This is a genomic window from Butyrivibrio sp. MB2005, assembly GCF_000424285.1.
Classification (GTDB): domain Bacteria; phylum Bacillota; class Clostridia; order Lachnospirales; family Lachnospiraceae; genus Butyrivibrio.
The window spans coordinates 173015-226671 of the sequence record NZ_AUJP01000010.1 but is presented as its reverse complement, the minus strand read 5'-3'; the positions used below and the strand labels follow the sequence as shown (position 1 = coordinate 226671).

55 protein-coding genes and 2 pseudogenes (1 of these 57 cut by a window edge) are annotated in these 53657 nt (G+C 40.3%); 45 read left to right on the top strand and 12 right to left on the bottom strand.

The genetic code is table 11. The annotated features are described in order from the left end of the window. Positions 1-217: pseudogene (locus G610_RS24000) on the bottom strand (IS1182 family transposase); the annotation flags it as partial. Positions 218-415: 198 nt separating this feature from the next. Here G610_RS24000 and G610_RS0106780 point away from each other — a divergent pair. The 17 genes from G610_RS0106780 (at position 416) to G610_RS0106695 (ending at position 13706) form a co-directional block, all read left to right on the top strand. After that, positions 416-853 (top strand): DUF4869 domain-containing protein, encoded by a 438-nt coding sequence (locus G610_RS0106780; RefSeq protein WP_022775851.1) that lies wholly within the window; start codon positions 416-418, stop codon positions 851-853. Between the two features lie 21 nt (positions 854-874). Continuing rightward, positions 875-1852, top strand: coding sequence for a hypothetical protein (locus G610_RS0106775; RefSeq protein WP_026524192.1), 978 nt, complete (start codon positions 875-877; stop codon positions 1850-1852). Between the two features lie 271 nt (positions 1853-2123). Continuing rightward, positions 2124-2426, top strand: coding sequence for a DUF3795 domain-containing protein (locus G610_RS20025; RefSeq protein ID WP_051197764.1), 303 nt, complete (start codon positions 2124-2126; stop codon positions 2424-2426). A 276-nt stretch (positions 2427-2702) separates the two neighbouring features. Then, complete coding sequence (locus G610_RS0106765) at positions 2703-3236, top strand: metallophosphoesterase (RefSeq protein WP_026524191.1); 534 nt, start codon at positions 2703-2705, stop codon at positions 3234-3236. Positions 3237-3384: 148 nt separating this feature from the next. Beyond that, complete coding sequence (locus G610_RS0106760) at positions 3385-3990, top strand: DUF6088 family protein (RefSeq protein WP_026524190.1); 606 nt, start codon at positions 3385-3387, stop codon at positions 3988-3990. Then, entirely contained in the window at positions 3987-4982 is a 996-nt protein-coding gene (locus G610_RS0106755; protein ID WP_026524189.1) for a nucleotidyl transferase AbiEii/AbiGii toxin family protein, read from the top strand. Before G610_RS0106760 ends, G610_RS0106755 begins: the two co-directional genes overlap by 4 nt. Positions 4983-5000: 18 nt before the next feature. Beyond that, entirely contained in the window at positions 5001-5207 is a 207-nt protein-coding gene (locus G610_RS20020; RefSeq protein WP_035797097.1) for an AbrB family transcriptional regulator, read from the top strand. A gap of 642 nt (positions 5208-5849) precedes the next feature. Then, entirely contained in the window at positions 5850-6017 is a 168-nt protein-coding gene (locus tag G610_RS23035) for a hypothetical protein (protein ID WP_155830980.1), read from the top strand. A 54-nt stretch (positions 6018-6071) separates the two neighbouring features. Next, positions 6072-6425, top strand: a complete 354-nt coding sequence (locus tag G610_RS0106740; protein ID WP_026524188.1) for a helix-turn-helix domain-containing protein — start codon at positions 6072-6074, stop codon at positions 6423-6425. 197 nt (positions 6426-6622) lie between these two features. Further along, positions 6623-7642 (top strand): ORF6N domain-containing protein, encoded by a 1020-nt coding sequence (locus tag G610_RS20015; RefSeq protein WP_051197762.1) that lies wholly within the window; start codon positions 6623-6625, stop codon positions 7640-7642. A gap of 35 nt (positions 7643-7677) precedes the next feature. Then, positions 7678-8130 carry a GNAT family N-acetyltransferase gene (locus G610_RS0106730; protein WP_026524187.1) on the top strand — a complete coding sequence of 151 codons (453 nt, stop codon included), beginning with the start codon at positions 7678-7680 and terminating at the stop codon, positions 8128-8130. A 28-nt stretch (positions 8131-8158) separates the two neighbouring features. After that, positions 8159-8707, top strand: coding sequence for a GNAT family N-acetyltransferase (locus tag G610_RS20010; RefSeq protein WP_035797134.1), 549 nt, complete (start codon positions 8159-8161; stop codon positions 8705-8707). A gap of 250 nt (positions 8708-8957) precedes the next feature. Next, complete coding sequence (locus G610_RS0106715) at positions 8958-9578, top strand: hypothetical protein (protein WP_155830979.1); 621 nt, start codon at positions 8958-8960, stop codon at positions 9576-9578. An 87-nt stretch (positions 9579-9665) separates the two neighbouring features. Then, the gene (locus G610_RS0106710; RefSeq protein ID WP_026524185.1) at positions 9666-10385 is read left to right on the top strand and encodes a LytR/AlgR family response regulator transcription factor; all 720 of its coding nucleotides are present in this window, start codon (positions 9666-9668) and stop codon (positions 10383-10385) included. Positions 10386-10397: 12 nt separating this feature from the next. Next, positions 10398-12017: an ATP-binding protein gene (locus G610_RS0106705; RefSeq protein ID WP_026524184.1), complete on the top strand. Its 1620-nt coding sequence runs from the start codon at positions 10398-10400 to the stop codon at positions 12015-12017. A 31-nt stretch (positions 12018-12048) separates the two neighbouring features. After that, positions 12049-13362: an ABC transporter substrate-binding protein gene (locus G610_RS20005; RefSeq protein ID WP_051197759.1), complete on the top strand. Its 1314-nt coding sequence runs from the start codon at positions 12049-12051 to the stop codon at positions 13360-13362. 137 nt (positions 13363-13499) lie between these two features. Then, positions 13500-13706, top strand: coding sequence for a hypothetical protein (locus G610_RS0106695; protein WP_026524183.1), 207 nt, complete (start codon positions 13500-13502; stop codon positions 13704-13706). Positions 13707-13720: 14 nt separating this feature from the next. Here the strand turns inward: G610_RS0106695 and G610_RS0106690 are convergent, their stop codons facing one another. The 3 genes from G610_RS0106690 to G610_RS0106680 are packed head-to-tail and all read right to left on the bottom strand — an operon-like array spanning position 13721 to position 15335. Then, positions 13721-14323, bottom strand: a complete 603-nt coding sequence (locus G610_RS0106690) for a TatD family nuclease-associated radical SAM protein (protein WP_026524182.1) — start codon at positions 14321-14323, stop codon at positions 13721-13723. Further along, positions 14316-14459, bottom strand: a complete 144-nt coding sequence (locus G610_RS23030) for a hypothetical protein (protein WP_155830978.1) — start codon at positions 14457-14459, stop codon at positions 14316-14318. Before G610_RS23030 ends, G610_RS0106690 begins: the two co-directional genes overlap by 8 nt. A gap of 45 nt (positions 14460-14504) precedes the next feature. Beyond that, positions 14505-15335 (bottom strand): bifunctional hydroxymethylpyrimidine kinase/phosphomethylpyrimidine kinase, encoded by an 831-nt coding sequence (locus G610_RS0106680; RefSeq protein WP_026524181.1) that lies wholly within the window; start codon positions 15333-15335, stop codon positions 14505-14507. 405 nt (positions 15336-15740) lie between these two features. Between G610_RS0106680 and abc-f the strand changes: the two genes are divergently transcribed. Together abc-f and G610_RS0106670 are read left to right on the top strand one after the other, a co-directional pair. After that, complete coding sequence (abc-f, locus tag G610_RS20000) at positions 15741-17351, top strand: ribosomal protection-like ABC-F family protein (protein WP_051197757.1); 1611 nt, start codon at positions 15741-15743, stop codon at positions 17349-17351. Next, positions 17341-17520, top strand: a complete 180-nt coding sequence (locus tag G610_RS0106670; RefSeq protein ID WP_026497202.1) for a hypothetical protein — start codon at positions 17341-17343, stop codon at positions 17518-17520. The genes abc-f and G610_RS0106670 overlap by 11 nt, the downstream gene beginning before the upstream one ends. 150 nt (positions 17521-17670) lie before the next feature. Here the strand turns inward: G610_RS0106670 and G610_RS19995 are convergent, their stop codons facing one another. Then, the gene (locus tag G610_RS19995; protein WP_035796229.1) at positions 17671-17916 is read right to left on the bottom strand and encodes a Fur family transcriptional regulator; all 246 of its coding nucleotides are present in this window, start codon (positions 17914-17916) and stop codon (positions 17671-17673) included. Between the two features lie 12 nt (positions 17917-17928). Continuing rightward, positions 17929-18504: a DUF3793 family protein gene (locus G610_RS0106660; protein WP_026524180.1), complete on the bottom strand. Its 576-nt coding sequence runs from the start codon at positions 18502-18504 to the stop codon at positions 17929-17931. A 224-nt stretch (positions 18505-18728) separates the two neighbouring features. Between G610_RS0106660 and G610_RS0106655 the strand changes: the two genes are divergently transcribed. Further along, the gene (locus G610_RS0106655) at positions 18729-19931 is read left to right on the top strand and encodes an MFS transporter (protein ID WP_026524179.1); all 1203 of its coding nucleotides are present in this window, start codon (positions 18729-18731) and stop codon (positions 19929-19931) included. Positions 19932-19987: 56 nt separating this feature from the next. On the opposite strand, the gene G610_RS0106650 is transcribed toward G610_RS0106655, so the two are convergent. The 3 genes from G610_RS0106650 to G610_RS0106640 are packed head-to-tail and all read right to left on the bottom strand — an operon-like array spanning position 19988 to position 22199. Next, positions 19988-20527: a DUF308 domain-containing protein gene (locus tag G610_RS0106650; RefSeq protein ID WP_026524178.1), complete on the bottom strand. Its 540-nt coding sequence runs from the start codon at positions 20525-20527 to the stop codon at positions 19988-19990. After that, complete coding sequence (locus G610_RS0106645) at positions 20505-21686, bottom strand: DUF6765 family protein (RefSeq protein WP_026524177.1); 1182 nt, start codon at positions 21684-21686, stop codon at positions 20505-20507. The genes G610_RS0106650 and G610_RS0106645 overlap by 23 nt, the downstream gene beginning before the upstream one ends. Positions 21687-21695: 9 nt before the next feature. Beyond that, complete coding sequence (locus G610_RS0106640) at positions 21696-22199, bottom strand: hypothetical protein (RefSeq protein ID WP_026524176.1); 504 nt, start codon at positions 22197-22199, stop codon at positions 21696-21698. Between the two features lie 116 nt (positions 22200-22315). Here G610_RS0106640 and ilvD point away from each other — a divergent pair, with 116 nt between their 5' ends. The 9 genes from ilvD to G610_RS0106595 all read left to right on the top strand — a co-directional run bounded on the left by ilvD (position 22316) and on the right by G610_RS0106595 (position 33319). Next, positions 22316-24070: a dihydroxy-acid dehydratase gene (gene ilvD, locus G610_RS0106635; protein WP_035797095.1), complete on the top strand. Its 1755-nt coding sequence runs from the start codon at positions 22316-22318 to the stop codon at positions 24068-24070. A gap of 100 nt (positions 24071-24170) precedes the next feature. Beyond that, a complete protein-coding gene (locus G610_RS0106630) occupies positions 24171-25502 on the top strand; it encodes an ATP-binding cassette domain-containing protein (RefSeq protein WP_051197754.1) in 1332 nt (443 codons plus the stop codon). A 5-nt stretch (positions 25503-25507) separates the two neighbouring features. Continuing rightward, entirely contained in the window at positions 25508-26449 is a 942-nt protein-coding gene (locus G610_RS0106625; protein WP_026524173.1) for an ABC transporter permease, read from the top strand. A gap of 397 nt (positions 26450-26846) precedes the next feature. Further along, the gene (locus tag G610_RS0106620; RefSeq protein ID WP_026524172.1) at positions 26847-27842 is read left to right on the top strand and encodes a MetQ/NlpA family ABC transporter substrate-binding protein; all 996 of its coding nucleotides are present in this window, start codon (positions 26847-26849) and stop codon (positions 27840-27842) included. Between the two features lie 87 nt (positions 27843-27929). Beyond that, positions 27930-28943 carry a methionine ABC transporter ATP-binding protein gene (locus G610_RS0106615; protein WP_026524171.1) on the top strand — a complete coding sequence of 338 codons (1014 nt, stop codon included), beginning with the start codon at positions 27930-27932 and terminating at the stop codon, positions 28941-28943. After that, positions 28936-29595, top strand: a complete 660-nt coding sequence (locus G610_RS0106610; protein WP_035791708.1) for a methionine ABC transporter permease — start codon at positions 28936-28938, stop codon at positions 29593-29595. The genes G610_RS0106615 and G610_RS0106610 overlap by 8 nt, the downstream gene beginning before the upstream one ends. An 86-nt stretch (positions 29596-29681) precedes the next feature. Continuing rightward, positions 29682-30854 (top strand): iron-containing alcohol dehydrogenase, encoded by a 1173-nt coding sequence (locus G610_RS0106605; RefSeq protein ID WP_026524169.1) that lies wholly within the window; start codon positions 29682-29684, stop codon positions 30852-30854. 41 nt (positions 30855-30895) lie between these two features. Next, on the top strand, positions 30896-31888 hold the full coding sequence (locus G610_RS0106600) for a DMT family transporter (protein WP_081667276.1): 993 nt from the start codon (positions 30896-30898) through the stop codon (positions 31886-31888). A gap of 75 nt (positions 31889-31963) precedes the next feature. After that, the gene (locus G610_RS0106595; RefSeq protein ID WP_026524167.1) at positions 31964-33319 is read left to right on the top strand and encodes an MATE family efflux transporter; all 1356 of its coding nucleotides are present in this window, start codon (positions 31964-31966) and stop codon (positions 33317-33319) included. Here the strand turns inward: G610_RS0106595 and G610_RS19990 are convergent. Then, on the bottom strand, positions 33306-34286 hold the full coding sequence (locus G610_RS19990) for a GTP-binding protein (protein WP_051197752.1): 981 nt from the start codon (positions 34284-34286) through the stop codon (positions 33306-33308). The genes G610_RS0106595 and G610_RS19990 overlap by 14 nt on opposite strands. Positions 34287-34383: 97 nt before the next feature. Next, the gene (locus G610_RS0106585) at positions 34384-35451 is read right to left on the bottom strand and encodes an NAD(P)-dependent alcohol dehydrogenase (protein WP_026524166.1); all 1068 of its coding nucleotides are present in this window, start codon (positions 35449-35451) and stop codon (positions 34384-34386) included. A 233-nt stretch (positions 35452-35684) separates the two neighbouring features. Here G610_RS0106585 and G610_RS0106580 point away from each other — a divergent pair, with 233 nt between their 5' ends. From G610_RS0106580 to G610_RS23025, 6 genes are all read left to right on the top strand, one after another. Next, the gene (locus tag G610_RS0106580) at positions 35685-36569 is read left to right on the top strand and encodes an FKBP-type peptidyl-prolyl cis-trans isomerase (RefSeq protein ID WP_026524165.1); all 885 of its coding nucleotides are present in this window, start codon (positions 35685-35687) and stop codon (positions 36567-36569) included. Between the two features lie 215 nt (positions 36570-36784). Continuing rightward, positions 36785-38425, top strand: a complete 1641-nt coding sequence (locus G610_RS0106575) for a glycoside hydrolase family 9 protein (protein ID WP_026524164.1) — start codon at positions 36785-36787, stop codon at positions 38423-38425. Between the two features lie 293 nt (positions 38426-38718). Next, a complete protein-coding gene (locus G610_RS19985) occupies positions 38719-39795 on the top strand; it encodes an HAD family hydrolase (RefSeq protein ID WP_051197749.1) in 1077 nt (358 codons plus the stop codon). A 40-nt stretch (positions 39796-39835) separates the two neighbouring features. Continuing rightward, positions 39836-40111 (top strand): acylphosphatase, encoded by a 276-nt coding sequence (locus tag G610_RS0106565; protein ID WP_026524163.1) that lies wholly within the window; start codon positions 39836-39838, stop codon positions 40109-40111. A gap of 78 nt (positions 40112-40189) precedes the next feature. Next, positions 40190-40966 carry a ZIP family metal transporter gene (locus G610_RS0106560; RefSeq protein ID WP_026524162.1) on the top strand — a complete coding sequence of 259 codons (777 nt, stop codon included), beginning with the start codon at positions 40190-40192 and terminating at the stop codon, positions 40964-40966. 76 nt (positions 40967-41042) lie between these two features. Further along, on the top strand, positions 41043-41198 hold the full coding sequence (locus G610_RS23025) for a hypothetical protein (protein ID WP_155830977.1): 156 nt from the start codon (positions 41043-41045) through the stop codon (positions 41196-41198). Positions 41199-41213: 15 nt separating this feature from the next. On the opposite strand, the gene G610_RS0106555 is transcribed toward G610_RS23025, so the two are convergent. Further along, positions 41214-42074, bottom strand: a complete 861-nt coding sequence (locus G610_RS0106555; protein WP_026524161.1) for a LysR family transcriptional regulator — start codon at positions 42072-42074, stop codon at positions 41214-41216. A 135-nt stretch (positions 42075-42209) separates the two neighbouring features. Between G610_RS0106555 and G610_RS0106550 the strand changes: the two genes are divergently transcribed. The 10 genes and pseudogenes from G610_RS0106550 to G610_RS0106495 form a co-directional block, all read left to right on the top strand. Beyond that, complete coding sequence (locus G610_RS0106550; protein WP_196809817.1) at positions 42210-43019, top strand: EFR1 family ferrodoxin; 810 nt, start codon at positions 42210-42212, stop codon at positions 43017-43019. Positions 43020-43044: 25 nt separating this feature from the next. Continuing rightward, entirely contained in the window at positions 43045-43179 is a 135-nt protein-coding gene (locus G610_RS23895) for a recombinase family protein (RefSeq protein ID WP_242829622.1), read from the top strand. A 794-nt stretch (positions 43180-43973) separates the two neighbouring features. Further along, entirely contained in the window at positions 43974-46031 is a 2058-nt protein-coding gene (locus tag G610_RS0106540) for a methyl-accepting chemotaxis protein (protein ID WP_026524159.1), read from the top strand. 380 nt (positions 46032-46411) lie between these two features. Continuing rightward, positions 46412-47665 carry an ATP-binding protein gene (locus G610_RS0106535; protein ID WP_026524158.1) on the top strand — a complete coding sequence of 418 codons (1254 nt, stop codon included), beginning with the start codon at positions 46412-46414 and terminating at the stop codon, positions 47663-47665. A gap of 429 nt (positions 47666-48094) precedes the next feature. Then, the gene (locus G610_RS0106530; RefSeq protein WP_026524157.1) at positions 48095-49186 is read left to right on the top strand and encodes a PDDEXK nuclease domain-containing protein; all 1092 of its coding nucleotides are present in this window, start codon (positions 48095-48097) and stop codon (positions 49184-49186) included. A gap of 35 nt (positions 49187-49221) precedes the next feature. Then, entirely contained in the window at positions 49222-50166 is a 945-nt protein-coding gene (rhuM, locus tag G610_RS0106525) for a RhuM family protein (RefSeq protein WP_026524156.1), read from the top strand. Between the two features lie 398 nt (positions 50167-50564). After that, entirely contained in the window at positions 50565-50726 is a 162-nt protein-coding gene (locus G610_RS23020; RefSeq protein WP_155830976.1) for a hypothetical protein, read from the top strand. A gap of 117 nt (positions 50727-50843) precedes the next feature. Continuing rightward, a pseudogene (locus G610_RS19975) lies at positions 50844-51275 on the top strand (TraM recognition domain-containing protein); the annotation flags it as partial. 233 nt (positions 51276-51508) lie between these two features. Further along, the gene (locus tag G610_RS0106510) at positions 51509-52144 is read left to right on the top strand and encodes a PBECR4 domain-containing protein (protein WP_026524155.1); all 636 of its coding nucleotides are present in this window, start codon (positions 51509-51511) and stop codon (positions 52142-52144) included. A 517-nt stretch (positions 52145-52661) separates the two neighbouring features. Continuing rightward, positions 52662-53657: the 5' portion of a methyl-accepting chemotaxis protein gene (locus G610_RS0106495; RefSeq protein ID WP_026524154.1), read on the top strand. The gene runs 540 nt beyond the window's last position; the window shows 996 of its 1536 coding nt (coding positions 1-996); it begins with the start codon at positions 52662-52664; its stop codon lies off the right edge, out of view.

Below are 53657 nucleotides of genomic sequence, written 5' to 3'. Positions count from 1 at the left end.
TAAAACCGAATAGTACGGTCTTCAACATTTTGACTGGATTATATCTGATTCTGCCAAGCTTATGCTCTGGCACATTTTTCAGATACTTCTCAAGATTCATACCTCCCACGAGTTCGTCAAAAGTAAAAACCGGATCACAGATATCCAAACAATCTGAAATAAAAAATGGTAAAACGCCCTGATTTATAGTATTATAAGAATTGGTTTGATTGTTCATGGTAATATTTTACCATGAAAAAAGAGAAGTAATCGGCTGTTTCCAGCTATTACTTCTCTTTTTTTCATGGGCTTATTATTTCACAGCCCCATTTTGTACATTTGTAAAAATGATATAGTTCCGATGATAGGCGAAATGATGCTATAATATCATAAGATATACGGAAATAATGAGACTTCATTTATTAGGTGAACAAAAATGCTAAGAATATTTTTTGGTGAAAAAGAAGATGTAATGCATGGACCATCATGGTTCAGATTCAATTATGATGAAGAATGGCTGGCAGATCCTTTTGTGGAAGAGATGATGACTGATATAGATAAGTCACATTATAAGGGAGGACAGCTGATAGAAAGTGATGTTTTAGGACCAATTCCACCAGAGAAACTATCCGGTGGATTGCAAACTCTGATTTGCATTTATAAAAGACCTGATCTTGTTTTTAATGCCACAAGCTGTGGCGAAAACTGTGCAAAATGGCTTGCAGAGATTGGCAGAAGAGAGGATATCACCATTAATCTTAGGTATTATATGCCCTTTGATGATTGCAACGATATAGAGATTGAAATTCTTAATGATAATATCAAAGTAACAAATGCCAAGGATTATATGCATGAAGCATTAAAATATGTTTGATGACTAGGAAGTATTTTATATATGAAGAATAAACATCATGTAGTTGTTGAATCAAAACGACTAAAATATGAATTTGATATAAAGAGGAATATTACTGTTATTCAAGGCGATAGTGCTTCTGGAAAGACTACTCTTTTGGATCTATTGGGGACGCATTCTAGATATGGAAAAGAGAGTGGCATTAGTGTACAGTCAGATGTTCCTTGCGTGGTATTTGGTGGAGATGCTAGTCTTTGGAAGACTATTTTGGAAGTTTATAAAGATAGCATAGTGTTTATAGATGAAGATTATCCATTTATATATTCCAAAGATTTTGCAGAGTTGGTACAGGCTTCTTCAAATTATTTTGTTTTGATTACAAGACAGCCTCTATATAATCTGCCGTATAGTGTTCAGGAAATCTACGGCATCAGAACAACAGGTAAATACCACTATCCAGAGCAAGTTTATCATGAGTTTTACAGAATTTATGATGATTCAAATGAAACACTGGATAAAGAAGTTCTAGTGTTGGTAGAAGACTCAAAGTCGGGATATCAGTTCTTTTCTAAGGCATGCAAACAAGGCGAGTGTGTGAGTGTAGAAGGAAACTCACAGTTTGTTGGAAAAATCGAGAACGCCGAAGAAAATAAGAAAGTGGTTGTAATTGCTGATGGAGCAGCCTTTGGTGCCTATGTTGCCAAGGTCACTACTATAGCTAAAAGTAGAAAAGATGTAATGCTATATTTCCCAGAGTCATTCGAATGGCTAATTCTCAAATCAGGAGTAATTGGAATTAAGGACTTGGATGATATACTTGCTGAGCCTGAGAAATATATTGAAAGCAGGGAGTTCCTTAGCTGGGAGAGATATTTCACTGATCTGCTTATGACAGCAACTGCTGATGATAGCATTAAGAAATATGATAAGAGCCAGTTAAAGCCTTATTATATTGAAGGCAAGAACAAAGATGCTATTATCGCTGTTTTACCTGAAGAGTTAAGAAAAATCATGGGGTAAATAGGACTTATTTGTCCGCTATTTCTTAACCCCTTCATCCCAACTTGTGAAATAGTGGTGGGATGCTATATATAGATTGAGGTGACCACAGAAGAACTTAGGAAGCACTAATGTGTAATACTAAATGATGAATGAGAGGCATTCTTTTGTAGAGTGCCTCTATAATTTTGTGCGGAAATACTTGATTGTAGCTATTGTGTATGCTGGAAAGCCTTGCTGTGCTATGATTATTTAGTGCGGAAAGTACGCAAATTTCCAAGGGAGAGAATGCATGACAGATTTTACAACGATTACAGCTTGTGGGGAGTGTTGTGTAGGTTGTCCGAAAAAAATCGAAGGCTCATGCCCAGGGTGCATTGAAGCGGATGGATATGTACCAGAATGGGCGGGTTCAGGCAGATGTAAAGTTCATGCCTGTGCTAGAGAGCATGGCGTACAATTTTGTGGGCTTTGCAAGGAGTTTCCTTGTGAGAAACTGCCTGCAATGATTTCATGGAATCCTAACATCATAAATCACCTGACAACGCTGAGGGATGAGTATTTAAATGCAAAGGGAATTTCTTACGGTGAATAATACGTTAATTGTTGGACTCATCTAAGTATCTATGGAATGATGATTCGCCGCTTTGGTTCAGACCACAGCACAGGAATGTTGACGCTTTTAGAAAAGAGACATATACACATGTTGTAGGGCATACTCCAGTTGATAAGATCTATGAGGAAAATGGATTTATCTCAACGGATGTATTTTCTACTTATCGAGACGGACGGCAAATCGGTGAATCTGCGATGGTAGTGATTGATTCGGTATCGAGGGAGTTTGAGAAGATAGAAGTGTAAAGGGGCGCCAATGATATATTTTACAAGTGATTTACATCTTGGGCATAAAGGCATCATAACCATGCAGAACAGACCTTTTGAATCTGTAGAAGATATGAACCGGATACTACTTACAAACTACAATGCAGTTGTCGGTAAGGATGATACTGTCTATATTCTAGGAGATATTTGCCACCATATGAGTGTCGATCAAGCCAACAGTGTTATAGCTAGAATGAAGGGCAAGAAATATCTGATAAATGGGAATCATGATAAAAAATATGATCCAGCATTATTTGAAGACATAAAAGATTTCATGACGGTTTCACTTAATGGAAGATATTTCGCACTTATGCATTATCCTATGCTGTCATGGCCCAAGAAAAACAGCGGAAGTATTCAGCTACATGGGCACATACATGCGAGAATGGATTATAACGAGCAGAACAGGAACGAAGGTGTGCTCAGGTATGATGTCGGAGTGGATGCAAATAACTTTTATCCTGTGTCGGTGAAACAGATTATTGAGTTCTTTGGCAGTTGTTCGGAAATTCCGAATAACTGATTTGAAGTATGTTATGTTGTCACGATCTTTGCATAATAATTGTGACAGCTCGTCAGATAAGCTATAGAATTTATCTGACGAAAATGGTGAGAAATCTTGCAAATTCGTCAGATAAACTATATAATTTATCTGACGAAAGGAATGTAAGATGAGAGAAAAATATCAGATTGAAATAGAAAAAAGAATAGAGAATTCCAGCTCTGGCTATGCTTTTTCGGCTATAGATTTTATTGATATTGCTGGAACAGATCCTACCAACAAGGCATTATCGAGGCTTGGTGAATCTGGAACAATCAGGCGGGTCATAAAGGGAATATATGACAAGCCGTCTTACAGTAAGTTATTAGGAGAGTATAGTGCTCCTAATATTGAGAAAGTAGCAGAAGCTATTGCCAGAAAACATAACTGGACTATTGCTCCTTCAGGAGAGACGGCTTTAAATTATCTGCATTTATCTACACAGGTACCTAATACCTGGAGTTATATAAGTGATGGCCCATATCGTAAATATGAAATCGGTTCGTATCAGGTTGAGTTTAAGCATTGTGCCAATAAGGAAATATCTGGTAAAAGTTTCATTACGATAGCTGTCATTCAGGCAATTAAGTATATAGGTAAAGATAAAATACAGCAGGAAGATATAGAAAGATTATCAAATGTGCTGTCGAAGGCGGATAAGGAAATTATACTTTGTGAGGCAATAACTACGACAGCGTGGATATATAAAGTAATAAAGGAGATATGTATTAGGTGAGAAATGTATCATTACTCAGTAAAGAGGACAGGGAGGTCCTTTTTTCTCGTACAGCAGAGAAAATGAAAATGCATCCTTCTATTGTTGAAAAGGATTTTTGGGTGTGTTTTATGCTGGACCATCTATTTCATGATTGTATATATAAGGATGCGTTTGTATTTAAGGGAGGAACAAGTCTTTCAAAGTCCTACCATGTTATAGAGCGATTTTCCGAAGATATCGACCTGATATTGGATTGGAGAAAACTGACAGACAATACTAATCCTTGGGATGAGAGATCCAAGACAAAACAGGATCAGTATAACAAGGAAATAAATGCTCATGCGGCTTTATTCTATAGTGAAGAACTGGTTCCAACTTTAAATAAAGAATTAGCATTAAAACTTGGCAAGGGAGATTGGATGGAAGTTGATGCCAATGATCCTATGGTTGTGAATTTTAAATATCCAAGAGATTTTTCTATGGATTATTTAGTGCCTGTAGTCAGATTAGAGATAGGACCACTGGCTGAATGGATGCCATCTCATGTAACCAGAGTTGAGCCTTTTGTAGCAACAGAGTATCCGAATGCTTTTGAACAGAAAACAACAGATATTCTGACAATAGATGTTGAGAGAACCTTCTGGGAGAAACTTACAATACTTCATAAGATGGCTAATTTTCCGCAAGGAAAGGTTCTGCCTAGAAGATATGCAAGGCACTTATATGATGTTTATAGTATGGCAAATAGCTGGGTGAAAGAATCTGCCTTTGCTCGTAAGGAATTACTGCAGAAAGACGTTGTATTCAAGCAGAAGTTTTATTATGCCAAGAGTGCGCATTATGAAACAGCGACACTCAAAGAAATTAAGCTGATTCCTGCGGATTATATTATGGAAGAAGTAAGAGCGGATTATTCAGCTATGAAGAATATGATCTATGGTGCCTATCCTGATTTCGATAGTATATTGAACTGCCTTAATGAATTGGAAGATGAGATTCACAACCTGTAGGATTGGAGACTTATTACTATGACTGATACTAATGGCGACTTTGTAGAAGAAATCCGTTCAGAACTCATCAAAGAGGGATATTCTGGCCAGGAACTGCAAAAAGAATTTAAGAGCAGACAGGCGAAAGTAAGGCCTGCAGTTGAGAAAATGCTGGATGATGCTCACAAGATGGCAACTGGGGAGGTTAAATCAATGTCTTATGATGAAGTCTTCGGTGGGGAGTAACGTTTGGGGAACATAAATCCCTACGCACTGCATAAATCTTTAATGCAAATGCAGACTGATTCTGATTTTAGCACATACTTGGGGTGCGAATACATCCGTATGTACTAAGGAAGATGTAGCATATACAGTAAATATCAGGAAAATGTATTTGCTTAAATTTTTAACACCCATAATCATTATTTTTTCCAAAGGGTGATACAGTATTACTCCGTATATGTACATGCAAACATAGATGATTACGCATGTTGAGACTGTAGTATTGCTGACAAAGACAACCGCATAACCATGCGGGGTTGAGGGCTGTTTAGAAGGAAAATGGTCGACTAAAATCGAAGCAAAAAATATGTACTTTTGGCGGACGATGTACATTGGGGGATAGGTAAAAAGACCTACCTGCGGACAATGTTGTTGTACTCAAATATATAAGGATTTTACATCGTACGCCAAGATGTATCTTGATGGCCTTTGAGGTATTTAACTCCGCGGAGAGGTATCGAAAAGAGACAAAGATATTGGCGGACATAGAATAGACTTAAAAACTGTAGGCTTTGGTCTGCAGTTTTTTTGAGGAAAAATTACTATAGAATAATTAGAAAAAGATAATTTTGCTAACGATTATTCATGGTTGTTGAGGAAATAATTATGAGGCTTGCAAAATATGCTGATGATGTAAAACTGGAAGTTCTTCCTGAGCCAGATGCGTTCCTGACTCAGAAGGAAATAAAAAAGCAGTACAGAGTTTATATCAGAGAAGTGCAGAAACTGCTCAATGAGAAAGATAATAATTCCATTGAATATACTTTTGCGTGATGATATCATAACCGTAGTGGCGAATTATAATATATTCGTATATACGGAGGATGTATGACTATAAGCGAGAGAATATTCCAAATACTTAAGGAAAGAGATATTTCACAGGCATCATTCTGTAAGATGGTTGGTCTTTCAGGAAGTACCGTCAGTGATTGGAAAACCAAAAAGACCAATCCATCCGCGGATAAGATAATGGACATCTGTAATGCTCTCGATATAACACCTGAGCAGCTCCTTACCGGTAAAGACATAGATGATGACTATACCAAGCATACTGATATGGAAGTGAGCTTCGAAGATAAAGAGATTCTTGTTGAATACCATGAGCTTGGAGAGGAGCAGCAAAAGAGAGTTTTGGCGTATCTGAAGACTCTAAAAAAGCTGGAGGATTTGGAGAATATCTGAACTTGATGTCGATTTTTTTGACTTCAAGCGCATTGACAATGTCGAGCCTTCAAGGTGCAAAATAATCACCTTGAATAATATAAAAACACCAATATTCGCAGGCTTGGGATTGGCCGTGTGTTGAGACGTTTAGAGTGAAAAAATAATATATGCTTTTGCGGACGATTTTTTCGACCGCAAATTGTGAAAGGACAATTATGGCTCAAAAGACGAAAAACGAACTGAGAAATGCTGAACTGGAAAAATCAGAGATAGCTGTGATAGAGGTTACTGAGCAATACTTAAGGGAGCGACTGTATGATATTAGAGGGCGCAAGGTGATGCTGGATGCTGATTTGGCTGAGATATATGGATATAGTAATAAACGATTCAATGAGCAGGTGCGTAATAATATAGTTAAGTTTGATTCGGATTTTATGTTTGAACTTACTGAAGAAGAAACGGAAGATTTGCGGACGAAATTTCCGACCGCAAATATCAGTGCAAAGAGCAGATATAATCCTCATGTCTTTACAGAGCAAGGGTTGTATATGCTTATGACAGTTTTGAAGGGTGAACTTGCAACGAAGCAAAGCAAGGCTCTTGTGCGTACTTTTAAAATTATGAAGGATTGCATTATTAGTAATCAAGGACTTATCGGTCAACGCGAAGTTATGCAGCTTTCAATGCAGACTTCGGAGAACACTTTTGAAATCAAGAAGCTCCGCATGGATCTCGGATCTGTTGAGAAGCAGATGTCTGATGTTATGGATCAGCTTGGTGAGGTTGTGACGAAATCAGATCTGGCAGACATGATGAACAGCTTTGTAAATGATGAAGACAATGGCTGGCTCATGTTTAATACAAAGTATTCCAGTGCTGATGTGGCATATTCTTCTATCTATGGTCAGGCAAAGAAAACGATATATCTTGTGGATAACTATATTGGGCTTCGCACACTGGTATTACTGAAGAATGCTGCGCCTGGTGTTGATATCAATGTTTTCAGTGATAATGTGGGTGTAAATAAGTTGCACAACATCGAATTTAAGGATTTTTGCAAGGAATACCCGGGCCTAAAGATTTCTCTTCAAAAGACAGGAGGCATCTTTCATGACAGGTTTATAGTACTGGATTATGGGATCAAGGATGAAAGAGTATTCCTTTGTGGAGCCTTTTCTAAAGATGCAGGAGCAAGAATAACAAGTATAGTCGAAGATTTTGGAATTCAGAAATAGGAAAATAACGATGCGGCAAAAGGAGGGGACGGTAAATGACCACGTTCAGAAAAGCTGAAGTAACTGATGCAGAGGTGCTGGTAGACATATATAACTCTTCGTTTTTTGATGATTACGTAAAATATGGCGAATGTCCGGCATATGGAAGAACAAAAGAAGTGATGGAGCAGTCAATAATTGATTATCCTAAATTCCTGATCATTTTTGATAACAAACCGGTTGGCTGCATTTCATGTAAAGAGTTGGAAACCGGAAAATATGAAGTCGGATGTTTATGCGTTATTCCGGAGTTTCAGGGAAGAGGGATAGGAACCGCTGCAATGGAATTTGCAAAATCGTTCTATTCCGATTGGAAGCAGTTCACGTTGGTAACACCGGTGGACAAAACACAAAATGTCAAATTTTATACAGAAAAATGTGGCTTTGGTATTCGGTCCGAAGAAATGGATGGAAATGTTAAGGTCATCAGATTTGTATTGGAAAGATGAATAAAGTAAAGGGAATCAGGAATAAAAAATGATCAAACTTGAAACAGAAAGATTATACCTTAGAGACTACGAAGAAGCTGACTTTGAGGCATATTACAAATTGAAAACCGATGAAGAGACTATGTACTATATGCAGGATATCAAGCTTGATGATCGCGAGTCAGCCAGGGCTGAGTTTGAGGATGTGCTTGCGGACATGGAGAGTGAACATAGGAAATTTTATTTTCTTCATGTTGAATTAAAAGATACTCATGAACAGGTGGGCAGCATAGGTTATACATTAGTGGACGATACACCTGTGGGAAAGATTGTTCATCTTGGATATTTTACTTATCCAAAATTCTGGGGGAATGGATATATTTCAGAGGCGCTGAGGAAACTTCTGGAATTTGCATTTACCGAGAATAATGTGTATAGAGTTACCACAGGATGCCTTAAAGAGAATGTCCGCTCTGAGAGAGTCATGCAAAAGAACGGTATGATAAAAGAGGCAGAGCATATAGATTATGAGTGGCATGATGGACAGATGAAAACTCGCCTGGAGTACAGACTTTTGAAAAAGGAATGGAACAAATAAAGAAAAGCAAATGCGTGTAAAACAGGTCTTTATCAGTGCAAACTCAGGCCTGTTTTTGTGCGTTGTGAAATAATATGATTATGAGAAAGTTAAGGAATGGGTATTGTAGGAGGCAGGAAAATGGTAGTAAGTAAGACAAAATATGAAGCTTCGGAAGCGGAGATTAAGGAACTGTTTTCTTTACATAAAGTTGGTAACGTAACAGAAATTGCTACTCTTGGAGATGATGGAAGGTGAGCCCTTGTGGGCCATGAATTTTTCAGAAAAAGAATACGAAAATGTTCAAAAGCAGAAGATCGGCATGCTCTCCAAAATTCATAGAATTACAAACGACAGATTTGGCTACATGCAGATGGGACTTATGGATTCATGGTATGAAGCCCTTAAGCACATGGCATTTAGCCTGGTTAATGACTGCAAAGAACTTGGAAAAGACACTCCTGATGGGGAGAAGTTTTTAAGCCTTATTGATAAATATGAAAAGCTCCTCAGAGAAGTACCTTGCAGAATGGTGAATTTTGATCTCTGGGATAGCAATGTTTTATATAATGCTGGGATAGGAAAAATCTGCTGGATAGATCCTGAGCGCGGTTTTTGGGGTGATCCTGTTGCGGATTTTATCACACTTGGCCCCGGACAGAAGTCGCCGCTTTCTGATAAGCAGAAGGAACTTGATATTTATAATGGTATGGCAAAAGAGAAGATTCGGCTGACTAAAGAAACAGAGATCAGATATGCGCTGGCGGTTTGCTACCTTGCGCTAATTGAAGAAGTGGAAAAATATGTCAGATATGAAGAAGATGATCCCACTTACATCAGAAATACAGTTGATGCAAGAGATATGTATGATATGGCATTTGGGATCCTTTGACCTTTGTAGACTTGGTGAATAGTGATAGAATATTTATGTATGAAAAAGGCAGAAATATTCTATTTGTAAATGTAGGGGGAAATTACAATGCTTCGTATAGCAATATGTGATGACGACAGATCGGATAGAGAGCGTATTCATAGATTTGTTACTGAGTATCTTGAAATAAAAAACACACAGGCAGAGGTAAGGGTATTCGATCATCCTGATAAATTGATTCAGGAGTGCGAGAGCTTCAGACCACAGGTATATATTCTTGATATTGTAATGCCTATGGTAACCGGTATCCAGGCAGCGAGAGAACTGCGATGGAATCAGCCTGATGCACAGATTATTTTTGCCACATCTGAGAGTTCATTTGCGTTGGAATCCTTTGACGTAAACCCAATAAACTATATTGTAAAACCAGTAGATAAAGAGAAGCTTTTTTCTACATTGGATCTTGCTTTGTCCAGAATTCAGACTGATGACAGGAAATCCGTTATGGTCAAGATAAAAGGCGGTATGTGCACGTTGAGACTCGATGATATAATGTACATCGATTACCGCAATCATGTGGTTACTTATCACATGGCAAATGGGGAGGTCGTATCAACACCCACACTTAGAATAGGATTTTCCGAATATATGGATGAAAATCATTCTGATCAGGATTTTATCAGATGCCATGAATCAATCAGCGTTAATCTCGAAGCTATAGATAAATTGACAAAGACAGACATTACGCTGAGAAATAAAGAGCTTATTCCCGTATCAAAGAGCAGATATACCGAGGTTGCGGACAGATATATGGATTTCAGACTATAGAGGTGACAACTAATGCATGACTTTCTTTTGTATGCGATCATTATCAGTATATTTGGTATGTTCTTTGAGGGCTATATCATTTTCAAAAACCTCAAGAACAAGCTTCATGCATATCTTTTTCTTAACTGCATTGTGATGCTTGTAAATAATATAGGCTATCTTTTGCAGCTCCTATCAAAAACAGAAGATGAATATATTGCAGCGCTGAAGTTTTCTTACGCCGGGAGAGTATGGATAGTATTCTCTCTTTTTCTGTTTACGGTAGAGTTTTGTCATGTAAAGGTTCCAAGTTTTTTTATCAGAGCATTCATTCTCTTTAATACATTTACTTATGTAGTGGTGTTTACGCTGGAGAATCATAATCTTTATTATTCCAAGATGTGGTTTGACAAGGACGGACTTTTCCCGGTTCTTTTGCATAGAAATGGAATTGTTCATTCAATCTATATGCAGGTTCAGGCCATAGTTATTCTCATTAACTTTTACTGGCTGTTTAAAGAGCTTAGAAGATATAAAGGCAAGATAGCAAAAAAGCGTGCGATGATAATTATTGCGGGCTTTGTTGTTGAGTCCGTTCTTTTTATCTGCCAGATTACACATGCATTCTTTGTTACATATTTCTTTGATATTTCTGTATTTGGAAATGTGGCGGTTACAATTTCCATGTTCATCGCTATATTCAGATTCAATCTGCTTGGAATCATAGATATGGCAAGGGAATACATAGTTGACAGACTTTCCGAAGGCGTTATTGCCGTGGATGCAGATGACAGGCTTTCCTACTACAACGAGCATGCAAAGGAGCTTTATCCTGAGATTGTAAACGATCCGGAGGGGGTAGTTAAGCAGCTTCGTGAGGCTATTGTGAAGGGCAATACCCTAGAGATCGGGGACAGATTTTTTTCACCTGAGGAAAAAGAACTTTATGCAGAAGGTGAAGTTATCGGTAAGCTGTATGCTCTTGTGGATACCACAGTTTTAAAGCAAAAGGAGTATAAACTAAAAGCTGATGCAGCTATGCTGGAAATGGCTGCTGACAGTATGAAGGAGCGCCTCCATGCAACGGAAGAGATATTAAGCCAGGACAGAACCATGAGACATGACCGCAGACATTTTGAGGCTCTGGTTTTATCTCTGATTCAGGATGGAAAGGTGGACGAAGCAAGGGAGTGCCTTGAAGAGCGCTTATCACAGGAACCCCGCACGGGCTTAAGATACTGTGAAAATCCCACAGTTAATGCGGCTATAATGCATTATGTAACCGTGGCTGAGCGAAATAATATAAATGTAAAAGTGTCGGCTAATATTCCATTTAAGCCCGGAGTCGATGAGATGCAGCTTGCAATTGCGATCAGTAATCTGTTTGAGAACGCAATACATGCTTGCGAAAAAGTTCCGGAAGCCGAGCGCTTTATTGAGATCACTGCTAAGTTCAAGCAGCAGCTTCTGTTTGAGATTGTTAATTCCTGTGATGGAAAAACAGAGCTTAACGAGGAGGGATATCCCGTGACATCCGAGGTAGGGCATGGCATCGGAACCCGCAGCGTTCTTGATTTTGTAAAGAAGTCAAACAGTGAGATAAGATATATTACAGAAGATAATAAGTTTAAAGTACGAATGATGGTTGGTTGAGGAACTATAAATGTTCCGGGGAGACTGGATAATGAAACGAGGAATATTGTTTCTTCTTACTATGATCATGTGTCCGATTATTATGTCAGGATGCGGGATGCAAAAGCAGAGAGATGTTACTACTGTAACCTTCCAGACCTGGAATCCGGCGGACACAGGACCAGACAGTCCGATTTATAAGATCATAGATTCTTTTGAAAAAGAAAATCCTGATATTAAAATTAATTATGTTTTTGTAGGCTTTGGAGATTATCAGGATCATCTTCGCGTAGAGCTGATGGGAAATAACGGACCGGATGTATTTGGAATTCCTTCGGGAGTATTTTTTGATACATCAAAGGTCTTTGAAGAAGAGCTGACGCCCTACTGTGAGGAAGCCTGGGGATCTGACTGGCAGAGCAAATTCTTTGATTCATGCATCACAGCGGTAAGTGATGAGCATGGGGATATATACGGACTGCCTCTTGGGCAGACCTACGCCGGGTATTTATGGGCTGACGTGAACATGCTAAAAGAGTATGGCTGCGAAGTTCCAAGAAGCTACAAAGAAATGCTGGAAACATGTTTAAAGCTTCGGGAAAACGGTCAATATCCCATGGCGATCGGCGCCAAAGATGCATGGCTTAGTCATGATGTGTGGATGTCCATAGCCGCTGATTGCGACAGGGACGCATTATATGATGCCATAGAAGGCAAGGGCAGCTTTGAGACAGAGCCCATTATTGAATCCTTCAGGATTTGGCAGGACAGCTTCACTAACGGAGTATTTCAGGACAAAGCCATAAAAATGCCACTGTACGATACCGTTAATGACATGTTCCAGAAAGAGGGAAGCATTCCGATGTTTGCAAATGGTTCCTGGGCTATGAACATGTATACAATTAGCGATGAAAAGACCCAGAAAAATTTCAACGGACAGGGAGCAGACCATGATATTTTCCTGATCGATTGGAATGACGATGGAAGAGTGTCTCCGGTAACAGCTGCTGTTGATGTAATTCTTTGCCTTAATCCTGAGTCCAAGGTTAAGGAAGCGGCATTCAAATGGATGGATTATTTAGTTAACGAGGGCCAGGAACTACTGGTAAATCAGTATCTGGAATACATGCCATCCCGCTCGGATATGACATTAAATGTTCAGGGATTAAATGAGGATGGACAAAAGAATCTTGAAAACATAATTGAAAACGGAAAGACAAATGTCGCAGGCCCCCGAATAATAAAATATGAAGATCTGAGTCTTGCTGTCAGGGATGCTTTGGAGGATCTTGCTAAAGGTACTATCACTCCGGAGGAAGCAGCTGCCAGAGTGCAGGAAGTATCACGAAATACAATACGTCAATAGCCCTCTTTTTCGGGAAACCGAATTTACGAATACAGTGAAAAACAGACCAGATTCGGTGCACGATAAGGTCTGTTTTTTATTGCATGATAGAGTAAATATATAGAAAAGTATTAAATGCCAGGAGGAAAGAGAGGTTTATGGAAAAAAAGGCAAATAGATATGAAATACCCAAAAGAGATGGAAGTGTATGGCCGGATGACATCTGCCCGGCATATACACCCAGGGAAGATGCCATTCCTTCAATACAGGGCTGCTGGTACTGCAAATATGCAGATTTCCATCTCAAAGAAGAACGTGCACTTGAGGTCGGAATATGCAGCTGGCCCAAGAAAATAATAGATTAGGGAAATAGTGATATTCAGTTACTGCTATACTTTCTTATCCTAAGTGGAATATCATGTTCTTTGGACAGGGCAATGCACCTGTCTTTTTCCTCTTCCGGAAAAACATCTACGATAGACCAGCGGACATCGCCGATAACTTCGCGGGCCCTTTTTGTGAATTCGAGCATGTTTTCATAACCATTATCGAGGGTAGGTCTTGTTACCTCCTCATATTCCTTTTTTGAAGGCGCGTTAAGACTTACAGAGACGCTGTCTATGACCGTTGCTAATTCAGGGACTATGTCACGACCGTTTTCTGCTGAACCCTGGCCATTAGTATTGAGCCTGGTTTTAAGACCTTTTTCTTTTTTGGCATAGGCAGCAGCATCAAGAAGAATATCAAGCTGGCAGGTGGGTTCACCGTAGCCGCAAAAGACAAGTTCCTTATATCCTGTAAAATCAAAGTTTTTAATTGCGTCTATAACCTCTTCTTTTGAGGGATTAACCTGATGCCACAATGTGTCTGCATCACCAACACCGTCTTTTACAAATCTGATGCAAAAAGTGCACCTGCAATTACATTTGTTAGTTATATTGGCATACACGGAATCTTTGTATGTATAGATAATATCAGCCATTTACTGCCACCACCTTTGATTTCATTTTAACTCTGTCAAGAGTCTGTCCAAGAAGCAGGAAAAAGATCATACTGCCACCGGATTGCACCAGGCCTCCCGTGAAGCCGGATAGAAGAGCTGCTTCAAATCCAAACATGATTGTAAATTCTGCTGTTTCTGTTTTTCATAGTTAGTCCTCCTCTTACAATATGAGCATTTTTAAATTTTTCTCGTATTCAACACCGGCATTAGGTGACGTAGCCGGGGATGTATCTTTTACAGAAGTGTATATAAATCTGCTTGCAAGATCAGCCGCATCGAAAGCGCTTTTCCCTGATATAAAAGCTCCGAGAAATGCTGCGGCAAAAAGATCTCCTGTACCTGAATAATGAACTCTGTTACTTTTGGAGGAAATGAGCCGGCTGACACCATTTTCCAAAATATAGTTACCAACTTCGTCATCATCTTCCATGGGAATACCGGTAACTGTAATAATTTTTCCCTGATCGCCGCCAATCAACATGGATAATCTGCTAATCTCGCTGATCAGCTTTTCGCTCTTTAGCTTCATTATGGTTTCCGGGTCTTCACCTGCAAGGAGTATCAGCTCCGTGAGGTTTGGAGTGATTATGTCAGCTTCTTTTGTCATTTCACGTATCGTGTGAAGCAGATCCACGGAGAAATTCTTATATGTTTTCCCATCGTCGCCAAGCACCGGATCAACAAGTACAGTAGTGTTATCTGTCTTGAACTGTCTTATAAAATCTAAAGAGTTAAGTGCCTGCGTTTGGCTCATCATAAAGCCTGTTATTATCCCCTCGAAGGTTTCTGACTGCTTTTTCCATTCCCTTGTATATTCAGGTATGATGCCTGTCAGGTCCTTGCTGTAAAAGGAAGGATATCCTGTCTGAGCGCTAAGTACTGCGGTAGGCACGGGACAACATTGTATTCCCATTGCAGATAAAACAGTCATATCCACTACCAATGAACATTTCCCAAAACCTGAAAGATCATTTATTGCTGCTACTTTCATGAGTTCTTTGCTCCTTTATCGCTTTGCTTTGATAAAGAATATATTCCAAAATTTGGTATCATTGAAATAGTCAGTTTTGATTATTTTATTAATACCAGATTAAAAAGTATTGTTTTTACTTCCCAAAAGTGATAGCCTAATAATTAGTAAAAAGAAAGGCACGCATCATGCGTGTAGGTGAAGAAATGAGATATTGATAATTTGATTTGGTTAACGCGAACGAAGAATTTGAATGGCCCAGAGGGGTTTGTTTGTGTATGCCGAATTAGATTATCGTATTCGTTTTGAAGCCGCCCACAGGGATGCTCTTTTTGGCATATATCGGGTCTTCATTTGTACGTATAATCTGCTTTCGGCATAAAGCAGATTTTTTTGTGCCATTTTTTTATAACGGAGGTGGTGTGTATGGCACAAATACAGGTGATAGACCTGACTTTTTCTTATGATGGAAGTGCAGATGATGTACTTCAGGATATTTCATTTAGCATTGATACAAATTGGAAGCTTGGACTTATTGGCAGAAATGGAAAAGGTAAAACTACGCTGCTTAATCTTTTCATGGGAAGATATGAGTACAGAGGAAGTATTAAAGCCGGTACCCGTTTCGATTATTTTCCTTACAAGGTAGACGAATCTGATTATTCTCGGAACACCATAGACCTTTTGGAAAAATGGAAACCGCAGATTGAGCAATGGCAGGTGATGATTCAGATGAACGAGCTGCGGATGGATTCGGAATGTCTATATAGGCCGTTTGGAACGCTTAGCTTTGGTGAGCGTACAAGGGTCATGCTTGCGGTACTGTTTGCAGCAGAGAACGAGTTTCTTTTGATTGACGAGCCCACTAATCATCTTGATAGCAGGGCACGGGATATTGTAAAAGACTATCTTTCCTCTAAAAAGGGCTTTATTCTGGTATCCCATGATCGAGATTTGCTTGATGGTGTATGCGATCATGTGCTTGTAATGAACCGGTTCACGATAGAGGTCCAGGCAGGCAATTTTACGACATGGTGGGAAAATAAAGAAAAGAAGGATATTTTTGCCAAGGCGGAAAATGAAAAGCATCTTAAGGAAATCAGTAAGCTTAAGGTTGCTGCTGACAGAAACAGCAGGTGGGCAGAAAAAAATGAAAATACAAAGATAGGATTCGATCCCATCAAGGAGCATGACAGAAGCATAAGTACCAGGTCATTTATCGGTGCGAAAACAAAAAAGATGCAGTCCCGGGTAAAGGCTGTAGAAAAGCGCATAGATCATGAAATTGAGGAAAAAGAGGGATTGCTTCAGGATATTGAGAAGGTTACGGATCTGAAGCTGGAACCTTTGACATTCCATAAAGAAGTGCTGGTAAATGCAATTGACCTGTCCCTGAAATATGATGATGCTGAAAATGAGTTGTTCTCAGACCTTCGTTTTCAGGTAAAGAGAGGAGATAGAATAATCCTTTCAGGAGAAAACGGGTGCGGGAAGTCCAGTATATTAAAAGCTGTATTACAGAGAATAAATGACGGAGAATACAACCATGATTTGGGATTGTCTGTAGCCGGTGAGCTTAGTGTTGCTGCCGGTATGACAGTTTCGTATGTAAGCCAGGATACATCATTTTTATCCGGCTCTCTTAGGAAGTTTTGTGAGAAAAAGGGACTTAACGAAAGCTTATTTCTTGCAATTCTAAGACAGCTTGATTTTGGACGTGAGCAGTTTGTAAAGAACATGGAAGATTTTTCAGAAGGCCAGAAAAAGAAGGTCCTTATTGCAGCAAGCCTGATAACACCGGCGCATTTATACATATGGGACGAGCCTCTCAATTTTATAGATGTATTCTCCCGTATGCAGATTGAAAAACTTATCCTGGAATACAAGCCAACCATGCTTCTTGTTGAGCATGATGTGAGATTTCAGGAAAAGGTTGGCACCGGCGTAATTACAGTAGGAAGTGCCTTAAAGGACATGGTCGGGACGGAGTTATATGGCCCAATAGAATTTAGAGGGGGAGCCTATAATGTTCTATAATGCGAAAAATGAAAATATCCAACTGGATGGTTCTGACTGCGATTATATCAGTTTTGGAACAGGAAAAGAGAATCTTATTATGCTTCCCGGAGTTGGGGATGGATTTAAAACAGCAAGAGGTATAGCAGTGCCCTTTGCTTTTATACTGGATTATCTTACAGCTCTGTGACACTGACATGTTGACATTAGTTTTATTCACGTGTATATTGAAAAAATATTTTTCGAGGATATGAAATGAATTTATTTTTATTAAACAGCTTAAGACGCAGACAGAGAAGACATAAGTTCTTGTAATCATTGCTTAGAAAAGCAACAAATATTATTCCTCTGCACCTGTCAGAGAAATCATATCTATATGCTTTAAGATTCCAACATCTTCAAGCAGTCTTATCATACGGTAAACTGTAGCAGTTCCGACGGTGCTGTCCTTGGAAACTACCTTGTGGTAGATTTCCTTGCAGGAGGCACCGTCACTGCTGAGGATTATATCCAGTATGAGCTTTCTTTGTTTGGTTATTCTAAAACCATTATCCTTTAATAGAGATATTACATATTCATTACTCATCAAGGCCTTCCTTTATGAAGCAGCTGATCTGCTGCGGGCTGTATTTACTACCATCTGAGATAAGCATCTGCCTCCGGACAGGCATTTTTTGTAGATCTCAGTACATTTTCTGTAGCTTGAAAAAGTCTTTTCTGCTTTTTCCTTATCACCATAAACTTTCCAATAGCCAACGCATTTAACGCCCTTTCTTGTGTCCTCCATGAAGCCTTTAACATCTACAGGAGGATAACCCAGGAAAAGACCAATCTCATGGGGGAAGGATCCATCATTATGAATGTGGTGAATGAGGTGAACAATATCACTTTCTATGGAGTTGCAGCTATATCCTTTTTTAAGAAGGATATCCTTAGCTTCTTTTGATGAAAGGTCAGCTTTTAGTTTGTCCGGGCGGTATAGGTAGAGCAGAACATTTTTCTCTGTTATCTTAAGCGGAATGGCACGAAGCCCCTTTTCCGTAAAGCACTGATTTAATTCACAAAGTTCTTCCTTTATATCTGATATAAGACTTCTGTCTATTGTAAAAATGTTTCCCGTTTTAATTCCTGCTAATGTGGGTGAGCAATTCTCAACTATGATATTATCAGGCATTATTATGGCTCCTCCGATAAAAAATTTTAGTAAAGCGTTAGCAATTGCTAACGAAATTATAACCTATTGTAATTATGTTAGCAATAGGTAACTTTAAATAGCGATGAAACAACATTCCATCGCATAATATTTTTTGTTATCTAATTGTGCAAAATAAGTATTTAATGGGCGATTAAGATGATGTATAATTAGCGAAAACTTTTAAGTAAATGTAGAGGGATTATATGAAAAAAGCAACCAGAATTTTGACGGTACAGTATTCTTTTTTGCAGCTTGGGTATTGGGTGGACTATCTTTTAATATCATCCTTCGCAGCTGTTCTTTTGATGTCGCGAGGCTTCAAGGCCTCTGAGATAGGTTATGTAACAACCATGGGCTCTGTTATGGCAATATTTCTTCAGACCTATTTATCATCTCTTGCTGACAAATCCAAGAAGATCACTTTGAAGCAGATATTGGGGCTTATGATTGCCATGGCTTTTCTGGCAGCAGGAATAGTCTGGCTTGTGCCATCGTCTCATGTGGCAACCTTTATAGGTATGTTTACAGCCTTTGGTGTGACCAGCTCCATATCGCCGCTGCTTACAGCACTTTGCCTTCAGTATAACTATGCGGGCTACGGTGTGGACTTTGGTATAGCAAGAAGCCTTGGTTCCTTTGGCTATGCGGCAGCAGGCTTTGTAATGGGTCAAGTCACAGAGAAATTTGGAGCAAATATCATACTTCCGATTTTCTGCGTGGTTTATGTTCTTTTGATGTTTACACTACTGTCCATGAGAAAGGTTGATAACAATAACGATAAAATGGAGAAGCCTGAAAAGCCCAGCGGAATCATAGAGTTTTTCAGAAAGTATCCGAGATATGATGTTTTTCTTATAAGTGTAATGCTTATTTATTTCATGCAGATGATACTTGGAACCTACATGATATATTTTGTAAAAAGCTATGGCGGCGCAGAAGCGGAGATGGGTACGGTATTATCTGTAACCGCATTTGCCGAGATGCCGGCAGTTGCCTTTGGAATGTTTTTCTTAAGGAAATTCACAGCACAAAAACTTCTGAAGGTCACAGCTATAGCAGCTTCAATAAAGTTCATTTCAATGATCTTCATTACTGATATAAAGGTGTTTATTGCGCTGATGCTGATACACTTTTTCTACTCCGGAATGTATATGGTTTCATCAGTGTATTTTGCAAACTCCATAGTTGATGATTCCGATGCCGTAAAAGCCCAGGGTATTCTGGCTGTGGGAATTACAGGAGTTGTTGGAATCGCATCAAACATTATCGGCGGCTATATGCTGGAGTTTGTATCAGTAAAGGCGGTTACAGTTCTTGGAGCAGCTCTTGCAATAATCGGAACTGTTACCATGTTCCTTGCAACGGGAGAAAAGATTCCAAAGGTTAGTCAAAAAGCAGCTAAATAAACAGAAGATAGAAAAATGGCGTCCACACAAAAGTGTGAGCGCCATTATTTTTGGCATTATTGTATGTACACGATGGCTGTTTTTCTAAAGGCTGTGATTATCCTTGATATCGCGGAATATATAAGTCCTGCGCCGTAGATGTAAACAATCACAGACAGGGACTTAAGCATATAGCCTGCAACAAATGCTGCAATGGCAATAGCTATATTTATGGCACCGGAGGTGAATTTGAATCTCCAGGAAGAGGACATACGCTTTGATTCAAGAGCTCGCAGGATGTCAACAACCCCTGAAAACATGTGGATTATAAGCATATACAAAATAACAAAGCTATTAGAGTTATCTGCTACGGTTAGTGAAAAAATCCCAAGATCAAATATTATGACGCCGGTATACAGAATACTCCTGCCGCCTACCATGTGTTTTGCCATGGAGAAGTAGTAGAATATATTTTTAAGTCCATATAAAGTCAGCGACATACTCAGTATAAGCACTATCAACGGTATGCCATCTTCAGGGATCCATACTATGCTTATACTGCCAATGATCATTATAAAGGCTATAAAAATATTTTTAATTCTTTGAAAGGCTGTCATCGTCTGCCCTCCTTAACTGATCTAAAAGCTTTCTGTAATCAGCAATTCCCCTAAAACCTTTTTTGGCATAATCAACTGAAAAGCCTGCCAGTCTGTTTCCTGATTTATAGATTGCGTTTGTGACCATACTCTTTTGACCAAGAGCAGCTATTATAAATCTGCCGATAAAGGTATCATCGATTTCTTTTGGTGTGGCCATATTGTATTCTTTCAGGTACTTGTTCACATTGAAGAACTCTATGGAACAGCCGGAAAGCTTTTCGCCAAAGGCTTTCCAGTCTCTGCTGGAATCAAGCTGCCGTTTTTTTATAATAGATTCAATCTTTTCCCTGTAAGGAGCTATGGCGTCAAAATCATAGGTGTCTGCCACAAAATCTTCCCGCTCTCCACGCAGATATTTCATGGCTTCTATCATCTGAGTGAAGGCGTGAAGGTAATCTGAAGGATTATCTTTTATTATCTCATCGTAGTCACCCCAGGCAGGAAGATATTTATACCTGATAAAGCTGTAGTCCGGAAGGTGGCCTGCCCTGCCGTGTCCAAGATTCATAATTGAGCTTTCTTTATTCTGATAAAGGCTGTTGACGTATATGGACTCATTAAGATTATCAGTCATGGACGGATTTGGTTTGAAGGTTATGCGACGCTCAAAGCATCTGTCACCGTCAGGAATGAGTTCAAAGAAATACCTGTCTGTATTATTTATGACAAGAGACGGAGTTCCTGCAAAGTAGCGGTGTGCCCAGGTGTCAGCAAGAACGTGCATAGCTATGCCCACAGCCTGAAGCGAATTGTTTTTTGCACGTTTGACTGTGTTTACAAGGAGCTCGCCGTTTGTATTACAGATCAGTCTGTACTTATTCAGATATCTTTTTGAGCAGCCCTTCTTTTGGGCATAAAGATCTCCCGGAAGAAAATGAAAGGAGGACCAGATTCTGGTGATGTTCTGAAGACTAATTATATCTGATGACGCATCCGCCAGCTCAAGCTGCAGCTGAGTTGTTGCAGCAGAGAGAGGAGCTCCCAGTCTTGATAAAAAAGTCTCTGTACACAGATCCACAAATTGAGCGCTGTAGCATATATCCATGCATTCTTCGTGCGAATAGCCTGCAAGGAATGCTGCGCAATATGTCGCATAGTAGTGAAAATCTATTTGCATGACAATACCTCACATAGTCTTTTTATGTTTTACCGCGTGCTTTTCACCTCGAAGAATTCGGAGCTTCCTGGTGGATGAAATAAGCTCTATCATCATGTAAAGTGAAGTTGAATCTACGAGGAAGGATGCAACAAAATCCGGAATATGTTCGTCGATATTCACATTTAGGACGGAGCTAAAAAGAGTTAGTGCATTGATTATTGTCATTATTATGGCTAAACAATAGAAAATATTGTCTTTATGATAGTTATTTGCTTCGAAAATAGCGGCTCTGCCTATGTAGATTTTAATAAGGAGATTTGTAACTCCAAAAATCATGAGAAAGAGCCATGAAAAAATCAGAGCAAAACGGGCTTCAAATTCAGTGCCGGTCATTCCCATTGCATCAAAAATATAACCCCTGCCAAGCAAATAGTAGAGGTTTATCTTGATCACTTCCCACAGACCAAAAGCGATGACACCCTGCCCTGTTGTTGCCAGAATACTTTGCCTGCGTCTTATTTCTTTATCCATATTTACACCCTCAATAAGAAAAATCTTTATACTTTATTTTAAAACGAAATAGTATAATTTTAAAGTAAATAGGACCTGTTTAATCAGACATATTCAGATATCGGAGGAAGTAAGACATGAGTATTAGGAAGGATTTAGTCAGTCAGCAGATGAGAGAAAAGGCACCGGAACAGGATCCGCTGCGTCTTGGTACCGGTTGGAAAAAAGAGGATCTTTCCAAGCCTCAGATATATGTTGAAAGCAGCTACGGCGACAGTCATCCCGGAAGTGTTCATCTTAAAAGGCTTTCCAATGAAGTGATAAGGGGAATTGAAAGTGCAGGTGGTCACGGCGCTGAGTATTTCTGTACAGACATGTGTGACGGCGAAAGTCAGGGGACAGACGGAATAAACTACAGTCTTGCAAGCCGTGAGATGATGGCGGGAATGATAGAGATACAGGCAAATGCAACGCCCTTTGACGGCGGCGTATATCTTGCCAGCTGCGATAAATCTGTCCCTGGAAATCTCATGGGTATGCTAAGGGTGGATATGCCCTCAGTATTTGTTCCGGGCGGTGTCATGAAAGCCGGGCCCGACATGCTGACTCTTGAGCAGCTTGGAATGTACAGCGCCAAATTTGAGAGAGGCGAGATCGGGCAGGATAAGCTTGACTGGGCAAAGCAAAATGCATGTCCCGGCTGCGGTGCCTGCTCATTTATAGGTACAGCTTCCACCATGCAGATAATGGCTGAGGCGCTGGGATTGGCTCTCCCTGGAAGTGCGCTTTTGCCTGCGCAGGGAGAAGTGATTATGGAGAACGCATACAGGTCAGGACAGCGGGTAGTAGAGATGGCAGGGGATGATGATATGCGACCATCCAAGCTTCTGAGTCTTGAAAGCTTTGAGAATGCAATTCTTGTTCATGCTGCTATATCAGGCTCTACCAACTGCCTTATGCATCTGCCTGCCATAGCCCATGAACTTGGAATAGAGATAGACGGTGATACCTTTGACAGGCTTCATCGCGGAGCACATTACCTTCTTGATATTCGTCCTGCAGGAAAATGGCCTGCAGAATGCTTCTACTATGCAGGAGGAGTGCCTGCGGTAATGGAAGAGATAAAGGATCACCTGCACCTTGATGTAATGACGGTTACAGGTAAAAGCCTTGGTGAAAATCTTAAGGAGCTGAAGGAAAGCGACTACTACGAAAAGTGTGCAGAAGGCCTTAAGGAGTTTAACAACAGATACAACGTCAAGGCTACAAAGGAAGACATTATACGTCCCTATGACAAAGCAATCGGTACAGATGGCAGCGTTATCGTGCTAAAAGGTAACCTTGCTCCTGAAGGCGCTGTAATAAAGCATACAGCATGCCCTAAGGAGATGATGAAGGCAGTTCTTAACGCAAGACCCTTTGACAGCGAGGAGGAATGTCTCGATGCTGTACTGCATCACAAAGTGCAAAAGAACGATGCTGTTTTCATAAGGTATGAAGGCCCTAAGGGAAGCGGCATGCCTGAGATGTTCTATACCTCGGAAGCCATAAGCTCAGATAAGGAGCTTGGAAAAACGATTGCGCTTATTACTGACGGTCGCTTTTCCGGAGCATCAACAGGACCTGTTATCGGGCATTGTTCACCCGAGGCAGCAGCAGGCGGACCTATCGCCCTTGTGGAAGAGGGTGATTTGATAGAACTTGATGTTATGGAAAGAAAACTCAATATAGTCGGTGTAAAAGGTAAGCGTAAGACTCCGGATGAAATAGATAAGATTCTGGATGAGCGAAAAGCAGGCTGGAAACCGGCAGATAGCAAATATAGGAGAGGAGTTCTCAAGCTTTTTGCAGATCATGCTGTTAGTCCGATGAAGGGTGCATATTTGGAATAAAAGATTAAAGTTTTCTAAAAAACGCTTATATAATCTCGATTTTTCATTCTATACATTATAATAAAATTATATAAGCGAGAATATGTGGGGGATTTTATGTATGGAACATTTTGATTTTTTTCTGACAACAGGTTTTCAAGTGGTATTTGGGTATCTTTTACCTGCAATCGGAAGTGCTTTGATTTTTTATAAGTGCGGAATTAAAAGAAGATGGGCGTTTGTACCTTTCATTAGAGAATACCTGCTTGGCGTATGCGCTGATAAGGAAAGGGAAGGCAGAGTTTATTTAGGACTTGCCGTAGCAGCTGCTGTCATGTCCGGTATAGCGGATCTCATGGGGCAAAAGGTCTATGCAATCTGGGCGCTTCTTCAGGTTGTCTGTTTGTCAATAAGGATTGCTCAGCTGCTGTATTCAGTAAGAATCTTTACAGCGCTTGTTAAGGTATTTGGGAAATCCAAAAAGTGGGTTTTACCAATGGTGTTATTCGAGGGTGCGGTTCTTATTTATTGGGGACTGTCACCTCAATATGTGCCCAGGAAAAAGGTTACAGATAGAGAGATAGAGGCGGAAACCAAGCTGCTTGGCGCAGATGTTCAGAGTATCCTTGATGGACTTACTGTTAATATAAATGAGAGATCAGTAATTGATTTCTTTAGAAAAAAAGTACTTCTTAAGGATATTCATATGTGCATTCCAAAGGGACATATGGTGCTGCTTCTTGGCGGATCGGGTGCCGGCAAGACCACATATCTGAATGCGGTCACAGGTTATGAAAAGGCTGATGCCAGAATAACTCTCGGTGAAGATGATGTTTATTTTGATTACGATAAGATGATGTATGATATCGGATTTGTTCCCCAGCAGGATCTCATGCGAGGTAACGATACTGTAGCTCTTACTTTGTCGGATGCAGCCATGTTAAGGCTTCCTTCAAGTGTTTCAATGGCAGAGAGGAAAAAGCGTGTGGCTGAAGTACTTGAGCAGTTTGGACTTACCACTGTTAAGGATAATCTTGTAGAGAAGCTTTCCGGAGGTCAGAGAAAAAGACTTTCGATAGCAATGGAGTTTATTTCCGATCCCACACTTTTTATTCTTGATGAGCCGGATTCAGGATTGGACGGCGTAGTGGCCCGCTCGCTTTTTGAGAAGCTTCGAAGCATAGCAGATGAAGGGAAAATAGTTGTTGTAATCACCCACACTCCGGACAGAGTAATTGATCTTTTTGATGATGTTATAGTTCTTGCCAAGGATGCCGGAAGAACGGGAAGACTTGCATGGTATGGTCCCGTGGAAAAGGCGTATGAATTCTTTGGTAAAAATTCCATGGAGGAAATTCTCTTATCCATAAATCAAAAGGACGAAGGCGGAGAAGGCAGAGCCGATGAGTTTATCGAAAAATATGCTGATTATATGAGAGCGGAAATGGGGTGAAAAACATGAAAAAGAAAATCAGAAGAAGAGGACGTTTTTCACAGACCATTATCTATCTTGGTAAGCTTTTCAGAATGTTTCTGTTTCAGAATGACTGGAAGGTTCTTCCCATGTCTGCGGTTATAGCAGGACTTGTATGCTTTGCTGTTGGCGGAAATCTCTATAAGACAATGGAAGGCACCCTGATGGGATCCTTTGCTATTTCATGTATCTGCGTATGGAACGGATTTTTTAATTCCATCCAGTCTATCTGCAGGGAGAGAGCTATTGTCAAAAGAGAACACAGATCGGGACTGCATATATCTTCTTATGTTTTGGCCCACATGATCTATCAGGCGACCTTGTGTATTGCGCAGGCTGTGATAACCATATCTGTATGTGATGCCATGAAGGTTAAGCTTCCAAATGAACCACTTGTTACCCCTTATCCTATTCTGGATTTTGGAATAACACTTTTTCTTATTACCTACGCTGCGGATATGCTGGCACTTTTGATATCATCCTTTGCAAAAACTACAACAGCAGCCATGACAATAATGCCCTTTATGCTTATAGTACAGCTCCTGTTTTCCGGTGCATTTTTCAATCTTCCGGAACAGGCAATGCCATTAACCAATCTCACTGTGACAAAATTCGGCCTCACATCACTTTGCGCACAGGGTGATTACAATTCACTTCCGATGGTATCTATCTGGAACAGCGCAGTTAAGCTTAAGGGGGTAGATGTAGGAGGAGAAAAGCCAATTCAGGAGGCTCTAAAGGCTATAGAAGAGAATGGTTCAAGAGAAGAAATTTTGATGAGAACTGCTGAATATAACCAGAATCCTGCTTACGCTTTTGATCCGGATGTAGTGGTCGGCTGCTGGATGGCACTGATTCTATGGTCCATCGCATATATTATTGTAACTATAATAATGCTTGAAAATATAGACAAGGATAAGCGGTAAAGAAAGCTAAACAACCCCGATTTGAAAATCTAAGGGGGATAAGTAATAATTATCACTAACTATAAAAACATCTAAATTTTCAAATGAGCATTGGGATGATAGTATTAACCCAACAGAAACGAAGGAGGAAACAGATGATGACAAAGACATGTATAAAAAATCAAATGAAAATGTGTTGTCGAATGTTGAACTCCCGGGCATGTAATGCGGTTGATTACCTGGCTCATTTGTCAGGCAATCGTATTCAGTAATCTGTCATTTCAGATTCGAATTTACCGATGCCCGGGGGAAACCACTCCGGGCATTTAATATGTAAGAAAATCTTGATTTGTCCGGGGGACAAATATAAAATAATAAACAACTTTTATCGTTTATACGATTTATGAGAGGAGACGTTATGAAAAAGAAATTTTTTGGAAGATTATTAGCCGGAACACTGACACTTGGACTTGGTGTTGCTTCTCTTGCAGGATGCGGCAAGTCAGACGCAGGCACTGAAGCAGGCGAAGCTACAGAAACTTCCACAGAAGCTTCCACAGAAGCTTCTACGGAGGCAGCTGCAGAAAGCACTGAAGTAGCTGATGCAGGCACAGAAGAAGCAGGCAGCGATGAAACAACAACTTCATCAGACTCAGCACTTGACATTGTTCCCGGAAACGGCGAAACTATTAAGATAGCAGCATCGCCTATCCCTCACGCACAGATTTTGGAGAAGGCTGCTGAAATTCTTAAGGAATATGGCTATGAGCTTGAAGTAGTAGAATTTGAGGATTATGTACAGCCCAACCTGGTTGTAGAGTCCGGCGAATTTGATGCAAACTACATGGAACATATTCCGTACCTTAACAGCTTCAATGAGGAGCAGGGTACTCATCTGGTGAGTGCAGGCGGAATCCACTATGAGCCCTTCGGAGTTTATCCCGGAACAAAGAGCAGTCTTGATGAAATTGCAGACGGCGACCGCATTGCAATCCCTAACGATACTACTAATGAGGCAAGAGCACTTCTTCTTTTACAGGACAATGGAATCATTAAGTTAAAGGATGGTGCGGATCTTACAGCTACTGTTAATGACATCGAGGAGAACACATACAACATCGAGTTCGTTGAGCTTGAAGCAGCACAGGTTGCCAGAGTTACTAAGGAAGTTGAGTTTGTGGTACTTAATGGTAACTACGCATTAGAGGCAGGCTATTCAGTAGCAAAGGATTCTATCGCTTATGAATCAAGTGATTCAGTAGCAGCTAAGACATACGTAAACATCATTACAGTATACGAAGGAAATGAGACCCAGGATAAGATTAAGGCTCTGGTTTCTGTATTGAAATCAGATGATATTAAGAAATTTATTGAAGATACCTATGACGGTGCAGTAATTTTCTTTGAGGATTAAGATTAAGTGAGGGAAAGCATACGACTTTCCCTCTTTTTTATTTCGCTAGCGAAATTATATTTTCATATTTAGTATTGGGGAGCATGTATGAGTGTTATTGAAATCAAGAATCTGACGAAAAAGTTTGAGATTGACGGGAATACCGTCGTAGCCCTTAACAATATTAATCTTAATATTGAAAAGGGCGATATTTTTGGAATAATCGGTATGTCCGGAGCGGGTAAGTCTACTCTGGTAAGATCCATAAATTATCTTGAAAAGCCTTCCGAAGGATCGGTTTATGTTGATGGTGTGAATCTGGGCAAGCTTTCAGAGAAGGAGCTTCGTAAGACCAGAAGCAATATTGGAATGATCTTCCAGAATTTCCATCTTCTTGAGCAGAAAAATGTAATAGACAATATCTGTTTTCCTCTTGAGATCCGTGGCGTAAAAAGAGCAGATGCAAAGCGTCGTGCCAAGGAGCTTTTAGAGCTTGTTAAGCTTGAGGAAAAAGAAAAAGCATTCCCTTCTCAGCTTTCTGGCGGACAGAAGCAGAGAGTTGCTATAGCAAGAGCACTTGCCACCAATCCCGAGATTCTTCTTTGTGATGAGGCCACAAGTGCACTTGATCCCCAGACAACAGCATCTATTCTGGAGCTTATAAAAAACATCAATGAGACTCTTGGTATCACTGTTGTAATCATCACTCATCAGATGTCGGTTGTAACAACCGTTTGTAAGAGAGTTGCTATTATTGACGGCGGTAACCTTGTGGAGGAAGGTCTTGTTGAGACAATATTTGAACATCCCAGGACCGATGCCGCCAAGGAACTTATTTCCGGTAAGAAGATAAGCTACACACCTATGAAGGAGCTTATTGCAGACCGCAGAATCCGAATTGTATTCAAAGAGAATACAGCATACGAACCTGTTATTGCAAACGTGATTCTGAAGGTTCAGGCACCTATCAACATTTTGAAAGCAGATACAAAGGATATCGGCGGCAGAGCTGTGGGAGAGATGATTCTTGGTCTTCCCGATGATGTAGAGAAGCAGGAAGCTATTATTACAGAGCTTAAAAATGCAAGACTTATAGTAACGGAGGTAGATTACAATGAATGAAAAGGTTGTAGAGATGATCATACAGGGTATAGGTGAGACCCTTTATATGACCATGGGTTCAGTTATCATTGGTTACATCCTTGGTCTTCCTCTTGGAATACTACTTTATGTCACAGGTAAAAAGGGACTTAAGCCCAATCCCATAGTTTACAGAACGCTTGATTTTATTATCAATATTATAAGAAGTATCCCTTTCCTTATTTTGCTGATACTTCTTATTCCCTTCACACGATTTGTTGTTGGACAAAGCTATGGTTCAACAGCTACTATTGTTCCACTTGTAATATGCGCGGCACCTTATATTGCCAGAGTTGTGGAATCCTCACTTATGGAGGTTGACGCAGGAGTTATTGAGGCAGCAAGATCAATGGGTGCCAGCAATTTCCAGATCATTACCAAGGTGCTTCTTGTGGAAGCAAGAACATCTCTTATGATGGGCTTTACCATTACAACAGGCCTGCTTCTTGGATATTCAGCAATGTCAGGAACAGTCGGCGGTGGCGGACTTGGTGATATTGCAGTTAGATATGGTTACTACAGATGGCAGACAGATATCATGCTGATCACTGTAATTCTGCTTATTATTATTTTCCAGATCATACAGAATATCGGAACAAAGATTTCAAATAAATTCGACCACAGAAAGCGCTGAAAAATAGTCTTTATAGATGTGAGAAGAGTAGTATATTATATATTGAAACATAAATTGTATGCAAGATATATACGGAGGGCTGGTACATGAATGAGTTTAGATATTATGCACCTACAGAAGTAGTATTTGGAAAAGACGTAGAGAATAAGACCGGAGAGACTGCTGCGAAGTATGGTAAAAAGGCTCTTCTTGTTTACGGAAAAGAGAGTGTGGTAAAGTCCGGACTTCTTTCCCGTGTTCAGAAATCACTTGCGGATGCCGGTATAAGCTATGAGGATTTTGGCGGAGCAAAGCCCAATCCCACACTGGCTCATGCTGAAGAGGGTGTTCAGAAGGCCCTTGATTTTGGTGCTGATATGATCATCGGCGTAGGTGGCGGAAGTGCCATCGATACAGCAAAGGCTATAGCCCACGGTGCTGCAAATCCTTCCGAGAAGCTTTGGGAGCTTTGGACCAGAAAGGTAGAGCTTACAAAATCACTTTCCGTTGGAGCGGTTCTTACTATGGCTGCTGCAGGCAGTGAGATGAGTGATTCAGCTGTTCTGACCAATGAAGAGATTGGCAAAAAAGCAGGTATCAACACTGATTTTAACCGTTGCCGTTTTGCGATTGTTAACCCTGCTCTTGGAAGTACACTTCCTAAGTATCAGCTTGCTGCAGGAATCACAGATATCATGATGCATACCATGGAGAGATATTTTATCCCCGGTATTACTTGTGATATGACAGATGAAATCGCAGAAGGTCTTATCAGATGTGTTGTTAAAAATGGTAAGAAGGTTCTGGAGAATCCCGGAGACTTCGATGCTATGGCAGAAGTTTTCTGGGCTTCATCACTTTCACATAACAACCTGACCGAGTGCGGAAGAGGTAAGGATTTCTCAGTACATAAGCTTGGACATGCCCTTTCTGCAAAATATGATGTGACTCACGGAGCATCTCTTTCAGCAGTATGGGGTTCATGGGCGAATACTCTTTATAAGGATGCTGTTCCGAGGTTTGCACGCTTTGCCAGAAGTGTATGGGGCATCGAGGAAGCTGATGATGTGAGAGCAGCTGAAAAAGGTATCGAGAGCACAGTTCTTTTCTTTAAGTCAATCGGTATGCCAATCAGTCTTAAGGGATTTGATATTGATCCCACAGATGATGATTTGAGAGCTCTTGCGATGGATGCCACTATGAATGACAGTGTTAAGCTTTCTAGAATCCGTCCTTTGGATGCAGAAGCTGTTTATAAGATTTATAAGGGTGCTCTGTAACCCGGCTGAACTTTATATATGGGAACGGTATTGTAAATTAAATGACAGATAATAAGATTTTTGAAAAGGAGTCTTCAGAAAAGAATGACTCCTTTTCACATGACAAAAAACTGATAAGTGCGTTGTTACTCCTCCTTGCTGCAGTTGTATGGGGAGGAGCTTTTGTTGCACAGTCCCTTGCAGGAGCTGAGATTGGGACTTTTACCTTTAACGGAATAAGATTTATCATAGGCGGCTTATGTATCCTTCCTATGATGCCAAAGCATAAGCTAAGTAACCTTTCCGGTTCAAAGGAAAACATTATAGGTGCTGCGGTTTGCGGTGTTGCTCTTTTTCTTGCATCTACGTGTCAGCAGGCGGGGATAGCACTTGGGGCTGATGCGGGTGAAGCAGGATTTATTACGGCCTGCTATATCATAATGGTTCCGATTCTGGGTATCTTTCTTGGTAAAAAGTGCCCCGCGAAAATATGGGTGGCAGCCGGCATTACCATGGTGGGATTGTACCTTCTTTGTTTTTCTGATGTGGGACAGGAGGGGGCAGTAGCAGGTTCCGGGATTGCTGTTCTGATAGGGCTTCTCAGAAATATTTTTTCCTGGACAGATCTTTTGCTTCTTGGATGCGCATTTCTTTTTTCAATTCAGATTATCTGCATAGACAGATATTCACCGAGAATGCATCCGATTACGCTTACCTGCACTGAGTTTATGGTTAGCGGCGTATTATCACTTATCTGCGGCTTCTTCTTTGACTTTCTGCCGGATAAGCAGGGATTTGTCACATCGCTTATGACACCGACTGTATGGATATCAATTCTCTATACGGGAATTCTTTCAAGTGCTGTGGGATATACGCTTCAGACTGTGAGTCAAAGAAAGCTTCATCCTGCGGTCGCATCTCTCATCATGAGTATGGAGTCTGTTTTTGCTGCTATTTTTGGATGGTTGATTTTGGGACAGGTAATGTCAGTCAGAGAGCTTATAGGCTGCGGCCTGATATTTGGGGCAATCATTATTACGCAGGTTGAAATATAAAACTGCATTGAGAGAAATAAGAAAAAAACAGGTCCGGGGATTATGGGCCGGATCTGATGGTTGGGGAGTTTTGAAATGAAGGTATTTGTAAAAGATAAACAGTTCTATAAAATGCTGGTGGCATTTGCGCTTCCTATTGCGCTTCAGCAGCTTATAACCGTTGGCGTAAATATGGCCGACAATATCATGCTTGGACAGCTTGGCGAAGCACCTATGAGCGGAGCAACTCTTGCCAACAATTTCATCACCATTTTCCAGATTATGTGCATGGGACTTGGTATGGGAGCCAGTGTTCTTGTCAGTAGATTCTTTGGAATGAATGACAGACTCAGCATGAAAAAGTCTGTAAATATCATGTTCAGAATGCTCTTTATTGTAGCTACGTGTTTTTCAATGGTAACAGCTCTTTTTCCTGCAGGTATCATGAATCTGTTTACAACGGAGGAAGAGGTTATTCGTCAAGGTACGGGGTACCTTCTGATTTCCATCCCCTGCTATTATTTAAACGGTTACGCGGTTACATCCAGCATAATGCTTAGAAGTGTAGGAAAAGCTAATATCCCGCTTATTTCAAGCTGCTGTTCTTTTTTCATAAACATTTTTTTTAACTGGGTATTCATCTTCGGAAAACTTGGTGCACCTGCTATGGGAGTAAACGGTGCGGCTCTTGGAACACTGATTGCCAGAGTTGTTGAGTTTACTATAATTATGGGCTTCCTTTTCTTTAAGGATACCAACATCGGACTTCGTATTAAGGACCTTACTCTTTCCGTAAAGGATCTGATCGGAGAGTATATCAGAATCTCAATCCCTGTTCTTGTGTCTGATACACTGCTGGGACTTGGTAACAGTGCGGTCGCTGTTGTAATGGGACACATCGGTGCAAGCTTTGTTGCAGCCAACTCCATAACTACGGTCGTAATGTCTCTTGCCACAGTTGTCATTCAGGGTATCAGCCAGGCCAGCTGTACAATCACTGGAATTACTCTCGGAAAAGGCGAAGTTGAGAAGGCAAGAGCTCAGGGCTATACTTTTGCAGCGCTTGGCTTTATAATCGGTGGTTTTGGATGTGTTCTGATTCTGGCTATTTCCAATTTGATCGTAGGAGCATACAAAATTGAGCCTGAGACAGCAGTGCTTGCTAAGGATTTAATGCATGCGGTTGCGCTTGTAATCTGGTTCCAGGCTGCCAACAGTATTCTTACAAAGGGGACACTCAGAGGCGGCGGAGATACAAAGTTTCTTATGGTTGCCGATATTATTTTTCTCTGGATATGTTCAATTCCTCTTGGAGCCCTGGCAGGACTTGTATTTAAGTGGCCGGGATTCTGGGTATATATAATGCTTAGGATCGATCAGTTTATTAAGTGTATTGTTTGCGTAATTCGATTAAGAAGCGGCAAATGGATAAAGAAAATCAAAAATGCGTAACCTTTAGCTGTTTTCCTGATTTTCGTTTTATATCTGAGATGGATAACGAAGCCGGTTTCGAAAGGAGCCGGCTTCCTACACGTCTGCATATACCGGCTTTATCCAAAGCCTCCCCTATGAAAACACATTGATTTTCCGACTGCGGAGAATCTGCTATGGAGTAGAGACCATCTGCAAGGTCAAAGCGAAGTGTTTCGCTTCCAACAGGGATAGTACCTTTTGCTCTTGCTATGTGACCAAGCTCTCCTCTAAGGCAATCCTCAAGCAGTGTTATAAGCTCGCCGGGATTAGTGAGTTTTGCATCATTTATAGTAATTTGAGAAAAGGATGTCTGCTCATCTGATGATTCTGTTGCTGTCACCTCTTCTCCGGGAAGCGCCATTATGCTTTTCCACCAGGATTCTTCCTGAGCTGTGTAGTGAGTGCTTATGATCCTGGCTGTAGGGTTTATACTGCGGACAGCATTTTCAGTTTCCGAAAGGAGATCGGGAGAATCATTTTCACATTTTGAGAAGATTACGATGCCTGCATTTGCTATCTGGTCGGTGTAGAGCTCTTTCCACTGACTCATATTCTGCCTGGAGCTTCTGGGAGAGAGAACTACTATAGGGTTAAGTATCGATATATTGCCGTGAAGGATAGGCTGAAGATTACTTATGATACTGCTTAGCCTGCCTACTCCTGTAGGCTCCACGATAAGATATTCCGGTGAAAGCCCTGAAAAAATCGTAAGTACAGAGTTAACAAAGCTGTCCTTCATGGTGCAGCAGACACAGCCCTCCATAAATTCCATTATTTCGAGTTTCTTTTCACTTGTATCAGTGCTTCGAAGCTCTTTAGCATCTATACTGTTATCGCCGTATTCATTTTCAAGCACAACAGGTGTAGTACCGGTGCGGCGGATGAGTTCTTTTATAAAAGTGGTTTTTCCGGCACCCAAAAAGCCGGAGACTATAAGAATATTCATATTTTCTAATGTTTATCAATTATTGTTTATTTGCTGTATAATGTTTACTAATAGAAGGAGCGGCTGGTTAAAGCCGCTCCTTTTCGCTTGCTTTATATTACGGATTGTTATCAAGGATAACAACGGGCTTGATAAGATCAGCGGGCTTATCCTTCATAAGCTGTAATGCTTCCGGAATGTGCTCCCAACCATGGAATACATGTGTGGACAGCTTACTTACATCTAGCTTGCCTGATGAAACAAGAGCACCGAGTTTCTCCATGCGGAGACGTCCGCCTGGCATAAGACCACCGTTGATCTGCTTGTGACCCATACCTACGCCCCATTCTACGCGGGGGATAGTGATGAAGTCACCGCTTCCAAGGTAGTTAACGTTACCGATTTTTCCACCGGGCTTAAGGGACTTAACAGCTGACTCAAAAGTCTTAACGCTTCCGCCGGCCATAACAACGCGGTCAACGCCCTTGCCGTTTGTAAGTTCCATAACCTGATCTTCGATAGAGCCGTTCTTGTAGCTGATGAATTCGTCAGCACCATAGAACTTAGCTGCTTCGATACATGTAGGACGAGTACCAACAGCGAGGATACGTGAAGCACCACGCATATGGGTGCCGGCAACAGACATGAGACCTACAGGTCCGATACCGATTACAAGAACAGTATCACCAAATTGAACATCAGCCAGCTCTACGCCGTGGAATCCGGTAGGAACCATATCGGAAAGCATACATGCGTCCTCAAGGCTCATACCCTCAGGCATGTGAGCAAGGTTACCGTCAGCATCGTTTACATGGAAGAATTCAGAATCAAGACCATCCTTGAAGTTAGAGAACTTCCAGCCTGCCAGCATTCCGCCGGAGTGCATTGAGAATCCGCTCTGAGCTTCAAGAGAGTTCCAGTCAGGTGTGATAGCAGGTACGAGAACCTTATCACCGGGCTTGAAATCCTTAACTTCTGAACCAACTTCAACAACTTCTGCGCATCCCTCGTGTCCAAGAATCATGTTGTGACGATCGCCTACAGCACCTTCCCAAACAGTGTGCACATCGGATGTACAGATAGCAATAGCCAGTGGCTTACAAATGGCGTCCATGGGTCCGCAGACAGGGCGCTCTTTTTCAATCCAGCCGACTTCGCCGATTTTGAGCATTGCAAAACCTTTCATACTGTTTTCTCCTTTATTTTATTTTGAACAATTATTTAGCATGATTTTATGATATAGAATGCAATTTGACTATGTCAAGGAAAGACAGTGTCCTTCTGCTTTTTCGGAGCATTGCACATAAAAGGACAGCAATAATTGTAGGGTTTTGCCCATTTACAATTTGGCAAACAGCAATAGCAATTATTCGAAGATGCTGATATAATGATAAAACATGTGCATTGGAGGTAAATAAAATGAGAATTGCAGTAACTTATGAAAATGGTCAGGTGTTTCAGCACTTTGGACATACAGAGAATTTCAAGATTTATGAGGTAGAGGATGGAGAGGTGAAGTCCTCTGAGATCATCGGATCTGATGGACAGGGCCATGGTGCTCTTGCAGGTCTTCTTGATAACAACAGCATTGATGTGCTTATCTGTGGTGGTATCGGTGGTGGTGCCAAGACTGCACTTGATGAAAAGGGTATTGAGCTCTGCGCAGGTGCTGAGGGTGATGCTGATGAAGCAGTAGCAGCATACCTTAGAGGCGAGCTTGTAAATACAGGTGTTAACTGTGATCACCACGGCGAGGGACACAGCTGCTCAGATCATCATGATGAGGAAGGCCATTGTGGTCATGATGAAGAAGGTTGCGGTCATGAAGGCGGCTGCGGCGGTTGCAGCGGATGTCATTCATCTGCTCCTCAGTTTGATGGAAAGAATGTTGGTAAGATCTGTAAAACACACTACAGAGGTACTTTTAACGATGGTACCCAGTTTGATTCATCCTATGACAGAGGAGAGCCTCTTCAGTTTGTATGCGGCGCAGGTATGATGATTCTTGGCTTTGATAAGGCTGTTGCCAATATGGAGGTTGGAGAGAAGATTAACGTACACCTTATGCCTGAGGAAGCTTACGGCGAGGCTGATCCTGAAGCCATCTTTACAGTAGAAATCGCTGAGATGCCGGGCTCCGAGGATCTTACAGTAGATCAGCAGGTTTATCTTCAGGATATGTACGGAAGACCGATCCCTGTGAAGGTTGTAGCCAAGGACGAGAAGACAATCACATTCGATGCTAACCACGAGATGGCAGGTAAGGAATTGAACTTTGAGATCGAGCTTGTTGAAGTACAGTAATTTAGCTGTAAAATTATAAAACGAAAACTGATTTTTTAGTCCTATGCTCAGTTATGAGCATGGGATTTTTTCGGTTTTATCAGGGAATTCTTCGAAAATATTTTCGTAATATTTTCGTATTTTAGATGTAATAAAGTATTCTTTTCTTGGATTATTTCGTGTATTATTATTCCGTCAGATTTTTGCAGGGTAAAGTTTGGGAAGGGGACTAAAACATGGAGAAAATTTTTATTAATCAGGTTGGATTTTTGCCGTCAGGTGAGAAGAAGGCTGTTTTAAACTTTGACAGTCCGGAGTTTAAGCTTGTTGACGAAAATGATCAGATTGTTTTTGAGGGAAAAACAAGTCATTTTGGAACTGATGATATTTCAGGTGAAGATACCTACGTTGCTGATTTTTCTGATTTCGCAGGTCAGGGCAGATATAAGGTAGAAGCAGGAGATGTAAAAAGCACATGCTTTGATATTTCAGGTAAGGCTTACGATAAGCTGATGCATGATATTTGTAAGTGTTTCTACTATCTTAGATGCGGACATGGTCTTAGCAAGGAGTTTGCAGGTGAGTACTATCATGAGCCCTGCCATCTTACAAAGGCTACGGTTTATGGTGAGGATGTAGAGCCTGTTGATGTTTGCGGCGGCTGGCATGATGCAGGAGATTATGGAAGATACTCCACAGCAGGAGCTACAGCTGTTGCCCATCTTCTTTATGGTGTCAGATTTTTTGAGAATCTTCTTAATATTAATTTTGAAATCCCTTCCGAGAAATGTGAAAAGGGTCAGTATCCCAATATTTTAGCTGAGGTAAAGGTTGAGCTTGATTTTCTTATGAAGATGCAGAGGGAAAACGGTTCTGTGTGGCACAAGGTTACTACCTTTAATCATGCTGACTTTATTATGCCGGAGGATGATAAGAACGAGCTTTTCCTGTTCAGCGTATCTTCTCTTGCTACAGCTGATATTGCCGGTGTATTTGCGCTTGCTTACACAGTCTACAAGGACTATGACAGTGAATACGCTAAGCTTTTGTTAGAAAAAGCAATTAAGGCATACGAGTGGCTCAAGGCCAATCCGGAGCCTCTTCTTTTCAAGAATGCTGAAGGCTCTAATACAGGAGAGTATCCTGAGCCGGAGGATTTTTCCAACAGATATTGGGCAGCCTGCTCTTTATATGAAGCAACAGGTGAAAAGAAGTACTATGATGATGCTCTTATATTGAAGGAAAAGGTCATCGCTTACGATAAGGAAGATTCCTTTAAGTTCTATCAGGGCAATATCTTTACATGCTTTGGATGGACAGATGTGGCTGGTTTTGGTTCGCTTTCTCTTCTATTAATGAAAGAAGATAACGAGCTCAAAAAACTGGCAAAGGACAGCATCATCCGGGAAGCTGACAGATTATGTGAAAATGCAGGGAAAAACGCTTTTAACCTTTGCATGCTGAAGGGCGACTTTATCTGGGGCAGCAACATGGAGCTTCTAAAATATATGATGGTAGCTACGGTTGCGAACTGCCTTGATCCTCAGGAAAAATATAAAAATGTGATAACTTCAGGTCTTGATTATCTTCTTGGTTGCAACAGCATGGATGTGAGTTATGTGACAGGAAACGGAGAGAAGGCTTACAAGAATCCTCATCTTCGTCCCACAGCAATCGACGATATCGAAGAGCCCTGGCCGGGGTTGGTTTCAGGTGGTCCCAATGTGGGACTTCAGGATGAAAGAGCGCAGACACTTCCCAAGGATCTGCCCCCAATGAAATGCTATTTAGATCACATTGACTGCTATTCATTAAATGAGATTACTATTTACTGGAATTCACCTCTTGTATTCGTAATGGCAGGTCTTCTTAAATGATTTATGCACCCTTGGATATTCAAATATCCGGGGGTGTTTTCATGTAAAGTTTTCTCAGCTTTTGACGATATATTAAAGGATATGATAGAGCATACCCAGATAGAAGCGGCTCCCACACTGGATATTCAGGTGTAGATAAAAGGAGGATTTTGCTGGGCAGGCGGGATTTATTAAATATAAAATAACAATAAACTGACATTTTATGTTCATTTAATAGTATATTGACGACATAAATGTATAATTTAAGTGCAGGGTATTTAGTCCTGCATCTATTTTTTATTAAGGGGGAACTTATGAGAAAAAGAATATTTGGAAGCATATTGATCGTAGTGGTTACTGTTTGCTTAATCTGTGGCGCATGCGGAAAGAGTAATACCAAGGCTTTGGGTGAATATTGGTCCGCGGATTCTGAGGCAGCAGAAAGCCTTCGCAGTTATGTGGCAAAGGTTACGAATAAAAATGATGCTGAGAATTTTATACCCCAGGAGGATCGTATAGCTGTCTTTGATATGGACGGTACACTAACCTGTGAGACCTTCTATACCTATTATGACACCATGATGTTTATAAACTTTTGCCTGACAGATCATCCGGAAAGAGTCTCAGATGAGCTTAAGGCAGCGGCTGCGGAGATTATGCCGGGATATACGGCAGGAGAAGAACTTGCTAGGAATTTTGCCAAGGCCTACGCAGGAATGACTGTAAAGGAGCTGTATGATTATGCTGTGAAATTCGGTCAGAAGCAGACAGACAGCTTTGAGAATATGCGCTACATTGACGGATTTTATCTGCCGATGGTGGAAGTTGTGAAATACCTTTATGACAATGGTTTTACTATTTATGTGGTAAGCGGTACTGAGCGCACAACTACAAGGGCAATCGTTGCAAATTCTCCAATCAGTGAATATGTATCTCCTGCCCATGTGATAGGCACAGAGTTTGAGGTTAAGGTAAAGGGGAACGAGGATGTCTCCTCCAATATGGACTTTAAGTATGCCGATGGCGATGAGCTTGTTTTTACAGGCGAATTCATTCAGAAAAACCTTAACGCGAATAAGACGATCTGGATTGAACGTGAGATCGGACAGTATCCGGTTCTGGCCTTTGGAAACAGCGGCAGCGATACCAGTATGATGAACTATGCGCTGGATAGCAGAAATCCCTATCCTTCAGCAGCATATATGATAGTTGCAGATGATGATGTTCGTGAGTGGGGAACTCAAGACTGGGAAGAAAAATCCGCAGGCTACAGGGAGCAGGGATATGTTCCGATTTCCATGAAAAATGATTTCCTTAAGATCTATCCTGATACTATAAAAAGATCTGACATACAGTATGTGGAGCCTGAGGCTGATGCTAATGCAGCATAGTATTATCCTATAACATCAATATGCAAAGGAACGGTAATTCATGTCAGAAATTATTAGAGCTCATCTGAATTTTAAAGGTTATGTGCAGGGTGTAGGTTTTAGATATACCGCATACCACACAGCAACCATGTACGGACTTACCGGATGGGTGAAAAATGAGTGGAACGGCTCTGTAACTGTGGAGGTTCAGGGAGATCCGGACACCATAGATATGTTTATTCAAAAGGTAAAGGATGGACGTTTTATAGAAGTGCTTGATATGACAAAGGCGACCATACCACCTGAGGATGAAAGCAGTTTTCAGATTAAGTATTAGATATGTTTTCATGATTATGTAACCGGACATATGATCGAAGAGTTCATTATCGATGTGCAGAGAAAGGAGGGTAATCGAATGGAGACGGTTTTAGGATTACTAATCCCATTTGCCGGGACAGCCCTGGGCTCAGCCGGAGTTTTCTTTATGAAAAAAGAACTGGATGATAAGGTTCAGCGTGCACTTACGGGCTTTGCCAGCGGAGTAATGGTGGCGGCCTCCATATGGAGTCTTATTGTTCCTGCTCTGGAACAATCTGAATCTATGGGAAAGCTCTCTTTTCTTCCTGCGGTAATAGGATTCTGGTTAGGTATTCTGTTCCTGCTGTTTCTCGATAGTGTGATCCCTCACCTTCACATGAATGCTGAGAAAGCAGAGGGACCAAAGGCAAACCTAAAGAAAACAACAATGATGGTTCTTGCGGTTACTCTTCACAATATTCCGGAAGGAATGGCAGTTGGAGCGGTTTTTGCCGGACTACGTGCAGGCTCTGCTGCGGTTACGGCAGGAGGTGCACTGGCACTGGCTCTTGGTATAGCTATTCAGAACTTCCCGGAGGGAGCTATCATTTCGATGCCTCTTCATGCTCAGGGCCAGAGTAGGTTCAAGGCTTTTATGGGAGGTGCTTTGTCAGGAGCTGTTGAGCCTCTTGGAGCGCTTCTTACAGTTTTGGCTGCCGGATTGATTGTGCCGGTGATGCCTTATCTGCTTTCCTTTGCAGCCGGAGCAATGATGTATGTGGTTGTAGAGGAACTTATTCCAGAAATGTCTGAGGGAGAACACTCAAATATCGGAGTATTGATGTTTGCTTTGGGATTTACCCTCATGATGACCCTTGATGTGGCTTTGGGATGAATGAAAATGAAGGTTACAGCACTTTGGCTGTGAAACCGATAAATTTGAAATGGCATTTCAAGGGTGCCACACAGTATTGCACCTAAGCTTGGTCCAGTTACACCTTGCAATTGTAGTCATCCTTGTCCTTATGGTAATGGCAGAACGTTTTGCTTTCCCTGCTATCAGAAGCTTGTTGCTGACAGCAGAAGTAACAGGTATGGCAAATGGCCTTAGTCTTTCTCATGCATAAATGACTTGCATCAGGTCAGTTCATTGTTTCTTCGATATATTTCAGAAATGCATTGACTGCATCTGACTGTGCTTCTCGTTTCTTCCAGATCAGCAGAGGCGTAGCCCATTTGCAGGGAGCAATCGCAACGAACGTGAGTCCTTCCCTCAGGAGGTCCGGATCTTCGAAGCACAGCATGGGGCCAAGCCCCTGCTTTACAAGCTGGATGGCATTATGTGCCAGGGTATAGACAGCGGCTATGTCCGGACTTTTGGAAAACCAGCCGGTCAATTCCCTGTAATATACCTGATTTTCCGGAATGATCAGGGATTCCTTTTCAAGGTCTTCGACTCTGATCTGTTCCCGCAATGCAAGAGGATGGTCATTCTTTACTAGAACACCCCAGCATGCTTTTCCCGGGTACTCCAGGCTTTCGAAGAGCTCTGTACTGACGGATCGGGTCAACAGCCCCAGATCAAGGACTCCTTTTTCCACATCCTCACGGATTTCCTCGGCATTTCCAGACTGAATATGAAAACAGATTCCGGGCTGCAGGCGGCGGAAGTCCCGGATCTGTTCCGAAAGCTTTGAAAAAGCCGGGATCTCTCCTGATCCGATGTATATATCACCTTTTAGAAATTTCGGATCCTTTTCCCGGTTAACTGCTTTTCTGTAGATTCTCAGTATATCCGATGCTGTTTCCCTGAACTGCCTGCCTTCATCAGTCAGAGTTACAAATCTGTTCGTCCTCAAGAACAGCTGCCGGCCAAGCTCATCTTCCAGTTCCTGGATCCTTCTGGAGACTGTTGGCTGAGACAGATGCAGCAGTTTCGCTGCCTTTGTGATATTTCTTTCTTCTGCTGCCATCATAAAGATCTCAAGACTTATCATATCCATGCATATGTCCCCATGCTTTCTCTATAGTGATACAAGTATAGCAAAGTGAGCGGTTTATCACCAGTCTGAAATTTGATTTTTGTATGACAGACTATTTGAAATTGTTATTTTGCATGGATCATTGGAGGAGTTATAATGTATTCATCAAGTAAAGAAAAGGAAAGGAAATCTGAGATGATCTTATTTTTTTCAGCAACCGGAAACAGTCTCTATGCAGCGAAGCAGCTGGATCAGGAACTTGTCAGCATTCCCCAGGAAATGAAAAAGACAAACCGGCATTATACTGCCGATAAGATCGGGATTGTCTGCCCGCTTTTTGAGTTTGAGATCCCGCCTATGGTGAAGGATTTCATCCGTGATTCAGAATTTGAAACAGAATATTTTTATCTGGTTGTGACCTACGGCTGCCATCACGGTGGGGTTGCCGGCCGTACCCAGGAATTTCTTTCATCTATCGGGAAAAAAGCGAATTATATCAATACCATTATCATGCATGACAACGCAATTATAGTATTTGATATGGATCAGCAGAGACAAATCGAAGGTGAAAAGAAAGTTGACGAGCATCTTGCACTGATCAAAGCTGACATCGATACAGAAAAGCACTATATTCAGGCTGCGTCAAAGGAAGAAACGGATTTTTATAATGGCTACATGCACTTCAAAGAACAAGCCGGCCCAATGTATTCCTTCCCGCTTTACCGCGTAGATGAACGCTGCGTCGGCTGCGGTACCTGCAGCCGTATCTGTCCACGAGGATGTATCCGGTTGGAAAACAATCGCCCGGACTATAATTACACGAATTGCATAAACTGTATGGCATGCATCCAGGCCTGCCCTACAAAAGCCCTGCAGTTTGCCACAGTAAAAGAGCCCAACCCGGAAGCCCGATACAGAAATGTTCATATCACACTGAAAGAGCTTATAGAGGCTAATCAGCAGTAATGGTGTTCGTAAAATTCAGGACATCATGGAGCAGGAGGGGCGAAAGACTGCAACAGGGCTTACCAGATGGCAGTCTGCTTACATTAATAGAATGCTTAGCAATCCTTTTTATTGCGGTAGAATCGTTTATCGTAAAGGATGCTGTGGCACCGCTTTATAATGATGAAGGCATATTGGTAATGAGTGTTTATGATTTTCTTCTAAATCCAGATAGCATGGAAATCTAAATGAATGTATCTGAATAAAAAAATAGCATCCCTAGGCGTAGTTTCATATAAACAAGATTAAAACACCAGAACTTTGAGCCATATAATCCTAATGGGGTGTCCCCTAGGTCCATTACTGCATGTTTTTACAAATCCGTCCTGACATGGTAATATATATTCGCTGTGTCAGGACTATTTTTATGTCATAATAGATAAATGGTGTCCGGCGTGGTGCTTGGTACAACAAGCTGAGATAACAAATGGCTTAAATAAAGCATTTTTAGAAGGAGATATATAAAATATGAAACTAGGAATCGTTATTTGAACGCCTTTTTCATATATCTCCATAAAAATCTATAAAACTCTCTAAAACTCTCTAAAACCGCATAAATACTTCGCTTGCGGGAATTCCACCTCGCATAAAACTTGTTAAAGATTCATATATTTCATAAAAAAATGGCACTCGTCTGGCACTCGTTTTTGGGTAATCCTATGAGGGATTATTTCATGCCATTTTAGGTTACTTTTTGGTTGAGAGTCCCAAATTAGCAAAATCATAATATGAATGATATTTTTAAAAGCCAGGTTCATAGTAGCCTGGTTTTTATAATGCCATAAAATGTCCAAATTATAGAATTATCACTTATATTTAATAATTCCTACAGACATTATTTATATGTTGTAAACTATTGTATTTTATACTAAATAGTAGCATTACACATATTGACTGATAGGAGGTTATTTGATCATGAGTAGAACCGATAAAACCGGAAAAAAAGAAAAAGTAAAGGCCATAAGCGTCAGGTTGTCCATTCTGTTTGTGGGGCTTCTTGTGCTGAGCATTCTGGTAAGCGAAACCATCGTGATTGCCATGGGCTACGGGCTTGTCAAGAATCTTATCGACTCCACTTTGACTAATAAGGTTTCAAGTGATGCCGGTGAGATAAACAAAGAGCTTAATGCAACATTCTATTACCTAAATGGTGTTGCCGATGCTGTTGAGCAGAATCAATATAACAGCAACGATGAGCTTATGCAATATATGATAGGAACTGTAGGCAGATATAAAATGCTTCCCACAGGAGCTTATATTGCGCTAAACGATGAAACCTTCATCTATCCAAGCCAGCCTGATTTTCAGATGGAAGGCATCACTGAAAAGCCCTGGTATACACAGTCTTTAGGCTATGACAACAGTTGGTTCTACTTTTATGACGTCCCATATTTTGACACAGTAACAGGTGATCTGTGTGCGACAGTTATCAGACACATTCATTTAAAGGACGGGCGTGAGGGATGCTTTGCAGCGGATATTTTCCTGTCAGGCTCTCAGGAAAGTCTTAACCAGATTAAACTCTATGAAACCGGTGGTGCGATGTTGCTTACACCTCAGGGACTCATTCTTTCATACAGAGATGATCCTTCATTAAACGGCAAAAATGTTTCCGAACTTTCAGACAATGCATTTATTACCAATATAGGTGCCATTGTTAGTGCTGATGCCGCGGATAGTGAAAGCGACACAGGTCCTGTTCACTCATTTAAGGCAGATGGACAGACCATCTATTCAGTAACATCCAAGGTTAGCGGTACTGACTGGAGAGTTGTTATATATGCAAAACAGAACGAAGTTCTGGCAGTATTAAATCAACTCATTTTAGCTCTTGTAATTGTATCCTTAGTATCGATTGTTGTGGTTATTATCATAATCTCTCAGGTACTTCAGAGGATGATCAAGAAACCTGTCACAACCCTTACCGAAAACATTGAAAAGATTTCGAGCGGTGACTTTACAGTTGATATCACCACTAAGGGTGATGACGAAATTGCTTACATGAACAGAGCTATGGGAGAGTTCATAACAGGTATGCGCTCATCGCTTACAGAGATAAAAGATGTATCTGGAAAGCTTATGGGTGATGCACAGAATTCCAAGGATACAGCAGAGAATCTGGAAGAGGCCGCTAACAATCAGTCCGCAAGCATGACTCAGATCAAAGAAAACATTGAAAATATGGCCAGCGCCGTAAATGAAGTTGCTGAAAATGCAACCGTTCTGGCTCAGACCGTATCCAATGTTACAGATCAGGAAGCCCAGATTGAAGCTTCTATGAATGAACTTGTTAAAAAGGCTGAAAGCGGTCAGCATGATATGTCTAACGTAGCAAACGGAATGTCCGACATCGTTGACTCCATGAAGGATATGGCAGATGCCGTTAAAAACGTTGACGAAGCTGCCGATAAGATCAATCAGATCATTGACCTTATCAACTCTATTTCCTCCCAGACCAATCTCCTTTCACTCAACGCTTCCATCGAGGCAGCAAGAGCAGGTGAAGCAGGAAAAGGATTTGCGGTTGTTGCTTCCGAGATTGGAACACTTGCTCAGAATTCAGCAGATGCTACTAACCAGATCGGTGAAATTATAAAGGATATGTCCCAGAAGGTGCAGATGCTTTCTGAAAAATCCGAGACCAATACTACTCTTATCAATAACAGTGCTGAGACCGTAAATGTTGCAGCTACAACCTTTAAAGAGATCACTCAGGAATTGTCCGATGCCAATGATATCCTTGTAGAAATGGCCGAGCAGATGAACAAGGTCAATGACGTTGCTACCAACATGGCTTCAGTATCTGAAGAGCAGTCCGCATCCACACAGGAAATTGCAAACAACGTTGAAAGAGTAACAGCTGCAGCTCAGGGCGTTGCTTCATCATCTGAAAATGTATCCTCCGCTGCAACCTCTGTTTCTGACGCGGTTGATACCATCAATAATAACCTTGAAAGATTCACAATAAGCTGACTTATGTAAATGAGTTTTTGAAGAAGTCCGTAAAGATCTTCTAAATACCATTAAAATTTAAAAATCCCACACCCTTAAAAGTATATAAGAGTGTGGGATGTTTTTTCATTATTTTTGAACATGCTGCAGTGATGTGGCGAGGTCTTTTTGCATAAAAATGTGTATAGAAACAAAAAGTCACTCATAAAAGCGCGAAGAGTACATAGTGCTTCTAAGATTTTCCCAACAGTGTCGGAAAATTTGATCTGTATCGAACAAAAATGCGGAATCCGCAAAAATGTCGATTAGAGTATTGAATAAGCTATTCCTATGATGTAAAATTCTATTGAACAAAAATGCGGATTCCGCATTTTTGTTCAATAAGTAATGGGCGGAACAATATGGAAATACGTAGAGATATATATTTGAATAAGCTTATTTCAAAAAAACATAACGGACTAATTAAGGTTGTAACAGGTATGCGAAGATGTGGGAAATCGTACCTTTTATTTAATATTTTTAAAGAGTATCTGGTAAATGAAGGAGTTAATGAAAACCATATTATTGAGATTGCATTTGACTCTTTTGAGAATAGAAAGTATCGAGATCCTGAAGTTTTATTTCCATATCTGATGGAAAAAATCGCTGATAATGAAATGTATTACGTTTTATTAGATGAAGTTCAGATGCTCGATGATTTTGAATCAGTTCTTAATAGCCTCGGAAGAAAGAAAAATGTGGATGTATATGTAACGGGAAGTAATGCCAAGTTTCTGTCAAAAGATATTATTACTGAATTTCGTGGACGTGGGGATGAAGTTCATATGTATCCGTTAACATATAGTGAATTTATGAGTGTATATGACGGTGACAAGCAGGAAGGCTGGAGTGATTATGTGCTGTTCGGTGGGATACCGCTTGTGCTAGGCTTTGAAACGGCTGATCAAAAATCTGATTTTTTAAAATCTCTATTTGAGGAAACCTATATTTCTGATATTACTGGAAAAAATAATATACGAAATAAGGCAGAGTTAGAAGAACTTCTGAACATTTTATCCTCAGCAATTGGATCGCTTACGAATCCAAGCAAGTTATCTGCGACTTTTAAAAGTGTTAAAAACAAGACTATAAGCAAAGAAACCATAATCAAATATATAGATTACCTTAAAGATTCATTTCTTATTGATAGTGCAATTCGATATGACATCAAGGGTAAAAAATACATTAGTACTCCATCGAAGTATTATTTTACCGATCTGGGACTTAGAAATGCGAGACTTAATTTTAGACAGGTGGAGGAGACTCATGCAATGGAAAACATTATATTTAATGAATTAAAAGTTCGTGGATATAATGTGGACGTTGGTGTTGTTGTGATGAATGAAGTTGACAAAAATGGTAAGAAGATCCGAAAACAGTTGGAAGTGGATTTTGTCTGCAACAAAGGTTCAAAGAGATTTTATATTCAATCAGCCTATGCATTGCCTGATAAAGAAAAGATGGAACAGGAACAACGCTCATTAGTGAATACAGGCGATGGATTTAAAAAAATTATTATTACAAAGGATGCTGTGGCACCGCTTTATAATGATGAAGGCATATTGGTAATGAGTGTTTATGATTTTCTTCTAAATCCAGATAGCATGGAAATCTAAATGAATGTATCTGAATAAAAAATAGCATCCCTAGGCGTAGTTTCATATAAACAAGATTAAAACACCAGAACTTTGAGCCATATAATGGACCACAAACCCCGTCCCCTAGCTACGGCAACTAGCTCATTTCACGTGTTGTCACGCCTGGTTACATATCTTCATTTTTCCTAACAATTCCCAAATCTTAATTTTACATAATTTCACGTAAATTCACGTGAAGAAGGAAATGCTGGTACATAGCTGGCACAAATTTGGTACATAGAAGTGTTCCTACGCCATTATAGTTTGGTAAGCCTAGGAGTGATAATTTCACCGGGTTTTTTGAATTTAAGGGCAGTTATTTCGAAAGAGATAGCTGTCTTTTTTACACATGATATAGTCAATACTGTATAATTGAATTTGCTTGATAGAAATATTTGGAGGCGAGATATGAGCAACCTTATTAAAATTGATAATGAATATAAAAACTGGATTACAGAAGTATCAAAGCGTTTCAGACAGACCCAGCTAAAAGCTGCTGTGAAAACTAATAGTGATATGCTCAGGTTCTATTGGTCTCTTGGTAGGGATATTGTTGGATTGAGCGAAAAAAATAATTACGGATCTGGCTTTTATAAAACTATTAGTGAAGATTTGAAAGATATTTTCCCGGATATCAAATCGTTTTCGCCTACAAATCTTAAATATATGCGATATTTTTATGAGATGTATCCGGAAGTTTCAAATCGTCAACTGGCTGTTGACGATTTTGAAGATGCAGAGAATCGTCAACAAGTTGTTGACGATTTGGGGCAGAGTATAATTTTTCTTATACCATGGGGACACCATGTACAGATACTTGGAAAATGTAAAAACAATCCCCAGAAGGCACTGTTTTATGTGAAGAAAACATTGGAAAACAATTGGTCAAGGGATGTACTCTTGAACTTCCTTGATACTGATCTATATGAGAGGCAAGGTAAGGCGGTAACAAATTTTGCATTAACATTACCGGCAGAGCAGAGTGATCTTGCGCAGGCTATGACGAAGGATCCATATAGATTTGATTTTTTAACATTGAGAGAAAAGTATGATGAGAAAGAGCTTAAGGATGCGCTTATAAACAAGGCTGAGAAGTTCCTTATGGAACTTGGTACAGGCTTTGCATATATGGGTCGAGAAGTCAGGATTGAAGTAGGTGATACTGAGAAGTTTATTGATATGCTCTTTTACAACACCAAGCGACACTGCTATGTAGTTTTGGAAGTGAAAACGGGCAAGTTTGATTCTTCATATGCTGGACAGCTTGGTACATATGTTGTAGCAGTAAATCACCAGATTAAGGCAGAAGAAGATAATCCAACTGTTGGCTTGTTGATATGTAAAGATCTTGACAAAGTAGAGGCTCAATATGCGTTGGAATCAAGCAGCCAACCTATTGGAGTATCCAGTTACGAACTTTCAAAGTTGGTACCGGAAGAATTCAAGGGAAGTATGCCAACTATTGAAGAGATTGAAGCCGAGTTTGGAAATATTGATTGAGCTTAGGACGGCTTAAAAGTGTCTTAGGGGAAAAGATGGGAAAAAGTGAAATAGTATTATTCGAGACGAAGGATAAGAAGGTGAAGCTTTTGGTACCAATTACCGGGGATACGGTATGGCTTACGCAAAACCAGATGGCGGAACTATTTTCAACCACAAAGCAAAATGTAAGCTTACATGCGAATAATTGCTTTAAAGAAGGAGAGTTGGATAAGAATTCAGTTGTAAAGGATTTCTTGACAACTGCTTCCGATGGGAAAAATTACAGAACAAAGCATTATAATCTTGATGTGATCATTTCTGTTGGATATAGGGTTAAATCTCAGCGAGGCACTGAATTTAGGCAATGGGCCAATTCAGTGCTAAAGCAGTATATTATAAATGGTTATGCTATCAATGAGAAAAGACTTACTGCACTTCAGAAAACTGTCGAGATTCAGTCTAAAATGTTGGCTGATACGTTAGAAATAGAGCAAAAAGAAGTGCTTCAGGCGGTTAATCTATATACAGATGCCCTGGTGCTTCTTGATCAATATGATCATCAGTCTATTGTGAAGCCGGAAGGAGCAGCTCCAATCTACAGAATCACTTATGCTGACTGCAGAGAGATGATCAATCATATGGAGGATACCTTTAGATCCGACGTGTTTGGCGTTGAAAAAGAAAATGGTAAGGTAGAAGGCATATTAGCCGCAGTCTATCAGGATGTTTTCGGAGGAGAGGTATATCCGACGCTTGAAGAGAAGGCTGCGAATCTCCTTTATTTCATGATAAAGGATCATCCGTTTGCTGATGGCTGCAAGCGAATAGCTGCGTCATTATTCCTGGAGTTCCTTAGCAGAAACAAAGCATTGTTCAGAGACGGACACAAGGTTATCAGTGATGGCGCGCTTGTTGCTATTACTCTTATGATTGCAGAGTCCAATCCGGAAGAGAAGGAGATTATGACAGCTTTGGTTATGAACTTGCTTAAAGTTTAATGCTTTTTACAAATCCGCCCTAACATGGTAATATATATTCTGCCGTGTTAGGGCTATTTTTATATGATAAAATGGTACTCGATGTGGCACTCGATTGGTGCCTGTATAGACAGGTATATGTTACAAATGGCTTAAAAAAGAGCTTTTTTAGAAGGAGAAATATAAAAAATGAAACTAGGAATCGAAAGACTTCTCCTTTATCACGTTTAGTTACATAAGGTCACGCGAACCGTTATTTCGCGATTGTTTGGAAACTATAATTACACGTTTCGCTACATAAATTCACATTAGAAAATGACAATTGGTGTAAGCCTGGTGTAGCGCTGGTGTATGAACTGTTAACCGGACATCATCACGCAGAATAATTGAATATTGATTTACATAAAGGGCAGTTGTTCGTGAAACAGAACAATTGCTCTTTTTCTATGCCCCAAAACGGGTGCAACTATATTCAATTCACAGGAGGACACAGAATGAACTACGAAGAGTTCAAGGAAAATCTTGCAAATGATGTTAAGGAACAGATGGAGGCTAGATCAGGCTCCGAGGTTACTGTTTAAACAAGAACAGTAGAGAAGATGAATGAGACTTATGATGCGCTCACAGTTAAACCCGAGGATAGCATCATCGGGGTAAACCTCAATATCACAAAACTTTATGAGGAATATGAGGATGGAAAGTCACAGCTAAAAGCTATATACAAAGATAATGCAGATACCATTGTCGGTAATATGGATTCGCAATTGTTTCTTGGTGGTACTGAGCAGACTACGCTCAAGGATCTGAATCAGATTTTGGGCAAGGAAACCATCGATATGTACAATACCGGTGAGAGTAAGGGTAATAATCCTTCGTATTCCATGAACTATCAGAAGACCGGAAAAGATCTTATGACCATGGATGAGATTGCAGTAATGGATGGGGGAAAATGTATTCTGCAGCTTCGAGGCGTGAGACCGTTTTTCTCTGATAAATATGATGTAACCCAGCATCCACATTATAAGGAGACAGCAGAGTATGATCCTAAGAACGCATATGATATTGTGAAGAATCTCAATCCCAAGATGTCGCTTAAGGATGATGACTTGTATTATGTTGTGGAAGTATAGTATTATCAGGAAATAAGCTATTCAACGAAAAAAAGGATACGTTAAAATATTTGTGTGTGATTCGTTGACGGGAATAATGAATAGCATTATACTATATATGAATAGAAAAGTTATGTCGGGCGCAGCTCCTGGCTTCTCCGCTGCGGAGACGTTAAATATGAGCAGAATAAATATAGCTGCATAATTAAAGGGTTCTGGCGACAGAACCCTTTAATTATGCAAAAAGGTGGAAAATGTTTAGTTGGGATGAATTAAAAGAATTAACTATCAAGCCAAAGATTAATGATATTTCTTTGGATTGTTTATCACAATACTATCAGAATTATTTGTATCCATTTATTTATGAATATAATATATCTGCTGACTCAGGAGAGAAAAAGACACTCAAGCTTAGTTTTGAAAAGAAGAATTTTTGTCATCTTCTTGGTATTGAATCAATTGCCAGGGGGCATGTTAGCAACAAAGAACTTCAAGCATATAAAGGTGATATTGGATGGGACAGTATAAGAAATGGGGATTATGAATTATCTGATCTTAAGGCTTTGAATGGTAATAAATTTAGAAGTGTTAAAGCAAAGTTTGTATATTTCTATTTGCTACCAAAACTTGCCGAAAAGCCAAATGCTGTTCTTTTTGATAATTTGAAAGTAATTGGTGGTACATCTATAAATAGCGAGATTGTATTTTATAGTAAAGTTGAAAAGGATAATGCAATAATACATTTAGGTATAGATTATGATAAAGGAACATCTTTCTATTATCCTAGATCATTCTTTGTAGAGAAGAAGAGTGTTGTTGATGATGACATATATATATCTTCTCAGGAGAGTATAGAAGTAACGGTAAAGAATAGAATAATTACATTATAGAAAACTGAAAAATATCATTACATAGACCAGCAAAAGTCGGAGACGTCCGATACTTACTGGTCTATTTTTATGTCCAAAATCAGGTGCACATGGAAAAGGGTATAACGAAACTATCAACCATATTTTTATTTTTAGAAAGGAGAGTAGTCCGAAAACTTGCGCAGTTTTTGGATGAAGGTAGGTATATGAAGGGTATGACATGGATGAAGTATAGAGTATGAAGGTAGAGTATGAGGTGCAGGTTTCGGGCGTGGGATGCTCGGTAGATCTTACTACAAAGGACTATAGCGAATCGCTTGTTTTATATACCATGGGATGGTATTTAGCGGAGCTTACAATAGTCGTAATCTACAAAGTGGGTGGGCAAAAGGGGAAGGTGAAATAAATAATTCATTTCAACGCAGAGTTTTTTAATAATAATTTCAGAGATATTTTCTTATGGGAATTTGCGGAATTTAGTAAAATGGTTGTGGTAATCTAGTTAACATAAACCATTTATCTCAGGAGGTAATTATCAATGAATAAAAAATCTGCTTTTGAAGTATACCTGTCTGCGGTTTTTAAATGGGGTATTACTGCACTGGTATCGGCCTGTATGTTTGCTACAGCAATGTTCATAGTAGAAAAGACAATTGGCTTTTATCAGGTTATCCCTTGGATCGCAGTAATAATTTTCGGTATCATGGATGTGTGTTTCTTTATTACAGGAATGCTGATTCTTAAGTCTTCATTTGATGAAGATGGATATTTAAAAGATGGAAAACTTCAAATAGGAAAGATTTTCTGCTCAGTTGTTCTTATCCTTCAGTGGAACTACATTATTTACATGGTTCCGACCAGAACATTCTGGGGATTTTTATGTTTCTTCCTGATACTTATCGGATTCTTTATGGATATTAAGCTACTGTCCGTTACCGGCAGTATTTGTATTGTTTCTATGTTTATTGCATGGTTTGTCAGAGGCACAGCTCTTTTGCCAGTAAAAGACGAACTCTTTATTACAGATGTAATCATGTGTGTTGTAGGCCTTGTGCTTTCGTTAGCCGGCCTTGTAATGTTCTTATTCTTTGTTTCACACTTTTTGATTACTGCCAAAAAGGATGAGCTTGAAGAGAACAACAGGCGTGTTACAGGTGTTATGGATGCTGTTCGTTCAATATCTTCCAAGATGGTAACTGCAGGAGCAACTCTTTTGGATATCTCATCAAGTGAGAGCGCTTCAGCAGAAGAGCTATCAGCAACAAGTGATGAGCTTGTTAAAAACAGTAATATTCTTGGTAATAAAGCAGATGAGAGTATGGCAAACTTGTCAGAGCTTAATGATTGCGCAAGCATTGTAGAAGAAAATGTTGAGACTGTTGAGAAGACATCTGACAACCTTCTTAAGAAGTCAAAAGAAAATGAGAAATCATTAAATGATCTTCAGGGGATAAATTCTGAAGTTTCTGATTCTATGGCAGTTACAACAGATATTGCAGACAGACTTCTAAAGGCAGTAGAAGAAATTGGAACA

What these genes read in the sequence shown, in the direction of transcription:
- G610_RS20020 (WP_035797097.1), top strand. Translation starts at nt 5,001, where the DNA reads ATGACTGATACTAATGGCGACTTTGTAGAAGAAATCCGTTCAGAACTC.
- G610_RS19990 (WP_051197752.1), bottom strand. Translation starts at nt 34,286, where the DNA reads ATGAATATTCTTATAGTCTCCGGCTTTTTGGGTGCCGGAAAAACCACT.
- G610_RS0106730 (WP_026524187.1), top strand. Translation starts at nt 7,678, where the DNA reads ATGACCACGTTCAGAAAAGCTGAAGTAACTGATGCAGAGGTGCTGGTA.
- G610_RS0106695 (WP_026524183.1), top strand. Translation starts at nt 13,500, where the DNA reads ATGGAAAAAAAGGCAAATAGATATGAAATACCCAAAAGAGATGGAAGT.
- G610_RS20010 (WP_035797134.1), top strand. Translation starts at nt 8,159, where the DNA reads ATGATCAAACTTGAAACAGAAAGATTATACCTTAGAGACTACGAAGAA.
- G610_RS0106740 (WP_026524188.1), top strand. Translation starts at nt 6,072, where the DNA reads ATGACTATAAGCGAGAGAATATTCCAAATACTTAAGGAAAGAGATATT.
- rhuM (WP_026524156.1), top strand. Translation starts at nt 49,222, where the DNA reads ATGGGAAAAAGTGAAATAGTATTATTCGAGACGAAGGATAAGAAGGTG.
- G610_RS0106565 (WP_026524163.1), top strand. Translation starts at nt 39,836, where the DNA reads ATGTCAGAAATTATTAGAGCTCATCTGAATTTTAAAGGTTATGTGCAG.
- G610_RS0106580 (WP_026524165.1), top strand. Translation starts at nt 35,685, where the DNA reads ATGAGAATTGCAGTAACTTATGAAAATGGTCAGGTGTTTCAGCACTTT.
- G610_RS0106705 (WP_026524184.1), top strand. Translation starts at nt 10,398, where the DNA reads ATGCATGACTTTCTTTTGTATGCGATCATTATCAGTATATTTGGTATG.
- G610_RS0106620 (WP_026524172.1), top strand. Translation starts at nt 26,847, where the DNA reads ATGAAAAAGAAATTTTTTGGAAGATTATTAGCCGGAACACTGACACTT.
- G610_RS23895 (WP_242829622.1), top strand. Translation starts at nt 43,045, where the DNA reads ATGGAGCAGGAGGGGCGAAAGACTGCAACAGGGCTTACCAGATGGCAG.
- G610_RS0106530 (WP_026524157.1), top strand. Translation starts at nt 48,095, where the DNA reads ATGAGCAACCTTATTAAAATTGATAATGAATATAAAAACTGGATTACA.
- G610_RS0106550 (WP_196809817.1), top strand. Translation starts at nt 42,210, where the DNA reads ATGTATTCATCAAGTAAAGAAAAGGAAAGGAAATCTGAGATGATCTTA.
- G610_RS0106575 (WP_026524164.1), top strand. Translation starts at nt 36,785, where the DNA reads ATGGAGAAAATTTTTATTAATCAGGTTGGATTTTTGCCGTCAGGTGAG.
- G610_RS0106765 (WP_026524191.1), top strand. Translation starts at nt 2,703, where the DNA reads ATGATATATTTTACAAGTGATTTACATCTTGGGCATAAAGGCATCATA.
- G610_RS0106600 (WP_081667276.1), top strand. Translation starts at nt 30,896, where the DNA reads ATGACAGATAATAAGATTTTTGAAAAGGAGTCTTCAGAAAAGAATGAC.
- G610_RS23030 (WP_155830978.1), bottom strand. Translation starts at nt 14,459, where the DNA reads ATGTTTGGATTTGAAGCAGCTCTTCTATCCGGCTTCACGGGAGGCCTG.
- G610_RS0106780 (WP_022775851.1), top strand. Translation starts at nt 416, where the DNA reads ATGCTAAGAATATTTTTTGGTGAAAAAGAAGATGTAATGCATGGACCA.
- G610_RS0106715 (WP_155830979.1), top strand. Translation starts at nt 8,958, where the DNA reads ATGAATTTTTCAGAAAAAGAATACGAAAATGTTCAAAAGCAGAAGATC.
- G610_RS0106650 (WP_026524178.1), bottom strand. Translation starts at nt 20,527, where the DNA reads ATGACAGCCTTTCAAAGAATTAAAAATATTTTTATAGCCTTTATAATG.
- G610_RS0106660 (WP_026524180.1), bottom strand. Translation starts at nt 18,504, where the DNA reads ATGCCTGATAATATCATAGTTGAGAATTGCTCACCCACATTAGCAGGA.
- G610_RS0106560 (WP_026524162.1), top strand. Translation starts at nt 40,190, where the DNA reads ATGGAGACGGTTTTAGGATTACTAATCCCATTTGCCGGGACAGCCCTG.
- G610_RS0106630 (WP_051197754.1), top strand. Translation starts at nt 24,171, where the DNA reads ATGGAACATTTTGATTTTTTTCTGACAACAGGTTTTCAAGTGGTATTT.
- G610_RS0106585 (WP_026524166.1), bottom strand. Translation starts at nt 35,451, where the DNA reads ATGAAAGGTTTTGCAATGCTCAAAATCGGCGAAGTCGGCTGGATTGAA.
- G610_RS0106690 (WP_026524182.1), bottom strand. Translation starts at nt 14,323, where the DNA reads ATGGCTGATATTATCTATACATACAAAGATTCCGTGTATGCCAATATA.
- G610_RS0106680 (WP_026524181.1), bottom strand. Translation starts at nt 15,335, where the DNA reads ATGAAAGTAGCAGCAATAAATGATCTTTCAGGTTTTGGGAAATGTTCA.
- G610_RS0106510 (WP_026524155.1), top strand. Translation starts at nt 51,509, where the DNA reads ATGTTTAGTTGGGATGAATTAAAAGAATTAACTATCAAGCCAAAGATT.
- G610_RS0106710 (WP_026524185.1), top strand. Translation starts at nt 9,666, where the DNA reads ATGCTTCGTATAGCAATATGTGATGACGACAGATCGGATAGAGAGCGT.
- G610_RS0106625 (WP_026524173.1), top strand. Translation starts at nt 25,508, where the DNA reads ATGAAAAAGAAAATCAGAAGAAGAGGACGTTTTTCACAGACCATTATC.
- G610_RS0106540 (WP_026524159.1), top strand. Translation starts at nt 43,974, where the DNA reads ATGAGTAGAACCGATAAAACCGGAAAAAAAGAAAAAGTAAAGGCCATA.
- G610_RS20025 (WP_051197764.1), top strand. Translation starts at nt 2,124, where the DNA reads ATGACAGATTTTACAACGATTACAGCTTGTGGGGAGTGTTGTGTAGGT.
- G610_RS0106640 (WP_026524176.1), bottom strand. Translation starts at nt 22,199, where the DNA reads ATGGATAAAGAAATAAGACGCAGGCAAAGTATTCTGGCAACAACAGGG.
- abc-f (WP_051197757.1), top strand. Translation starts at nt 15,741, where the DNA reads ATGGCACAAATACAGGTGATAGACCTGACTTTTTCTTATGATGGAAGT.
- G610_RS0106655 (WP_026524179.1), top strand. Translation starts at nt 18,729, where the DNA reads ATGAAAAAAGCAACCAGAATTTTGACGGTACAGTATTCTTTTTTGCAG.
- G610_RS20005 (WP_051197759.1), top strand. Translation starts at nt 12,049, where the DNA reads ATGAAACGAGGAATATTGTTTCTTCTTACTATGATCATGTGTCCGATT.
- G610_RS0106535 (WP_026524158.1), top strand. Translation starts at nt 46,412, where the DNA reads ATGGAAATACGTAGAGATATATATTTGAATAAGCTTATTTCAAAAAAA.
- G610_RS19995 (WP_035796229.1), bottom strand. Translation starts at nt 17,916, where the DNA reads ATGAGTAATGAATATGTAATATCTCTATTAAAGGATAATGGTTTTAGA.
- G610_RS0106645 (WP_026524177.1), bottom strand. Translation starts at nt 21,686, where the DNA reads ATGCAAATAGATTTTCACTACTATGCGACATATTGCGCAGCATTCCTT.
- G610_RS0106775 (WP_026524192.1), top strand. Translation starts at nt 875, where the DNA reads ATGAAGAATAAACATCATGTAGTTGTTGAATCAAAACGACTAAAATAT.
- G610_RS0106595 (WP_026524167.1), top strand. Translation starts at nt 31,964, where the DNA reads ATGAAGGTATTTGTAAAAGATAAACAGTTCTATAAAATGCTGGTGGCA.
- G610_RS0106605 (WP_026524169.1), top strand. Translation starts at nt 29,682, where the DNA reads ATGAATGAGTTTAGATATTATGCACCTACAGAAGTAGTATTTGGAAAA.
- G610_RS20015 (WP_051197762.1), top strand. Translation starts at nt 6,623, where the DNA reads ATGGCTCAAAAGACGAAAAACGAACTGAGAAATGCTGAACTGGAAAAA.
- ilvD (WP_035797095.1), top strand. Translation starts at nt 22,316, where the DNA reads ATGAGTATTAGGAAGGATTTAGTCAGTCAGCAGATGAGAGAAAAGGCA.
- G610_RS0106610 (WP_035791708.1), top strand. Translation starts at nt 28,936, where the DNA reads ATGAATGAAAAGGTTGTAGAGATGATCATACAGGGTATAGGTGAGACC.
- G610_RS0106670 (WP_026497202.1), top strand. Translation starts at nt 17,341, where the DNA reads ATGTTCTATAATGCGAAAAATGAAAATATCCAACTGGATGGTTCTGAC.
- G610_RS0106555 (WP_026524161.1), bottom strand. Translation starts at nt 42,074, where the DNA reads ATGGATATGATAAGTCTTGAGATCTTTATGATGGCAGCAGAAGAAAGA.
- G610_RS0106760 (WP_026524190.1), top strand. Translation starts at nt 3,385, where the DNA reads ATGAGAGAAAAATATCAGATTGAAATAGAAAAAAGAATAGAGAATTCC.
- G610_RS19985 (WP_051197749.1), top strand. Translation starts at nt 38,719, where the DNA reads ATGAGAAAAAGAATATTTGGAAGCATATTGATCGTAGTGGTTACTGTT.
- G610_RS0106615 (WP_026524171.1), top strand. Translation starts at nt 27,930, where the DNA reads ATGAGTGTTATTGAAATCAAGAATCTGACGAAAAAGTTTGAGATTGAC.
- G610_RS23035 (WP_155830980.1), top strand. Translation starts at nt 5,850, where the DNA reads ATGAGGCTTGCAAAATATGCTGATGATGTAAAACTGGAAGTTCTTCCT.